At 37.9% G+C, this 57449-nt stretch carries 59 protein-coding genes, 23 tRNA genes and 1 pseudogene (1 of these 83 running past the window's edge); 68 read left to right on the forward strand and 15 right to left on the reverse strand.

Annotation, left to right across the window (positions count from 1 at the left end):
- Positions 1–61: 61 nt before the first annotated feature.
- From V7108_RS20640 to map, 25 genes are all read left to right on the forward strand, one after another.
- Positions 62–136, forward strand: a tRNA-Glu gene (locus V7108_RS20640).
- Positions 137–230: 94 nt separating this feature from the next.
- Positions 231–306: transfer RNA gene (locus tag V7108_RS20645), tRNA-Val, on the forward strand.
- Positions 307–344: 38 nt separating this feature from the next.
- Positions 345–420, forward strand: a tRNA-Thr gene (locus V7108_RS20650).
- Between the two features lie 38 nt (positions 421–458).
- Positions 459–534, forward strand: a tRNA-Lys gene (locus V7108_RS20655).
- Positions 535–568: 34 nt separating this feature from the next.
- Positions 569–653, forward strand: a tRNA-Leu gene (locus tag V7108_RS20660).
- 11 nt (positions 654–664) lie between these two features.
- Positions 665–739: transfer RNA gene (locus V7108_RS20665), tRNA-Gly, on the forward strand.
- Between the two features lie 7 nt (positions 740–746).
- Positions 747–823, forward strand: a tRNA-Arg gene (locus tag V7108_RS20670).
- An 8-nt stretch (positions 824–831) separates the two neighbouring features.
- A tRNA-Pro gene (locus V7108_RS20675) sits at positions 832–908 on the forward strand.
- A gap of 20 nt (positions 909–928) precedes the next feature.
- Positions 929–1001 (forward strand) — tRNA-Ala (locus V7108_RS20680).
- 18 nt (positions 1002–1019) lie between these two features.
- Positions 1020–1093: transfer RNA gene (locus V7108_RS20685), tRNA-Met, on the forward strand.
- Between the two features lie 44 nt (positions 1094–1137).
- A tRNA-Ile gene (locus V7108_RS20690) sits at positions 1138–1211 on the forward strand.
- Between the two features lie 7 nt (positions 1212–1218).
- A tRNA-Ser gene (locus V7108_RS20695) sits at positions 1219–1311 on the forward strand.
- A gap of 112 nt (positions 1312–1423) precedes the next feature.
- Positions 1424–1497, forward strand: a tRNA-Met gene (locus tag V7108_RS20700).
- A gap of 42 nt (positions 1498–1539) precedes the next feature.
- Positions 1540–1616 (forward strand) — tRNA-Asp (locus V7108_RS20705).
- 41 nt (positions 1617–1657) lie between these two features.
- A tRNA-Phe gene (locus V7108_RS20710) sits at positions 1658–1730 on the forward strand.
- Between the two features lie 35 nt (positions 1731–1765).
- Positions 1766–1850, forward strand: a tRNA-Tyr gene (locus V7108_RS20715).
- 151 nt (positions 1851–2001) lie between these two features.
- Positions 2002–2076: transfer RNA gene (locus V7108_RS20720), tRNA-Gln, on the forward strand.
- A gap of 12 nt (positions 2077–2088) precedes the next feature.
- A tRNA-Cys gene (locus V7108_RS20725) sits at positions 2089–2162 on the forward strand.
- Between the two features lie 11 nt (positions 2163–2173).
- Positions 2174–2247, forward strand: a tRNA-Gly gene (locus V7108_RS20730).
- A gap of 3 nt (positions 2248–2250) precedes the next feature.
- A tRNA-Ile gene (locus tag V7108_RS20735) sits at positions 2251–2324 on the forward strand.
- 42 nt (positions 2325–2366) lie between these two features.
- Positions 2367–2441, forward strand: a tRNA-Asn gene (locus V7108_RS20740).
- A gap of 15 nt (positions 2442–2456) precedes the next feature.
- Positions 2457–2547 (forward strand) — tRNA-Ser (locus V7108_RS20745).
- 6 nt (positions 2548–2553) lie between these two features.
- Positions 2554–2627, forward strand: a tRNA-Arg gene (locus tag V7108_RS20750).
- A 291-nt stretch (positions 2628–2918) separates the two neighbouring features.
- Positions 2919–3752 carry a pentapeptide repeat-containing protein gene (locus tag V7108_RS20755; protein WP_335514945.1) on the forward strand — a complete coding sequence of 278 codons (834 nt, stop codon included), beginning with the start codon at positions 2919–2921 and terminating at the stop codon, positions 3750–3752.
- A gap of 123 nt (positions 3753–3875) precedes the next feature.
- Positions 3876–4619, forward strand: coding sequence for a type I methionyl aminopeptidase (map, locus tag V7108_RS20760; RefSeq protein ID WP_335514943.1), 744 nt, complete (start codon positions 3876–3878; stop codon positions 4617–4619).
- 196 nt (positions 4620–4815) lie between these two features.
- Here the strand turns inward: map and V7108_RS20765 are convergent, their stop codons facing one another.
- Positions 4816–5793 carry a ring-cleaving dioxygenase gene (locus tag V7108_RS20765; RefSeq protein ID WP_335569302.1) on the reverse strand — a complete coding sequence of 326 codons (978 nt, stop codon included), beginning with the start codon at positions 5791–5793 and terminating at the stop codon, positions 4816–4818.
- A gap of 298 nt (positions 5794–6091) precedes the next feature.
- Between V7108_RS20765 and V7108_RS20770 the strand changes: the two genes are divergently transcribed.
- From V7108_RS20770 to V7108_RS20810, 9 genes are all read left to right on the forward strand, one after another.
- Complete coding sequence (locus V7108_RS20770) at positions 6092–7312, forward strand: DUF438 domain-containing protein (RefSeq protein ID WP_335569303.1); 1221 nt, start codon at positions 6092–6094, stop codon at positions 7310–7312.
- A 178-nt stretch (positions 7313–7490) separates the two neighbouring features.
- Positions 7491–7643, forward strand: a complete 153-nt coding sequence (locus V7108_RS20775) for a YpzG family protein (protein ID WP_335514934.1) — start codon at positions 7491–7493, stop codon at positions 7641–7643.
- 390 nt (positions 7644–8033) lie between these two features.
- Positions 8034–9212, forward strand: coding sequence for an ABC transporter substrate-binding protein (locus V7108_RS20780; RefSeq protein ID WP_335569304.1), 1179 nt, complete (start codon positions 8034–8036; stop codon positions 9210–9212).
- Positions 9213–9294: 82 nt separating this feature from the next.
- Positions 9295–10173 (forward strand): branched-chain amino acid ABC transporter permease, encoded by an 879-nt coding sequence (locus V7108_RS20785; RefSeq protein ID WP_335517301.1) that lies wholly within the window; start codon positions 9295–9297, stop codon positions 10171–10173.
- Positions 10174–10186: 13 nt separating this feature from the next.
- Positions 10187–11125 (forward strand): branched-chain amino acid ABC transporter permease, encoded by a 939-nt coding sequence (locus V7108_RS20790; RefSeq protein ID WP_335517304.1) that lies wholly within the window; start codon positions 10187–10189, stop codon positions 11123–11125.
- Position 11126: 1 nt separating this feature from the next.
- A complete protein-coding gene (locus tag V7108_RS20795) occupies positions 11127–11909 on the forward strand; it encodes an ABC transporter ATP-binding protein (protein ID WP_420489105.1) in 783 nt (260 codons plus the stop codon).
- The gene (locus V7108_RS20800) at positions 11902–12609 is read left to right on the forward strand and encodes an ABC transporter ATP-binding protein (protein WP_335569305.1); all 708 of its coding nucleotides are present in this window, start codon (positions 11902–11904) and stop codon (positions 12607–12609) included. Before V7108_RS20795 ends, V7108_RS20800 begins: the two co-directional genes overlap by 8 nt.
- A 107-nt stretch (positions 12610–12716) precedes the next feature.
- Positions 12717–13400 (forward strand): BsuPI-related putative proteinase inhibitor, encoded by a 684-nt coding sequence (locus tag V7108_RS20805; protein WP_335569306.1) that lies wholly within the window; start codon positions 12717–12719, stop codon positions 13398–13400.
- Positions 13401–13506: 106 nt separating this feature from the next.
- Positions 13507–14973 carry a spore germination protein gene (locus tag V7108_RS20810; protein ID WP_335569307.1) on the forward strand — a complete coding sequence of 489 codons (1467 nt, stop codon included), beginning with the start codon at positions 13507–13509 and terminating at the stop codon, positions 14971–14973.
- A gap of 332 nt (positions 14974–15305) precedes the next feature.
- Here V7108_RS20810 and V7108_RS20815 read toward each other — a convergent pair whose 3' ends face one another.
- From V7108_RS20815 to V7108_RS20830, 4 genes are all read right to left on the reverse strand, one after another.
- On the reverse strand, positions 15306–15581 hold the full coding sequence (locus V7108_RS20815; protein WP_335569308.1) for a YqhV family protein: 276 nt from the start codon (positions 15579–15581) through the stop codon (positions 15306–15308).
- Between the two features lie 111 nt (positions 15582–15692).
- On the reverse strand, positions 15693–16457 hold the full coding sequence (locus tag V7108_RS20820; protein ID WP_335512360.1) for a sulfite exporter TauE/SafE family protein: 765 nt from the start codon (positions 16455–16457) through the stop codon (positions 15693–15695).
- 121 nt (positions 16458–16578) lie between these two features.
- On the reverse strand, positions 16579–16866 hold the full coding sequence (locus V7108_RS20825) for a hypothetical protein (protein WP_335512359.1): 288 nt from the start codon (positions 16864–16866) through the stop codon (positions 16579–16581).
- Between the two features lie 29 nt (positions 16867–16895).
- Entirely contained in the window at positions 16896–18146 is a 1251-nt protein-coding gene (locus V7108_RS20830) for an MFS transporter (protein ID WP_335569309.1), read from the reverse strand.
- Positions 18147–18312: 166 nt separating this feature from the next.
- On the opposite strand from V7108_RS20830, the gene V7108_RS20835 reads away from it, so the two are divergent.
- Genes V7108_RS20835 through cysC form a run of 5 tightly spaced genes read left to right on the forward strand, consistent with a single transcriptional unit; the run spans position 18313 to position 22161 of the window.
- Positions 18313–19080, forward strand: coding sequence for a phosphosulfolactate synthase (locus V7108_RS20835; protein ID WP_335512357.1), 768 nt, complete (start codon positions 18313–18315; stop codon positions 19078–19080).
- Positions 19065–19622, forward strand: a complete 558-nt coding sequence (locus V7108_RS20840; protein WP_335512356.1) for a histidine phosphatase family protein — start codon at positions 19065–19067, stop codon at positions 19620–19622. The genes V7108_RS20835 and V7108_RS20840 overlap by 16 nt, the downstream gene beginning before the upstream one ends.
- A gap of 3 nt (positions 19623–19625) precedes the next feature.
- Positions 19626–20336 (forward strand): phosphoadenylyl-sulfate reductase, encoded by a 711-nt coding sequence (locus tag V7108_RS20845; RefSeq protein WP_420489046.1) that lies wholly within the window; start codon positions 19626–19628, stop codon positions 20334–20336.
- A gap of 57 nt (positions 20337–20393) precedes the next feature.
- Positions 20394–21572, forward strand: a complete 1179-nt coding sequence (sat, locus tag V7108_RS20850) for a sulfate adenylyltransferase (protein WP_335512355.1) — start codon at positions 20394–20396, stop codon at positions 21570–21572.
- Positions 21562–22161: an adenylyl-sulfate kinase gene (cysC, locus tag V7108_RS20855; protein WP_335512354.1), complete on the forward strand. Its 600-nt coding sequence runs from the start codon at positions 21562–21564 to the stop codon at positions 22159–22161. The genes sat and cysC overlap by 11 nt, the downstream gene beginning before the upstream one ends.
- Before the next feature lie 9 nt (positions 22162–22170).
- Here the strand turns inward: cysC and V7108_RS20860 are convergent, their stop codons facing one another.
- Positions 22171–22788, reverse strand: a complete 618-nt coding sequence (locus V7108_RS20860) for a YitT family protein (RefSeq protein WP_335569310.1) — start codon at positions 22786–22788, stop codon at positions 22171–22173.
- A 329-nt stretch (positions 22789–23117) separates the two neighbouring features.
- Here V7108_RS20860 and V7108_RS20865 point away from each other — a divergent pair, with 329 nt between their 5' ends.
- Positions 23118–23909 (forward strand): HAD family hydrolase, encoded by a 792-nt coding sequence (locus tag V7108_RS20865; protein WP_335569311.1) that lies wholly within the window; start codon positions 23118–23120, stop codon positions 23907–23909.
- A 165-nt stretch (positions 23910–24074) separates the two neighbouring features.
- Here the strand turns inward: V7108_RS20865 and V7108_RS20870 are convergent, their stop codons facing one another.
- On the reverse strand, positions 24075–24212 hold the full coding sequence (locus V7108_RS20870) for a hypothetical protein (protein WP_335569312.1): 138 nt from the start codon (positions 24210–24212) through the stop codon (positions 24075–24077).
- A gap of 320 nt (positions 24213–24532) precedes the next feature.
- On the opposite strand from V7108_RS20870, the gene V7108_RS20875 reads away from it, so the two are divergent.
- Positions 24533–24808, forward strand: a complete 276-nt coding sequence (locus V7108_RS20875) for a hypothetical protein (RefSeq protein WP_335569313.1) — start codon at positions 24533–24535, stop codon at positions 24806–24808.
- A 258-nt stretch (positions 24809–25066) separates the two neighbouring features.
- On the opposite strand, the gene V7108_RS20880 is transcribed toward V7108_RS20875, so the two are convergent.
- Positions 25067–25516 carry a S1 domain-containing RNA-binding protein gene (locus tag V7108_RS20880; protein ID WP_335512145.1) on the reverse strand — a complete coding sequence of 150 codons (450 nt, stop codon included), beginning with the start codon at positions 25514–25516 and terminating at the stop codon, positions 25067–25069.
- A 207-nt stretch (positions 25517–25723) separates the two neighbouring features.
- Between V7108_RS20880 and V7108_RS20885 the strand changes: the two genes are divergently transcribed.
- Positions 25724–27307, forward strand: a complete 1584-nt coding sequence (locus V7108_RS20885) for a histidine kinase N-terminal 7TM domain-containing diguanylate cyclase (protein ID WP_335512147.1) — start codon at positions 25724–25726, stop codon at positions 27305–27307.
- A 27-nt stretch (positions 27308–27334) separates the two neighbouring features.
- Here V7108_RS20885 and V7108_RS20890 read toward each other — a convergent pair whose 3' ends face one another.
- A complete protein-coding gene (locus tag V7108_RS20890) occupies positions 27335–27925 on the reverse strand; it encodes a guanylate kinase (protein WP_335512150.1) in 591 nt (196 codons plus the stop codon).
- A 366-nt stretch (positions 27926–28291) separates the two neighbouring features.
- Between V7108_RS20890 and V7108_RS20895 the strand changes: the two genes are divergently transcribed.
- The 5 genes from V7108_RS20895 (at position 28292) to V7108_RS20915 (ending at position 31982) form a co-directional block, all read left to right on the forward strand.
- Positions 28292–29737 (forward strand): DEAD/DEAH box helicase, encoded by a 1446-nt coding sequence (locus tag V7108_RS20895; RefSeq protein WP_335569314.1) that lies wholly within the window; start codon positions 28292–28294, stop codon positions 29735–29737.
- 97 nt (positions 29738–29834) lie between these two features.
- Positions 29835–30026: a hypothetical protein gene (locus tag V7108_RS20900; RefSeq protein ID WP_335512154.1), complete on the forward strand. Its 192-nt coding sequence runs from the start codon at positions 29835–29837 to the stop codon at positions 30024–30026.
- A 33-nt stretch (positions 30027–30059) separates the two neighbouring features.
- Complete coding sequence (locus tag V7108_RS20905; RefSeq protein WP_335569315.1) at positions 30060–30992, forward strand: D-2-hydroxyacid dehydrogenase; 933 nt, start codon at positions 30060–30062, stop codon at positions 30990–30992.
- A 200-nt stretch (positions 30993–31192) separates the two neighbouring features.
- Positions 31193–31552 carry a DUF3147 family protein gene (locus V7108_RS20910; RefSeq protein WP_335512158.1) on the forward strand — a complete coding sequence of 120 codons (360 nt, stop codon included), beginning with the start codon at positions 31193–31195 and terminating at the stop codon, positions 31550–31552.
- Between the two features lie 16 nt (positions 31553–31568).
- Positions 31569–31982, forward strand: coding sequence for a DUF3147 family protein (locus V7108_RS20915; RefSeq protein ID WP_335512160.1), 414 nt, complete (start codon positions 31569–31571; stop codon positions 31980–31982).
- Positions 31983–32037: 55 nt separating this feature from the next.
- On the opposite strand, the gene V7108_RS20920 is transcribed toward V7108_RS20915, so the two are convergent.
- Positions 32038–32202 carry a hypothetical protein gene (locus tag V7108_RS20920; RefSeq protein WP_335512161.1) on the reverse strand — a complete coding sequence of 55 codons (165 nt, stop codon included), beginning with the start codon at positions 32200–32202 and terminating at the stop codon, positions 32038–32040.
- 348 nt (positions 32203–32550) lie between these two features.
- On the opposite strand from V7108_RS20920, the gene V7108_RS20925 reads away from it, so the two are divergent.
- From V7108_RS20925 to V7108_RS20940, 4 genes are all read left to right on the forward strand, one after another.
- Positions 32551–33642 (forward strand): FAD-dependent monooxygenase, encoded by a 1092-nt coding sequence (locus V7108_RS20925; RefSeq protein ID WP_335512163.1) that lies wholly within the window; start codon positions 32551–32553, stop codon positions 33640–33642.
- Positions 33643–33772: 130 nt separating this feature from the next.
- On the forward strand, positions 33773–34483 hold the full coding sequence (locus V7108_RS20930; RefSeq protein ID WP_335569316.1) for a phosphatase PAP2 family protein: 711 nt from the start codon (positions 33773–33775) through the stop codon (positions 34481–34483).
- A 33-nt stretch (positions 34484–34516) separates the two neighbouring features.
- On the forward strand, positions 34517–35071 hold the full coding sequence (locus tag V7108_RS20935) for a GNAT family N-acetyltransferase (RefSeq protein WP_335512166.1): 555 nt from the start codon (positions 34517–34519) through the stop codon (positions 35069–35071).
- Positions 35072–35143: 72 nt separating this feature from the next.
- On the forward strand, positions 35144–36160 hold the full coding sequence (locus V7108_RS20940; RefSeq protein WP_335569317.1) for a S66 family peptidase: 1017 nt from the start codon (positions 35144–35146) through the stop codon (positions 36158–36160).
- 170 nt (positions 36161–36330) lie between these two features.
- Here the strand turns inward: V7108_RS20940 and V7108_RS20945 are convergent, their stop codons facing one another.
- The gene (locus tag V7108_RS20945) at positions 36331–36771 is read right to left on the reverse strand and encodes a GNAT family N-acetyltransferase (protein WP_335509122.1); all 441 of its coding nucleotides are present in this window, start codon (positions 36769–36771) and stop codon (positions 36331–36333) included.
- Between the two features lie 280 nt (positions 36772–37051).
- Between V7108_RS20945 and V7108_RS20950 the strand changes: the two genes are divergently transcribed.
- The 3 genes and pseudogenes from V7108_RS20950 to V7108_RS20960 all read left to right on the forward strand — a co-directional run bounded on the left by V7108_RS20950 (position 37052) and on the right by V7108_RS20960 (position 39885).
- Entirely contained in the window at positions 37052–37642 is a 591-nt protein-coding gene (locus V7108_RS20950; protein ID WP_335509124.1) for a biotin transporter BioY, read from the forward strand.
- A gap of 19 nt (positions 37643–37661) precedes the next feature.
- The gene (gene bioB, locus V7108_RS20955) at positions 37662–38651 is read left to right on the forward strand and encodes a biotin synthase BioB (protein WP_335509126.1); all 990 of its coding nucleotides are present in this window, start codon (positions 37662–37664) and stop codon (positions 38649–38651) included.
- A 133-nt stretch (positions 38652–38784) separates the two neighbouring features.
- Positions 38785–39885, forward strand: a pseudogene (locus V7108_RS20960) (threonine aldolase family protein).
- Between the two features lie 51 nt (positions 39886–39936).
- Here V7108_RS20960 and V7108_RS20965 read toward each other — a convergent pair.
- Positions 39937–41508 carry a hypothetical protein gene (locus V7108_RS20965; protein WP_335569318.1) on the reverse strand — a complete coding sequence of 524 codons (1572 nt, stop codon included), beginning with the start codon at positions 41506–41508 and terminating at the stop codon, positions 39937–39939.
- A 205-nt stretch (positions 41509–41713) separates the two neighbouring features.
- On the opposite strand from V7108_RS20965, the gene V7108_RS20970 reads away from it, so the two are divergent.
- The 5 genes from V7108_RS20970 (at position 41714) to V7108_RS20990 (ending at position 46599) form a co-directional block, all read left to right on the forward strand.
- Complete coding sequence (locus tag V7108_RS20970) at positions 41714–42457, forward strand: DUF2161 domain-containing phosphodiesterase (protein WP_335509130.1); 744 nt, start codon at positions 41714–41716, stop codon at positions 42455–42457.
- Positions 42454–43098, forward strand: a complete 645-nt coding sequence (locus V7108_RS20975) for a LytTR family DNA-binding domain-containing protein (RefSeq protein WP_335509132.1) — start codon at positions 42454–42456, stop codon at positions 43096–43098. The genes V7108_RS20970 and V7108_RS20975 overlap by 4 nt, the downstream gene beginning before the upstream one ends.
- Before the next feature lie 119 nt (positions 43099–43217).
- Positions 43218–44732 carry an acetyl-CoA hydrolase/transferase family protein gene (locus V7108_RS20980; protein ID WP_335509139.1) on the forward strand — a complete coding sequence of 505 codons (1515 nt, stop codon included), beginning with the start codon at positions 43218–43220 and terminating at the stop codon, positions 44730–44732.
- Positions 44733–44899: 167 nt separating this feature from the next.
- Positions 44900–45100 (forward strand): cold-shock protein, encoded by a 201-nt coding sequence (locus tag V7108_RS20985; RefSeq protein WP_026568674.1) that lies wholly within the window; start codon positions 44900–44902, stop codon positions 45098–45100.
- Between the two features lie 326 nt (positions 45101–45426).
- Positions 45427–46599: a DUF3800 domain-containing protein gene (locus V7108_RS20990; RefSeq protein WP_335509135.1), complete on the forward strand. Its 1173-nt coding sequence runs from the start codon at positions 45427–45429 to the stop codon at positions 46597–46599.
- Positions 46600–46647: 48 nt separating this feature from the next.
- On the opposite strand, the gene V7108_RS20995 is transcribed toward V7108_RS20990, so the two are convergent.
- A complete protein-coding gene (locus V7108_RS20995) occupies positions 46648–47577 on the reverse strand; it encodes a DMT family transporter (RefSeq protein ID WP_335509137.1) in 930 nt (309 codons plus the stop codon).
- Between the two features lie 173 nt (positions 47578–47750).
- On the opposite strand from V7108_RS20995, the gene V7108_RS21000 reads away from it, so the two are divergent.
- From V7108_RS21000 to V7108_RS21015, 4 genes are all read left to right on the forward strand, one after another.
- On the forward strand, positions 47751–49292 hold the full coding sequence (locus V7108_RS21000) for a spore germination protein (RefSeq protein ID WP_335569319.1): 1542 nt from the start codon (positions 47751–47753) through the stop codon (positions 49290–49292).
- 5 nt (positions 49293–49297) lie between these two features.
- A complete protein-coding gene (locus V7108_RS21005; RefSeq protein ID WP_335569320.1) occupies positions 49298–50407 on the forward strand; it encodes a GerAB/ArcD/ProY family transporter in 1110 nt (369 codons plus the stop codon).
- A complete protein-coding gene (locus tag V7108_RS21010; RefSeq protein WP_335569321.1) occupies positions 50382–51629 on the forward strand; it encodes a Ger(x)C family spore germination protein in 1248 nt (415 codons plus the stop codon). Before V7108_RS21005 ends, V7108_RS21010 begins: the two co-directional genes overlap by 26 nt.
- 238 nt (positions 51630–51867) lie before the next feature.
- Positions 51868–52044 (forward strand): DUF2187 family protein, encoded by a 177-nt coding sequence (locus tag V7108_RS21015; RefSeq protein WP_335519020.1) that lies wholly within the window; start codon positions 51868–51870, stop codon positions 52042–52044.
- 67 nt (positions 52045–52111) lie between these two features.
- Here V7108_RS21015 and V7108_RS21020 read toward each other — a convergent pair whose 3' ends face one another.
- On the reverse strand, positions 52112–52309 hold the full coding sequence (locus V7108_RS21020; RefSeq protein ID WP_335569322.1) for a hypothetical protein: 198 nt from the start codon (positions 52307–52309) through the stop codon (positions 52112–52114).
- Positions 52310–52481: 172 nt separating this feature from the next.
- Here V7108_RS21020 and V7108_RS21025 point away from each other — a divergent pair, with 172 nt between their 5' ends.
- From V7108_RS21025 to V7108_RS21035, 3 genes are all read left to right on the forward strand, one after another.
- Positions 52482–52637 (forward strand): hypothetical protein, encoded by a 156-nt coding sequence (locus V7108_RS21025; RefSeq protein ID WP_335509950.1) that lies wholly within the window; start codon positions 52482–52484, stop codon positions 52635–52637.
- A gap of 112 nt (positions 52638–52749) precedes the next feature.
- Complete coding sequence (locus V7108_RS21030; protein WP_335509948.1) at positions 52750–53868, forward strand: cysteine desulfurase family protein; 1119 nt, start codon at positions 52750–52752, stop codon at positions 53866–53868.
- 95 nt (positions 53869–53963) lie between these two features.
- Positions 53964–55022: an LLM class flavin-dependent oxidoreductase gene (locus tag V7108_RS21035; RefSeq protein ID WP_335569323.1), complete on the forward strand. Its 1059-nt coding sequence runs from the start codon at positions 53964–53966 to the stop codon at positions 55020–55022.
- Between the two features lie 121 nt (positions 55023–55143).
- On the opposite strand, the gene V7108_RS21040 is transcribed toward V7108_RS21035, so the two are convergent.
- Positions 55144–56565, reverse strand: coding sequence for a Na+/H+ antiporter NhaC family protein (locus V7108_RS21040; RefSeq protein ID WP_335509947.1), 1422 nt, complete (start codon positions 56563–56565; stop codon positions 55144–55146).
- 167 nt (positions 56566–56732) lie between these two features.
- On the opposite strand from V7108_RS21040, the gene V7108_RS21045 reads away from it, so the two are divergent.
- Both V7108_RS21045 and V7108_RS21050 read left to right on the forward strand, forming a co-directional pair.
- Positions 56733–57170 (forward strand): MarR family winged helix-turn-helix transcriptional regulator, encoded by a 438-nt coding sequence (locus V7108_RS21045; RefSeq protein ID WP_335569324.1) that lies wholly within the window; start codon positions 56733–56735, stop codon positions 57168–57170.
- 32 nt (positions 57171–57202) lie between these two features.
- A protein-coding gene (locus tag V7108_RS21050) for a TerC family protein (RefSeq protein WP_335520661.1) crosses the window boundary here: on the forward strand, positions 57203–57449 show its start. It continues 515 nt past the right edge of the window; 247 of the gene's 762 nt are visible here — the first part of the coding sequence; it begins with the start codon at positions 57203–57205; its stop codon lies beyond the right edge, outside the window.

The following is a 57449-nucleotide window of genomic DNA, read 5'->3' on the forward strand; positions in this document are numbered from 1 at the left end:
GTAGGACGTTGCCAGGCAAAGCCCATTTGGTTTTTTAAATTTTTTCCTGAATTTTCATGATGGCCCCTTGGTCAAGTGGTTAAGACACCTCCCTTTCACGGAGGTAACACGGGTTCGAATCCCGTAGGGGTCACCAAGTTATTTTCGTTAGAAAATAACAAGAGTTTTTTTCACGATAGCAAAAATAACTTTCCTTTCGGAACGGCGAAAAATAACTTTTTCAATAATATGGAGGATTAGCTCAGCTGGGAGAGCATCTGCCTTACAAGCAGAGGGTCGGCGGTTCGATCCCGTCATCCTCCACCAAAGTTTTTTCACGAAAGTGAAAAAAACTTCCCAATAGTGCCGGTTTAGCTCAATTGGTAGAGCAACTGACTTGTAATCAGTAGGTTGGGGGTTCAAGTCCTCTAGCCGGCACCAGATTTTTTTCTCAGTAGAAAAAATAAATTTCCTTGTACGAGCCATTAGCTCAGTTGGTAGAGCATCTGACTTTTAATCAGAGGGTCGAAGGTTCGAGTCCTTCATGGCTCACCAAGTTTTTTTGCGAGAGCAAAATAACTTTTAATATGCGGGTGTGGCGGAATTGGCAGACGCACCAGACTTAGGATCTGGCGCCGCAAGGCGTGGGGGTTCGACTCCCTTCACCCGCACCATTTAAATTTGTGCAAAAGTAGTTCAGTGGTAGAACACCACCTTGCCAAGGTGGGGGTCGCGGGTTCAAATCCCGTCTTCCGCTCCAATATTATGCGCCCGTAGCTCAATTGGATAGAGCGTCTGACTACGGATCAGAAGGTTATGGGTTCGACTCCTTTCGGGCGCGCCATTAAATAACGGGAAGTAGCTCAGCTTGGTAGAGCACTTGGTTTGGGACCAAGGGGTCGCAGGTTCGAATCCTGTCTTCCCGACCAGTCGAAGATTACATTAACATGGGGCCTTAGCTCAGCTGGGAGAGCGCCTGCTTTGCACGCAGGAGGTCAGCGGTTCGATCCCGCTAGGCTCCATTTATAGTTATTGAAAATGGCGGTGTAGCTCAGCTGGCTAGAGCGTACGGTTCATACCCGTAAGGTCGGGGGTTCGATCCCCTCCGCCGCTATAAATGAATTTAATGCTAATGTTGTTATTAATGTTAGTGTTTATGGACCCTTAGCTCAGCTGGTTAGAGCAGACGGCTCATAACCGTCCGGTCGTAGGTTCGAGTCCTACAGGGTCCATTTATCTGGAGGAATACCCAAGTCTGGCTGAAGGGATCGGTCTTGAAAACCGACAGGCGGGTTAAACCGCGCGGGGGTTCGAATCCCTCTTCCTCCTCCATCATAATAATGTGCGAGTTGTATCAATTGAACTGCTGCTTGAATTGGCTTCCTGAGATTGATATAGTCCATACAAGCTATGGGCATGAGTTAAATGTAATAATTTTTACTGTCGCGGGGTGGAGCAGTCTGGTAGCTCGTCGGGCTCATAACCCGAAGGTCGTAGGTTCAAATCCTGCCCCCGCAATTAAAGTTAGTTATTTTCAAGAAAAACACTTGAAAAAACTTTGGTCCGGTAGTTCAGTTGGTTAGAATGCCTGCCTGTCACGCAGGAGGTCGCGGGTTCGAGTCCCGTCCGGACCGCCATTTTTATCCCGGTAGTTGACCTACCGTTGTTATAGATGTGTGGCTCAGTAGCTCAGTCGGTAGAGCAAAGGACTGAAAATCCTTGTGTCGGCGGTTCGATTCCGTCCTGAGCCACCTTTAAATGTTATGATTAGTAAGGTCTCTTATATGGAGGGGTAGCGAAGTGGCTAAACGCGGCGGACTGTAAATCCGCTCCCTCAGGGTTCGGCGGTTCGAATCCGTCCCCCTCCACCAATGTTTTTTGCATAGCAAAATAACCAAAGTTTTTTGCGAAGCAAATTTACCAGGTTTTTTTTCACAAAGGTGAAAATAACCATAATGGTGATTGTGGTTCCGACATTCGTGGGTTCGATTCCCATCAGTCGCCCCATTTCATTTTTATTATTGGGCTATAGCCAAGCGGTAAGGCATCGCACTTTGACTGCGACATGCGTTGGTTCAAATCCAGCTAGCCCAGCCAGCCATGCATAAAGGCAGCATAGCCAAGTGGTAAGGCAGAGGTCTGCAAAACCTTTATCCCCGGTTCAAATCCGGGTGTTGCCTCCAATTCTAGTAATGCGGGTGTAGTTTAGTGGTAAAACCTCAGCCTTCCAAGCTGATGTTGTGAGTTCGATTCTCATCACCCGCTCCATATGGGCCTATAGCTCAGCTGGTTAGAGCGCACGCCTGATAAGCGTGAGGTCGATGGTTCGAGTCCATTTAGGCCCACTAGAATTTTTTGCGAAGCAAAATTATTAGAATTTCCATTGTTCCGCAGTAGCTCAGTGGTAGAGCAATCGGCTGTTAACCGATCGGTCGTAGGTTCGAGTCCTACCTGCGGAGCCAATTTTTTATGTCTATGGGGAAGTACTCAAGAGGCTGAAGAGGCGCCCCTGCTAAGGGTGTAGGTCGGGTAACCGGCGCGAGGGTTCAAATCCCTCCTTCTCCGCCATAATATGCGCCTTTAGCTCAGCTGGATAGAGCATACGCCTTCTAAGCGTACGGTCAGAGGTTCGAATCCTCTAAGGTGCGTAAAATAGCAATGAAGAACAACACTTAAAAAGGTTGTTCTTTTTTGTTTGTCCCTAAGGACAAAAAGACCGATAAATAGTGTAAGAAAATTATGTTTTATTGCTTTTGTAAACATTAATAATAATTTTAATCGTACCTGAATCAGCTTTATCTATACCGATAATAGTACGAATAGGAGGAAATCATGCTCGTGCAGTTCTAACTTAGGTATCTGTGTTAAGATAAAATCTAGTTGAGATTTTTCAAATGGATTAATAGGTAAGTTTTTTAATAGAAGGAAGTGTGTTTATTATATCTTGCGCATTAGTAATAGACGACAATACTTTGAATAATTTACGTGCTGACTGTGAAAATTGCTTTGGTTTGTGCTGCGTGGCACTGCCTTATGCAAAATCAGCCGATTTCGCCTTTGATAAAGACGGCGGGACTCCTTGCCGTAATTTACAATCCAATTATCTATGTGGCATACATAATGACCTTCGAAATAGAGGGTTTCGTGGCTGTTCGGCTTATGAATGCTTTGGGGCTGGTCAAAAGGTATCTCAACTCACATATAATGGAAAGGATTGGCGTTTAAACCAGGATGTTGCTCAAGAGATGTTTGTTGTATATCCAATTATGCAGCAACTTCATGAGATGCTATGGTACCTATATGAAGCACTAACTACAGATGCTGCAAAGTCAATCTATAAAGAATTAAATGAAAGTCTTGTTGAGACTGAAGAACTTGCCGGTAAAAGTCCAAAGTTCATATTGAGCATCGATGTGAATCAACATAGAGATAAGGTAAACAAGCTGCTGATTCGTACAAGTGAGTTGGTTCGTGCTCAAGTCACTAAAAAGCATAAAGATACACGTCGCGGAATGGATTATTTAGGGGCAAAGTTGAAAGGAGCCGATCTAAGGGGCTCAAATCTTAGAGGCGCCTTACTAATTGCTGCAGACCTTAGAAACGCAGACCTTAGATGGAGTGATTTCATCGGAGCGGATTTTAGGGATACGGAAATCAGTGGAGCAAATCTTACTGGGAGTATTTTTCTTACCCAGGCCCAAGTGAATGCAGCTAAGGGGAATAAACGCACTAAATTACCAGCCTCATTAGTGAGGCCAGCCCATTGGAGCTAAGAAGATTAATTTTTTAGGAGTATAGCTATAAAGAAATATACTTGAATTTTTATATTAAGTAAGCCTAAAATATAAGAATGGAAAATTTACAACGATATTAATTTGATAAAGTAGGGAAAATACATGATTGCAAAAACAGAAGAAGATATAAAAGCACTAAAAGAAATCGGCAAAATTTGTGCCGAAATAAGAGATGAATTGGTAAAAAGAACAGTACCTGGTATAACTACAAAGGAACTAGATGATTTAGCGGGCCAGCTTTTCGAAAAGGCAGGGGCAATCTCAGCACCAAAGGGTGAATATGACTTTCCTGGATATACGTGTATTAGTGTAAATGAGGAAGTAGCGCATGGAATTCCCGGGAAAAGAGTTATAAAAGAAGGAGACATCGTAAATATTGATGTATCTGGTTCTAAAAATGGCTATTTCGCCGATACAGGTATCTCATTTGTTGTCGGTGAAGGGGAAGAGATATTAACAAAAATCTGTGATGTTGCAAAATTAGCATTTGAAGCAGGTCTAAAAAAGGCAAAACCTGGTTCAAAGAAAAGCGGGCTAGGGAAAGCTGTTATTCAAACGGCACGTCAGCATGGTTTAACAGTTATTATGAATTTAACTGGTCATGGAATCGGTCGGAGAATACATGAAGCGCCAGATCATATTTATAATTATCATGACACCTGGGATGACGAACTTTTAAAGGAAGGAATGGTAATTGCATTCGAACCTTTTATCTCAACCAAGGAAGAGGAAGTTTTTCAAGTTGAAGGTGATGACTGGACCTATGTGACTGAGGAAAGTTATGTTGCACAGTACGAACATACGATCATCCTTACAAAAAACGGACCGATCATTACAACCTTATAATAATAGGCAAAAAAGCGGATTCCCAAGGGATCCGCTCTATTTTTACTGTCCAGCTCCAGCGCCCTAGCGGCTAGTGTCCTTCGCTCTCCGCCCTACGATAAGTCGACATCGAATCGCCTCCGGCTCTTCGTGTTTCCTTTATCTCAGTTGGAGCGCTCCAGGCCATACGCCGCTGACCAGGGCGCTTGCGCTTTTCTTATTCTTTTGTAAATTTCAATGTACTTCTTACTGTGTTAATTGGACGCACTAATTTTTCAATTTGGTCACGTTTTGGTTCAAAAAATGGTGGTAGTGATAACTTTTCACCAAGCGTTTCATATGGTTCGTCTCCCATAAATCCAGGGCCATCTGTTGCAAATTCAAATAAAATCTGAGGGGCAACTCTAGCATAAAGAGATCCGAAAAAGTAGCGATCGACAAAACCTGAAGTTTGGAAGCCGAAGCGACGCATTTGTTGATCCCATTCGTCTAGTACAGAACGATCCTCCACACGGAATGCAGCGTGATGGACTGTTCCGAAACCTTGGCGTGCAGGTGGAAGAACTGCATTATATTCAACCACAACTTGGGCACCATTTCCTCCTTCACCCACTTCAAATAAATGAAAGTCACCTTCTTGCGCAATTTCTTTAAAGAGTAATACCTTTTCCATCATTTCTTTAAAATAGTCAAAATTAGCAATCCGAACAAAAATGGGACCTAAACCTGTTATGGCATATTCTAATGGAATCGGACCATTTTGCCATGGTACACCGGCAGCCACACCCTCGTTATTTTCATCCGAAATTAATTGATAGTGTTGGTCATCAAAATCAACGAACGAGATTGTTTTTTTACCAAATTGTTCTTTAATCCCCGAATGCTTTATCTCCAAACGATCAAAACGATTTACCCAATAATCTATCGCCCTATCGTTAGGAACTCTAAATGAGGTTTTTGAAATCTCATTTGTTCCATGCACACCTTTTGGAATGCCAGGAAAATCAAAAAATGTCATATCAGTTCCAGGGCTGCCGGTGTCGTCTGCAAAAAACAAATGATAGGTTTGAATATCATCCTGGTTTACAGTCTTCTTAACCAACCGCATACCTAAAACAAAAGTAAAGAACTCATAATTCTTCTCTGCACTGCTTGTAATGGCTGTTACATGGTGTATTCCTTTTAAATTGTTCACGTTTATACCTCCAATAAATGTATTCCACTATATTCCCGTTATCGCGCTAATAAATCATTTGGAGTTACTTGTAATCCCTCGGATTAAAATATCTCTAATTCGAGATAAATATATCATGGGAACGATATACTGTCAATTTCTTGGTCTATCTTTTGTTCTTATATTTTTCACATTTCATACGTTAATTTCCACATTAATGATGTTAATCACAAACAGGCTGATGAAAAGGTGTTATTTTAACTATGAGATTAATTATCATTACCAATTTAAAAATAAACCATTTGATAGGAGAATCCTGATGAGTGAATTCATAAATAATCGTGAACTACGTTCAAACAATCCAAATAAACGCCAAGCAATATTAAAACAAATCTTTGAGGACCTTCATGCTGGAAAGAATGTGGCCGAGGTCAAAGCACATTTTGATGCATTTATCGGAAAAATCACCATTGATGAAATTTCACAGCTTCAACATGATTATGGAAGTCTTTCTGTTGAGGAAATGCACCAACTACATGCTAAGCACACAGAAATTTTTAAAGATTCTATTGAAGAAATTGAAAAAACCAATAAGCCTGAGGAAATTCCTGGACATCCTATCCATACTTTCATTTTAGAAAATAGAGAGCTCGATAAGCTTGCTAATATCACTATCCAAGGGGATTTAGGGGAATTTGTTCAGGCAGATAGTCCTGAAAATGTGCTTAAGCTCATAGAAGATATCAATTTGCTTCATGATATCGATAAGCACTATAGCAGGAAAGAAAATTTGATTTTCCCTTATTTAGAAACGTATGGCATTTTTGGACCCACTACGAACATGTGGCGTATTAATGACTTTATTCGCGATGCGATTAAAGATGCAAGGCAGAAATTAACATCTTATAATGGAGATAAACAGGCAGTAATTGAAGTATTAAATTTTGTTATTCAAGAAGTTACGACCATGATTTATCGCGAGGAAAACATTCTCTTTCCAATGGCATTAAACAATTTTACGGAAGATGAATGGGTAAAAATTGCCCGTGAAAGTGATGAAATCGGGTATTGTCTAATAGCACCTGAAGAGGTGTGGAAACCAGAAAGGCACGCGTTAGATGAAAAGGCAATTTCTGAAGGTTATATAAAGATGGAAACCGGGATTTTATCATTAAAACAGCTTGAACTTTTGTTAAATCATTTACCTGTCGATCTCACATTTATTGATCAGGATGATGTTGTTCGTTATTTTTCACACGGAAAAGAAAGAATCTTTGCTCGAACAAAAGCAGTTATTGGACGTACGGTCCAAAATTGTCATCCACCAAGAAGTGTCCATGTTGTAGAAGAACTGTTAGCTGACTTTAAAGCAGGCAGGAAGGATACCGAAGATTTTTGGATTAAGTTCCGTGATAAATATGTGTATATTCGTTATTTTGCCGTTAGGGATGAGAATGGAAAATACATTGGAACACTTGAATTTACGCAAAATATTGATCCGATTCAAGCAATAGAAGGAGAAAAGAGGATAATGTCTTAGTAAAAGAACCATCATACTATGAACGCATGGGGAGATCCATGCGTTTTTTTAGTAATGTTCATCTGCAGTTTTGTATTTAAGGGGTATTTTTCTAGCTATCAAATCAAATACTATGACAGATATTCCAGTAATATCGCTTTTCAGAGTATCCAAATCCTAACTATTGAGGTGATTCATTGTGAGTTATCAAGATAATTTGGATCCACAGTCTCAAAAGTTTCACCATAATTGGACACGTCCTAAGCGTGTTACCACTCAGGTAAATGGGCAAACACAAAGATCTCAACATAACATTATATTGAGATCAAACGCAAAGGCACATAGGTGGTAAGGATATTTCTGAATAAAAGAAAGAAGACGAAAATGTCTTCTTTCTTTTTTGTCTATAATGTTTGTAAAGCAAATTAGTACTTTAGCAGGATATTGAATAATTAGCAATAATAGTAAATTTGACTTTTTATATACCAAAAAAACAGTTCACATAGAGGTATATCTGGCAGGCTATAAATAATTGGTATAATAACAAAGAAAGCGCTTCAATTTTTACAATAAAAATAAAGTTCTGAAATATTAAAATAATATACTAGACTAATAACGAAAAAAGTACTACAATAACAAATGTAATCAATTAATTTACCTAGTAAACAAAATTCATGGGTCAAAGAAGATACTAAAACTATGAAAAATAGTATCTGAAAATTCATTCAAGGGGGAAAATTCCATGAAAAAGAAATTAGCAAGTGTGTTTATGGCTTCAACCATCTTTGCAGGTGTGTTGGCTGGATGTGCTGGTGGCGCAAAAGAAAGTTCTGGCAGCAATTCAGATACAATTAAATTGGGAGTAAACATGGAGCTTTCTGGTAATGTTGCTTCTTATGGTGAATCTATGGCAAAAGGTATAGAAATGGCTGTAGATGAGATTAATAAAAATGGCGGCATTGATGGCAAGAAATTCGATGTAATCAAAGTTGATAATAAATCTGAAGCAGCTGAGGCTACGAACGGCATTATTAAGCTAACAAGCCAAGATAAAGTCAATGCTGTTATCGGTGCAGCAACAAGCGGAAATACAGTAGCTCAAGCACAAATTGCAAATGACACGAAAACAGTTCTACTTGCTCCAGGTGGTACAAGCCCATCTGTTACAGTAGATGATAAGGGTAAAGTAAGACCATTCGTATTCCGTACTTCTTTCATTGATCCGTTCCAAGGAACTGTTGCAGCTAATTTTGCTTTAAATACTTTAAAAGTAAAAGACGCTGCAATTTTAGCAGACAACTCAAGTGACTATGCAAAAGGTTTATCCGACGCTTTCAAGCAAACATTTGATGAAGCTGGCGCTAAAATCGTTGCCGAAGAAGCATATGTAGCAAAAGACACAGACTTCAGGGCTACATTAACAAGAATCAAAGCAAAAAATCCATCGTTCATCTTCATTCCTGGTTATTATGAAGAGGTAGGATTAATTGTAAAGCAAGCGCGTGAATTAGGTATTGATGTTCCGTTAGTAGGAGCAGATGGCTGGGATTCTCCAAAGTTGGTTGATTTAGCTGGTGCTGAAGCTTTAAATAATACTTACCTAATTAACCATTACTCTTCTGAAGATCCAGATGAGAAGGTACAAAAATTTGTTACAGCTTTTAAAGAAAAGAACAAGGACCAAGCACCAAACGCATTCAATGCACTTGGCTATGATACAGTTTACTTTTTAGCGGATGCCATTGAGAGAGCAGGCAGTATCGATTCAAGTAAAATTCAAGCAGAATTAGAAAAAACTAAAGATTTAAGCCTTGTTACTGGAGTATTGTCAATTGATGAAAATCATCATCCGATTAAAACAGCTACTATTTTAGAATATGTAGATGGAAAACAAGTGTTTAACACAAAAGTAAATCCTTAAGAGTACTGACAAGTAGAATGGAAGGATAACCTTCCATTCTACTACTTTTTATAGAGTGAAACTGGAATTAGGAGTGATTACGATGGAGTGGCTACAACAATTGATAAATGGAATTTCACTCGGTAGCATCTATGCCTTAATCGCATTAGGCTACACCATGGTATATGGAATTATAAAATTAATTAACTTCGCTCATGGTGACGTTTTTATGGTAGGTGCTTTCGTCGGGTTTTATGCGATTAAGGGATGGGGTCTAGGATTCTTTCCAGCATTGTTATTATCAATGACTTTTTGTGCCGTATTTGGAGTTTTAATTGAAAGAATTGCCTATAAACGTCTTCGAAATGCAACGAGAATTGCTGCCTTAATAACAGCAATTGGGATGTCGTTATTAATTGAATACGGTGTTATCTATGCTCGAGGTGCACAGCCGGAAGCGTATCCAGACAATGTTTTACCGAGCACAAGCTTTAACTTATTTGGTGCACAAATTAGCAGCCAGTCTCTGTTTATCCTATCAGTATCGGTTGGGCTAATGATTATTCTTCAATTTATTGTTCATAAAACAAAAATTGGGAAAGCTATGCGTGCTGTTTCACATGATATGGATGCCGCCCGTTTAATGGGTATTAATGTTGACAGAACGATTTCTTATACCTTTGCCATTGGTTCAGCATTAGCTGGGGCAGCAGGTGTAATTTTTGGGGTATATTATACGAAGATTGAGCCATTGATGGGAATTATCCCAGGATTAAAGGCCTTTGTTGCCGCTGTATTAGGTGGAATTGGTATTATTCCTGGAGCCATGGTCGGTGGACTTATTCTAGGTGTGGTGGAGTCAATCGTCAGTGCAATGGGCTTCTCTTTATGGAGGGATGCCGCAGCGTTTATCATTTTAATCCTTATTCTCATATTTAGACCTTCAGGCATTTTTGGGAAAAATACGAGAGAGAAAGTGTAGGTGAGATAGACAGATGAAAAAAATGAATAAATTCTGGCTATTTCTCATATTAGCAGCAGTAGTGTATGTAGTTGGCCAGGGCTTAATCCAAACAGGAATTTTAAATGCTTTTTATAATAATATGCTGATTCTCATGATTATTAACATTATTTTGGCTGTAAGCCTTCATTTGGTTATCGGAATAACCGGTCAATTTTCAATTGGACATGCAGGATTTCTTGCTGTTGGAGCATATGTTTCAGCCATTATTACCATGAAGTTTGAATTACCTTTCGTTTTAGCGATTATTATCGGTGGAATTGTAGCCGCTCTAGCAGGTTTGCTCGTTGGTATTCCTTCTTTACGGCTGAGAGGGGATTATCTAGCTATTGCAACTCTAGGATTTGGTGAAATCATTCGAATTGTATTCTTAAACATTGAGTATGTTGGCGGGGCGTCTGGTATGATGGTTTCAAATATGACCACTTGGACTAGCGCATTTATATGTCTCGTTATCACCGTTTTAGTAATAGCGAATTTTACGAACTCGCGGCATGGCAGAGCATGTATTGCCATTCGAGAAAATGAAATCGCAGCGGATGCGATGGGAATTAATACTACGTTTTATAAAGTGGCGGCTTTCGCGATCGGTTCCTTCTTTGCTGGAATCGCCGGTGGGTTATTTTCTCATAATTTTTATATCATCCAGCCATCCAATTTCGGTTTCTTAAAATCATTTGATATTTTGATTTTTGTTGTTCTAGGCGGCCTTGGAAGTTTGTCAGGCTCCGTAATTTCTGCGATCCTATTAACGATTGTTTCAACTTACTTACAGCAATACCCTGAAACTCGGATGATTATATACAGTCTTGTATTGGTTGTTGTGATGTTATACCGTCCTCAGGGTCTAATGGGTACGCGTGAAATAACTGATTTCTTTGGTAAGAAGAAAATGGCGAAAGGGGGAAATTAGTGTGGGAGCTTTACTTCAGGTTAAAGAGGCTGGGATCCAGTTCGGAGGCTTAAAGGCTGTTTCAGGCTTTAATATGGAGCTGAACCAAGGTGAATTGGTTGGATTAATCGGTCCGAACGGTGCAGGAAAAACGACGAGTTTTAATCTGCTAACCGGTGTTTATGTACCAACTGAAGGTGAAATTTTGTTTGAAGGGAAAAGGATTAACGGGCTTGCTCCGTACCAAGTAACAAGGAAGGGCATTAGCCGTACGTTTCAGAATATCCGCCTTTTCAGCGAATTATCTGTTTTAGATAATGTTAAAGTCGCCTATCATTCTTTAGCTAAACATTCCATTCTAAGTTCTATTTTCCGTCTGCCTGTGCATTTTTCTGAGGAAAAGGTGATGGAGGAAAAATCACTAGAGTTCTTAAAGATTTTTCAGTTGGACCGTTTTAAGGATGAAAAAGCAAAGAATTTACCATATGGTCAGCAAAGAAGACTAGAAATTGCCAGAGCGTTAGCTGCGGGTCCAAAATTATTGCTGCTCGATGAGCCGGCTGCCGGAATGAATCCGCAGGAAACGCATGAACTAATGGAACTAATCGCCTTTATCCGTAAACAGTTTGATTTAACCATTCTCTTAATTGAACATGATATGAACCTAGTAATGGGTATTTGCGAACGAATATACGTATTAGACCATGGACAACTGATTGCCGACGGTACTCCTAATGATATCCGAAATAATCCAAAAGTAATTGAAGCATACCTAGGAGAGGAGGTATCCAGCGATCATGCTTAACGTGAATGGAATTAATGTTTATTATGGAAACATCCACGCTCTTAAGGGTGTTTCTTTAGAAATAAATGAAGGTGAAATTGTTACACTGATTGGGGCAAATGGAGCAGGAAAAAGTACACTTCTTAAAACATTGTCTGGGCTATTAAAGCCGAAGACAGGAACCATCGAGTACTTAGGCAGCTCCATTTCAGGTAAGGCTCCACAATCGATTGTTAAAGCGGGTATCTCTCATGTTCCTGAAGGCCGACGAGTATTTGCAAATATGAGTGTAGAAGAAAACCTTGAATTGGGTGCCTACATCCGATCCGATAAGAAAGAAATTAGACAGGACATCCAACGTGTATACGATCTTTTTCCGAGACTGCATGAACGCAGGAAGCAGTTATCGGGGACATTATCAGGTGGAGAGCAACAAATGCTGGCGATGGGCAGAGCGATTATGGCGAAACCGAAGCTGCTTTTGCTAGATGAACCTTCTATGGGTTTGGCTCCGCTCATGGTCAAAACCATTTTTCAAATTATAGAGCAAATAAACCAGGATGGAACAACGATTTTGCTCGTTGAACAAAATGCGAATATGGCATTATCGATAGCGAATCGAGCTTATGTAATTGAAACAGGCCGGATTGAAATCTCAGGTACAGCTGCTGAATTACAAGCAAGTGAAGAAATTAAAAAGGCCTACCTTGGTGGATTATAGTAGTACATCGATTGCTTAAGTTCTTATTTCAAAAGTAAAAATTCGTGTAACACGAAACTCCTTTTAAACGACTATTAAGATAGTTGAATTAAAAGGAGTTTTTTATGATGCCAATCAAAAAAATGATGATAGTTTTAGTAGTCGGGCTTTTAACCGCTTGTGGTACTGGAAGTAATTCCAATGACAATTCTAATGGCGGGGAAAGTCAGAACCAAATAGAATACCCAAAACAAAACGAAATTGCAGCAAATTTCTTTTCATCCATAGAAACAATTGAGGAAAACAACTCAATCATCGTCAACTACAAAGTTAAGAATATTTCAGGGAAACAGGTAAAACTAACGTTTCCTAGCGGGCTTCAGGCTGATTTCATTGTCTATGATGAAGAGGGAAAAAAGGTAAAACAATATTCTGAGGAAGTTATGTCTACGCAGGCAATCAAAGAGGTTATCATAGAAAATAATCAAGAGATTCAAAACAGTTTTACCATCTCAGACCTATATAATGGGCGCTTCAAATTGGAAGCATTTTTAACCGCTAAGGAAGAGCAGGCAAGGGTCGTTATAGATTTAATTGTTGAAAAATCATTGTTTACAAAAATTTCTGGCGTATATGTTGGCCAAATAGACCCTCATTCTATTGAAGTAGATATAAAAGGAGAAAAGACAGCATTTCAACTAAAAGAAGAGGCCATCAATCAATTGCCATCATTAAAAGAAGGCAGCGAGGTCACTTTTGTTTATTCAGAAAAGGATAGTCAAAAGACAATCGAGAAGTTTTCTATACAATAGATCTTTTGTTAAAGGAGGGGGGAACCTTCCTTTTTTATTTATCTTTGTATATAACACTTAAACTTGCCGCAAAATATCATTATGAAAATTTTAGGAGTTGGCAGGTTTGGGAAAAAAGGGAACACAAATTCCAGTTAAAGAAAAGTTTGAAGATAATATTGATTATTTAATAAAAGAATTACGGATTGGTAAAAGCTTTGATGTCATCCATCGACCTCTAGTGTATGGTGGACTGAAGTTTGGGATGTTCCAAATTGATGGTTTCGCAACCGCAAATATCCTATTGTTAATTATGAAGGAAATTGAGAAGCGCAAACCAGAGGATTTTGAAAACAATCCCATCGATAAGCTTTTTAAAACGTTCATTCCACATGTCGAGGTTAATACGTCAGACGATTTAGAAGAAGCGATTGCACAAGTCCTTGCAGGTCAGACTGCCATCGTGGTTGAAGGCTGTCAGCAAGTGATTCTCATTGATGCACGTGAATATCCGATTCGTTCTCCTCAAGAACCTGATATTGAACGTGTGGTACGAGGACCGCGCGATGGTTTTGTAGAAACCATTGTATTTAATCTAGCATTAATTCGAAGACGAGTACGGGACCGTTCTCTCATCAATGAATACATACAGGTAGGGCAACGCTCAAAAACAGATATTGCTTTAGTGTATATTGATAGCCTTGTCGATATGGACAATGTGAAAATGTTAAGAAATGAGCTTGAGAAAATATCGGTTGATGGTATTTCAATGGGGGAAAAAACCATTGAGGAATTTGTTTTTGGCAGAAATTATAATCCCTATCCACTTGTTCGATATACTGAAAGAGCTGATACGAGTGCTGTTCATTTAATGGAAGGCCATGTGCTTATCGTTGTCGATGGTTCACCTAGTGTGATGATATGTCCATCTACCTATTGGCATCATTTGCAGCACGCAGAAGAATATCGCCAAAAACCAATTGTTGGAGTCTTTTTAAGATGGGCTCGTTTCATAGCGGTGTTGGCTTCCCTATTCCTGTTACCTTTTTGGTATACATATGCAACAAATGAACAATTGCTTTCCGACCGCTGGAAGTTTATTGGGCTGAAGGAACATGGTGAGATTGGGTTAATCTGGCAGTTTCTTATCGCTGAAGTAGGTATTGAGATTTTGCGGATGGCAGCCATACATACCCCAAATGCTCTCGCAACAGCTCTTGGTATCGTTTCGGCGATTATTATTGGAGAAGTAGCTGTACAGGTAGGGATATTCACCCATGAAGTGGTCCTTTATGTAGCTGTTGCGGCAATTGGTACGTTCGCAACACCTAGTTATGAATTGAGTCTTGCCAATCGAATATTCCGTGTATTCTTTTTGATTATGGTTGCCCTCCTTAAGGTTCCTGGTCTTGCCATAGGAATTACGGTATGGATTATCTTGCTTGCGAGAACGAAAAGCATGAATACGCCTTATTTATACCCGTTTATTCCGTTTCATCCAAGGGACTTTCGGATTATGCTGGCTAGAACCCCAATCCCGCTTAAAAACACTAGAGCACAGGTATTAAATGTACAAGATAGAAGCAGGCAGTAGATCATAAAGCCTCTTCATCTAAAATATCTTGTTTTTATTCTCTTAACCGGCAATAGTAAAATAAGCGGAGAATTTCCGGTTATTTGAAAAATGAGCTCGTTTCGTGGAATATAAGCGGAGAATTTCCGGTTATGCCATGCAAAATCTCCCACTTTTATGTTTTTTTTATAAATTAGCGGAATTTCTCCGTCTATTATTCATAGCGGGCTCTTTCCCAGAAACTTGACGTATGCAAATTCATACGTCAATTCTTGTGTCTTTTTAATAAGAAAGCACCCAAAAACGGAACCTCTTATTTACCTAGGTAAAAGGCTTTTTTCCTGGAAGGAACCTTAAGATGATTTCACACCGATAAATATAAAACTCACACCAAGAGCAATCCAGACGAATTTCATGATCGATATTTTTTCAACGAGCCCTATTAATCCAATTGAGGTAGTCAACACTAATATAATTGGACCGATAAGAGCTAGTGAAGAGTTCACCATAAGGGCTTTTTCAACCGTATTAAATTTGATCATAAGGATGGCTGCAAATATTTCAATGCTGCCAGAAATTAAGCGTAAAAAAGCCATTCCAAGTACAACTTTTTCAATAATAATAAACATAATGACCTCCTGATCTTACCATTTCTTTCATAAGTATATGTTTGAATTTCCAGGAGAAGGACAGGTTTTTTATTCTTATCAAAAAAAGAACATGGTTGAACCCATGTTCTCTTAAATAAGTTTGACTCCGCTAATTAAAATCATGATGGCCATAATGGTTCTTAATGGTTTCGCTGGGAATTTTGAAGATAGCGTACTGCCAATTAATACTCCTGGAATTGAACCCATAAGAAGGTTTAAAACCAGAAAATAATCCACATTGCCTATTCCTGCATGCATGAATCCTGCCGCGGTTACTAATAAAAACGCATGTGCTATATCGGTACCGACAAGCTCTGAAGGGGTCATTCTGTACAGATAAAGCATAGCTAACGCAAACAATGAACCAGAACCAATAGAAGTTAACCCAACAATAAAGCCTAATACAACTCCTATCAAAATGGTTAAAGCCTTTTTTTCATGAAGTGGCTTTTTCTGAAGAGAGTTCTCTTCTATTTTATTTTTGGCGAACGTTTTAATAAGGGTAGTCAATGCTACCAAGATTAAAACATACCCCAAAGCATGTTTGATGACCTCCTCTTGGTTATGAAAAAAAGAATCAAATAGGTGGAGAATCCCAACAGCACATATAGCACTTGGGATACTTCCGATTGCAAGATATTTGACCAAAGTAAGGTTTATGGTCTTTTGCCTCCAATGTTGAAAGGAGCCAAAAAGCTTGGTGATTGAATTATAAATCAGATCTGTTCCTACTGCGATAGATGGACTAAACCCTAATAATATCAAGATCGGTGTCAAAAGCGCAGCCCCGCCAACACCTGTTAAACCAACCATAAAACCAATAAATAGCCCCATTAGAATGATACCGATACTCATTAGGCCACACACTCCATATTTGTCTAACTGCTTAACAATAAATTATGAAGTAGTTAAATGCCTTGCTACTACTGCCTAGACCCAAATTAAAAAGAGGACACCCGTAGGTACCCTCTAATGTCTATTCTTCCTCTTCTTCTTCTTCTTTTAGCTTAATTTTCTTACACCCGACATACAAACAGGAGAGAATATCAAGATCCGGCTTTGCTTTGGCTAATCCCTTTATGTAAGGTGTGACTAAATCTTTGAAGTCTGACCCTACTTCCTCATCCTCTAATATGCCATAAACATATAATTTCTTATCGTTAAAAAGAAAAGCTACATTTCCTACTCCCTTGTTTTTGGAGTTAACCACATTAAGTACCTGATATTCCGGTGTAATAACCTCAGGCGAAAAATATATTTGCACTTCTATCTACTCCTTTATCGCAACTTTTCTTAGGTGAATTGCAATTTTTCAAACAGTGAGTCACTTTCATTTTCCTCTGATGGTTTCGGTTTGGCTACGTGAATGAGAATCATGCATAGTAAAGCCGCTAACAATGTTAGACCCGCTGTTATTAAAAACATCCCAGAACGTGACCATGCCATTAAGGAACCAAACACAGGGGGACCAATTGCAACCCCGAGAAATCTTACGGATCCATACAGTGAGGTAACGAATCCCCTTCGATCGGTTGGAACAGACCCAGTAATAAAACTATTAATACATGGAAGAACAAGTCCCGTACCAATACTGCTAACACCAAGTACTGCAAAGAAGGGAACTAATTTCTTAAAGAAAATCAATGACGCAAAGGATGTTGTCATTAGTAATAACCCTAAGATAATCAGGGTTTTCATCAACTTCATCTTCTTTCCAATTTTAGCGCCGGTTATATAGGATGTTATCGTCATGATTAAAAGAGGTATGGCTAATATACTCCCTTTTAAAACACCATCAATTTGATAATCTTTTTCTAATATATCTGAGATATAAAATAAAATACCAAAGAGGGTAAATAAACAGGTTGCGCCAGTTAAATAGGCGGCGAATAACCAGCGTCCTTCTGTTTTGAATACAGACACCAGACCTTTAACATATTTGCCAACCGGAGGCGGTTCCTTTTTGGTTTTTTTCTCTTTAATGAAAAAGATGGTTAACAAACAAGAAATAGCACAGAAAATAGGAAAGGCGAAAAATGCCGCATACCAAAAGAGTAAGGCAAGAAGAGAGCCAATGATAGGGCTGATTACCTTTCCAAATCCATTAGAAGCCTCAACTAACCCCAAAACTTTACTTTGTTTCCCGCCTTTAAATAAATCCCCTGTTAATGCCATGGCGATTGGGGCTGTACCTGCAGCACCCATTCCTTGCATGATTCTCCCAGCAAGGATCCAGGTATACGCATTGTCAAACCAGGCTGCAGCAGCACCTGCCAAGAGACCTCCACTCCCATACAGAATGAGAGAAGGGATGATAATCGCCTTGCGGGAAAACCGGTCGGATAAATAGCCTAACACAGGTATAGAAATAGCTGCAGCAATCGAAAATGCTGATATGACTAAACTAACTTGGAATTGTGAAATATCAAGTTCAGATTTCATCTTCGGTAGTACGGGAATAAGCATCGAGTTCCCTAAAACAAGGATGAGTGGAATCGAACCGATTGCAAGAATCGTCAAACCATTATTTTTTTGCTTCGACAAGGATGTTCACCCCTAACCTTAAGAATAAGCCTTTTTATTGTTTACATTTGGGGTCAGAGTTTATGCAAGACAAATGCCCAATTTCTACCATATAGGCACTAAATTCTACACATTCACCTAATTATTGAATAATCTATCCTAGAAAAAAAGAGGAGGCGCTTCTTCTATGGATTTTTTAACACTGCCAGAAAGGACGTCAGGAAATAGAACATATGGCTTGACTTCGGTGATTGATTTCGGAACTCCGATAGGTGAGTTGAAAAATATTTTATCTGATTATGGCTATATCATTGATATCGCAAAAATTGGAATTGGGTCTGCCTATATTACACGAAACATTGAGAAAAAAATTGAACTATATAAGCAATATCAAATTAAACCTTATTGTGGTGGAACCTTGTTTGAGAAATGTTTTTATCAAAATAAAATCCCTGAATATTTATCATTTTTACGTAATTTAGGAATTGAATGGATAGAAATATCAAATGGAACGCTGGATATTCCTCTACAAAAACGCCTCCAATTGATTTCAAAAATCAAGAAGAATTTCCATGTCATTGCAGAGGTTGGATCAAAAGATTCAACGATTGAAATGTCCATATTAGATTGGAAGGAAGAAATCTGTTTATTATTAAATGCTGGTTGTGACTACGTCATTACGGAAGGCAGAGATTCAGGTACTTCAGGAATTTATGAAAGAAGCGGGACGATAAAATCAAATTTAATCCAGGAACTGGTTAAAGATATAGATACGAAGAAAATTATTTTTGAAGCCCCAACATCTAAGCAGCAAATGTATTTTATTAAAGAAATTGGAACGAATGTGAATTTAGGAAATGTAAAGCTTCAAGACGTTTTAGTGTTAGAGACACAACGATGTGGTCTAAGGAGTGAAACCTTTTATTTGGAGGAAGATGAATGCAAATTACTATGATCAGACACCTTCCAACAGAATGGAATAAAAAAACCTGGCTTCAAGGGAGAAGGGATATCGGTCTATCACAAGTTTCAGATGAACAGGCAAAGGGAATTGAGATGAATCAGAAAATACTCGATGAATTAGCCCCCTTTGACCTTGTCATTGCAAGTACACTACAACGAACGCACCAAACCGCTGCACTCTATGGTTATTCGTGTGAAGCAGATGGGTTAGTAGATGAATTGGATTTTGGACCTTTTGAAGGGATTCCAAAAAATGTGCTGATTGAAAAGCATGGAAACATCTGGATTGAAAACCCAAAAGAATTAGTACTAGGGGAAAGTTTGCAGAATTTAGAAGACAGAATTGTACAATTTTTAAATAAATATAGTGAGTTTTCAAACCTATTGGTGTTCGGTCATGGTTCATGGATTCGAGCAATGCTTTCGTATGCGAAATACGGAGATATAAACAACATGAACAAGGTAGAGGTCTTAAACAATTCATGCCATACCTTGATAATGAATCCTCGGGTTAAAAGAGAAAGGGAGTGCTGAGGATTGTCTGAAATGTTAACGTATGAAAATTGGAATGAGGATAAGATCGCCTCTTTTATGGATAGCAAGCCAGACTTTATGGATGTCATAAAATGGGGTTATCGTGAGTACGGTGAGGATATTGTATATGCATGCAGCTTTGGTGCAGAAGGGATTGTTTTGATTGATTTAATTTCAAAGGTAAAGAACAATGCAAAAATTATCTTCCTCGATACGGAACTGCATTTTTCAGAGACCTATGAGCTAATTGAAAAAGTGAAAATACGATATCCATCTCTACAAATAGAAATGGTTAAACCTCAATATTCCTTGAAAGACCAAGCAAAGTGGTATGGAGAGGAGCTTTGGAAGCATAATCCGAATCTTTGCTGCCATATGAGAAAAGTAGTTCCTCTTAAGGAAGCTTTAGGGGAAGTAAAGGCATGGATTTCCGGTTTAAGGAGGGAGCAATCGCTCACAAGGAGGAACACCCAGTACCTGAATAAAGATGATAAATTCCATAAAATCAAAATTTGCCCTCTTATCCATTGGACCTCAGAAGATATTATGACCTACATTCAGTTAAACAAGCTGCCCTATAACCCATTACATGATAAAGGCTATCCAAGCATAGGCTGTGCTCCTTGTACCAAGCAGGTTTCCAACAATGGTGATTCTCGTGCTGGACGATGGGCCGGACAATCAAAAACAGAATGCGGACTTCATGAATCATAAGAATATTTTATTGAAAAATATACATGCTGATTCAGGAGGCAAAAGGAGGGGAAGGATTTGAGTAGTAGTGTACCACATGGTGGTAAGTTGATCAATCGTATAAATCATGATGAACACATAGATGTATCACGGAATTTTGTCCTGCTCGATAATCTAGAATTAAGTGATTTAGAATTAATTGCAAATGGCGCGTACAGCCCGCTAGAAGGTTTTATGGGAAAAGCGGACTATGAATCGGTGGTTCAAAATATGCGCCTTTCAAGCGGTCTTCCGTGGTCGATTCCGATTACGTTAGCAATCGATAAGAACAAAGCCATGGAATTAAAGGTCGGGGAAACCATCAACTTAATTCAAGATGATACCGTTTATGGTGTAATGGATTTGGAGGAAATTTATATTCCAGATAAGATAGCAGAAGCAGAAATGGTTTATAAAACCACAGACATAAATCACCCAGGTATAAAAAAACTTTTTAACAGAAGTGAACTCTATATTGCTGGGCCGATTACGTTGGTAACCAGAAGTAAAAAGAGTATGTTTGAACGTTATTATTTGGACCCGATTCAAACGAGAGACACTTTTAATCATTTAGGTTGGAAAACGGTGGTAGGATTTCAAACGCGAAATCCCGTTCATCGAGCACATGAATACATTCAAAAAACAGCACTAGAGACTGTTGATGGGTTATTTTTGAATCCGCTAGTGGGTGAGACTAAACCAGATGATATCCCTAGTGAAATAAGAATGAAAAGCTATCAAGCGTTACTTGAAAATTATTATCCAAAGGATCGAGTTTTCTTATCGGTGTTCCCAGCCGCTATGCGATACGCGGGTCCTCGAGAGGCTATCTTTCATGCGATTGTTCGAAAAAATTTCGGTTGTACTCATTTTATCGTAGGAAGAGATCATGCAGGCGTAGGAAATTATTATGGAACGTATGATGCCCAAAAAATATTTAGCAACTTTGAAGAAGAGGAACTAGGAATTAAACCACTATTCTTTGAACATAGTTTTTATTGCAATAAGTGTGAGAATATGGCGTCTAAAAAAACATGTCCGCACGATTCAAGGCATCACGTAATTTTATCTGGTACAAAGGTAAGAGGTATGCTAAAAAACGGAGAAATGCCGCCCAAAGAATTCAGCCGGCCGGAGGTAGTGGAAATTCTTATTCAAGGTATGAAAGAAGTTTATACCTTCGAAGAAAAACCAAAGGGTGTCGGAAATGAAAAATAGTAATCATATTACTTGGCATCATTCAAGTGTTACGAAAAAGGACCGCAATCTTTTGAGTGGCCACAAGAGCTGTGTTCTTTGGTTTACAGGACTATCCGGATCGGGAAAGTCAACATTAGCGAACGCGGTGGATTATGCATTGTTTCGAAATGCTTTAAGGAGTTATATATTAGATGGTGATAACATCCGCCATGGATTAAACCGGGATCTGAGGTTTGGACCGGAAGACCGGAAAGAAAATATTCGAAGAATTGGGGAAGTGGCAAAGTTATTTGTCGACAGTGGTCAAATCGTTTTATCTGCCTTTATTTCTCCCTTTCGAGAGGATAGAGAACTGGTACGGAACATGTTTGAATCGGATGAGTTTATTGAGGTTTATGTGAAATGTCCAATCCAAGTTTGTGAAGATAGGGATCCAAAAGGGTTATATAAAAAGGCGAGGAAGGGAGAAATTCCAGAGTTTACAGGAATATCCTCTCCATATGAAATGCCGAGCCACCCTGAAATTGTTATCGAATCAGACAAAATGTCAATTGAGGAATCAGTTGAGAAAATTATAGCCTATCTCCAAGATAAGAAGATTCTTTAATGGATCTTCTTATCTTTTTCTCCAAGCTGCCGATAAAAAGCTGATTCGATGGAACTTAAACTCATAAATATAATCTATGATATTGGTTGAAATAAACTGGCAAATAATGGCATAAAGTACAATTTTATAATCAATCACCAAGGCCGTTAATACAAAGATGAAAAAGTTAATCCCCATCATCACTTTTCCTGGACTCCAATTTTTGTAGTTGGCAATCATTAATGCAGGAATGACCATGCCGCCGCTAGATGCACCGGATCGAATCAGTAAACCAACTCCTAAACCGAAACATACACTTCCCGCTATAATACAAAGGAAAATATTTATATGGATGTGAGGAAACTGAGAGGTTATGTAGCCTACGGTCATAGAAGTGATTGCAACGGAAATAACGGTTCGCAATGTCCAGGTAAAACCAAAATAAGGAAGAGCAAATAGTAAAAATACAATATTTGCCAGCCACAATGAAAAACCAAGGGATAGACTGAAAAAATGATTAATAAGGATTGCCAGCCCTGCTGCCCCGCCAGATGGGATAGAATGTGGAAATAAAAATAATGACATCGATATTCCCTGTAAGGTAGCTCCAAATAGTAAACAGGAATAGGTTAACAGCGTTTTCATCATATAGTATTGAATCGGATCCTAAAAAGTATCGTAATAAACCCCACATTCATTCCTCCCTTGGACTACCTTTCCTTGTCCATTTTATGAGAAATGAAAAAAGAATATGAGGAAATATTTATAAAATAAGTAAACAGAGGATTTACGCACACTTTTTCCAAAGCCCATTTGGCAGCCTTCAACTCTGAAACATTCTTTTCAAGGGATATTGATCTACTACTCAATATTTTAGTTGAGAGATTTTTTTATTTTTATGACATTGAATATTCTTTTATTTCTAAAAATGTTAAACTAGTTAAATATTAAGTATGTGAAAGTTGAGGCTAATGAAAATGATAAAAGCAATATTTTTTGATTTAGATGACACACTTCTTTGGGATCAAAAAAGTATAAAGGAAGCATTTGTTGCAACCTGTAAGGCAGCGGAGGACCGATATGGTGTTGACGCAAATGAATTTGAAGAGGCTGTACGTGAGGCTGCAAGAAATCTTTACTCCTCTTATGAGACCTACTCATTTACACAAATGATAGGGATTAATCCGTTCGAAGGCTTATGGGGTAATTTTTTGGATGACCACGATAATTTTAGAAAAATGAAAGAAATCGTACCTGGTTACCGAAAAGATGCATGGACTGCAGGGCTAAAGGCATTGGGTATCGATGACCCAACTTTCGGTTATGAATTGGCAGAAAGGTTCCCTCAGGAGCGCAGGAACCTGCCGTTTGTTTACGAAGAAACCTTTAACATACTAGATTCATTAAAAGGTAAGTATCAACTTCTTCTATTAACAAATGGTTCACCAGATCTGCAGAATACTAAACTATCGATTACACCAGAGCTTGTTCCGTACTTTGACCAGATTGTTATCTCAGGTGCGTTTGGAAGAGGGAAGCCCGACCCATCGATTTTTGAGCATGCATTGTCACTCATGTCACTTGAGAAGGACGAGGTTCTTATGGTGGGGGACAACCTAATGACAGATATTCTAGGTGCCAATTCAGCAGGGATCAAATCCGTCTGGATTAACCGTCACAATAAAGAGAGAAATGAAGTGATCCCAACCTATGAAATTGAACATTTAGAAGAGCTTTTCCCACTATTAGATGAATTGAATAAAAAATAAAAAAATATAGGCTGTTCAAAAGGTTTTTAAGTTTAGTATCCTTTTGGTCAGCCTTAAATTTTTATTCGAATAGTGGATTGTTCCCGAAAAAGAGGGAAGCAACCATTTATGGTAACAATCAAGAAGGAATTTTTAGAATAAATCAAAAACCCCTGCTCCAGTTGCTCACCCCATAGGGGGGAGCGAGACTAGCTTTTCATGATGGTCTTCCCATCCCTTTTCCGCGTTTTTCCCATAAGTAATTCGAGTATCAGTCATTACCATTGAGAAGTAATCTGAAACATATCCAATAACAACACTCATTTTACCAACTTCATGGATTTAGAGTGGAAACGTCTTCTTGGTTTTATTTTCTACGAAGGGGTTAGAGGTTGATGATAAAATTATTAGAAATTAATGAGAATCCTTTTTCCCTAATTTCGGGTATCCTCCTCATCCTAATGGAATAATGATGGACTCAAAAGTTGCTGATGGTCAAAAAATTTTTGTTTGTCTTACAACAAAGTTGTCGTAACCTGCCTGTTCTTTGCATATAATCAGAATCACACTATAAATTCGTTGCTAAGCTATTTATTTTTCAAAGCTATTTACACATGAAATTTTTATTAAAAGGAGTGTATAAAGTGCTTAAGAGTAGAGAGGAAGTTCAAGTCTTTCTGAAAACTTTCGAAGTCTTTGCCAATTGGAACGGAGAAAAACATTTTCTTACAATGGATACTGAAAATCCAAAGGGAATCCTAACGATTATAAAATCATCAGAAGGGGAATTTTATTTTCATCGAAAAAATGAACTGTACTGGGATATTAAAGAAATAAAGGTTGATACGGATATATTAATTGATATAATTTGGGCATTTAGACAGGCAATAAATAAATCCATCAAAGAAATGGCTTTGTAAGCCACACCGCATATTGTGCCTACTGAAACGAATCCTCAGTTTCATTCAATTTTCTCAATCTATAAATAAATTTCCGCTGCGAAGTATTTTTCAACAAAAAGAAGCTGCTAAAAATTCTATCCTTAAAAAAATATCCAGAAAATCCCCCATTCATTAGTAGGTGGGTGGATTTTCTGCGTACACCGGTTCCGAAACGTTAGACGCTTGAATTAAATAAAAGAAAGCAAGCCGCACTTGGCTTGCCTTCTTTATCTATAATTATCCGCGTCTGCCGCCTCTGCCGCCACGTTTCGTTTCGGTGTTGCGTTTTAAGCTGGATAAATTTTCTTCACTCGCTTTTAAGAATTTAGCCATTTTATCTTCAAAGTTCTCTTTTGGTTTAAATGTGCCTTTTGAACGGAAGTCCTTTGATTGCCTATTATCTCTCCCTTGGCGTTGTGGTCGCTGTGAATAAGAAGATGTTTGCCCTTCTGGTTTATCAATAGCTTTTTTAATAGACAAGGCAGTTTTTCCGTCTTTCTCGCTAATAACCTTTACCTCAACCTGGTCTCCTACTTTTAGATGGTCATTAACATCTTTTACATAGCTATCCGCTACCTCACTGATATGCACAAGACCAGTGGTGCCACCCGGTAATTCTACAAACGCTCCAAAATTAGTAATACCCGTTACTTTACCTTGTACTTTGCTGCCTACTTCGATCGACAAAAAGAGTTCCCCCTAAATAATGTTTTCAACTCATAATTATACACTGTTTCAAAGACAATTTCAACTGTTATCAGTAATAATTCAAGCCTAAAAATAAAAGGCTTTTTAAGTCATGTAATTCTATTGTACACCATAATTGCACTAGTCACGTTACAAAACTTTACTATATAATGAAGAAAACCTAGGTTTTTGTATGGAGTTGTTTAAATGAACCAAGAATTAATCGTTTACATAGTCGCTTTAATTATAGCCGGTACTTTAAGCGTGTTCTTATGCGTTTATACGATATTAAAAGTTAAGAATGCTCCCGGAGCTAAATATTATGTTTTTGTAACACTCCTATCAGCGATTTTTACATTTTCCTATTTATTTGAACTAACCAGTGTAACGCTCGAACAAATGAAGTTTTGGTTACAACTGGAGTATCTCGCTTTACCTTTCATCCCACTATTTATCCTATTTATGTGTTTCGAGTATGTAGGACAAAAGATTAAAAAGTGGATCTACTACTCCCTTTATGTCTTTCCGATATTAACCATCTTTGTGCACAGTACAAATAACCTCCATCACTTCTATTATAAGACGGTGGAGATAAGAAGTGACACCCCGTTTCCTATCTTAAAATTGGAAGGCGGGCCGTGGTTTTACATCCATTCGATTTTCGTATTTATATGCATTATGTTCAGTGTTATTATTCTACTCATGCAATTAAAAAAATCGTTATTTCAATTCCAGATGCAAATTATTACGATGGCCGCAGGACTTATTGTCCCCATTATCGCGACGCATTTTTATTTAAATGGATTAAGTCCGTATGGAATAGACCTTGGACCTGTGGCAATGAGTATTTCATTTTTATTTCATGGTGCTGCCCTTGTATCTTATCAAATGTTTAATGTAGCACCAATTGCAAGGGATACCGTGTTTGAAAGTATGAAAGAAGGCGTTATCGTGATCAATCAAGGTGGCAGGATTGTTGATTATAATCGTTCTGTCCTAAATGTTATCCCCACGCTTAATCGTCAAATGATTGGAAAAGGGCTATCTGATGTCCTACATGGTCAACAACAACTCCTTGAAATCATCTATCAAGGTGAAGAAAGAGATTACCAATTATCTCAAGGCAGCATGCAAACACATCATCATATTCGTTTTTCACCGGTTCAATCGAAAAACAGCCATGATATTGGGCAAATCATTACCTTTGTTGATGTAACAGAAAGAGTGAATTTGGAGGAAAAATTACAACAAATAGCAAGAACGGACGGTTTAACACAAGTTTTTACCAAATCCTACTTTATTCAAAAATCAGAGAATATTTTTAAATCCTTTACTCTAAATGGTGGAATCGTTTCCATCATTATGTTTGATATCGATTATTTTAAAACTGTAAATGATACCTATGGACATGAAGCTGGTGATATTGTCTTAGCAAATACTGCTAAAATTGCCACGAAATGCTTGCGTGAGTCTGACATCATTGGGCGTTATGGAGGAGAGGAATTTGTTATTTGTCTGCCTGATACGAATCTGTTCGATGCGCAAAAGATGGCAAATAGTATTCGGGCAAGGATTGCAGATAGTTATTCGCTTAATCAAGGTAAGAAAATTGTCGTAACATCAAGTTTTGGGATTTCACAAGCAAAAATTTTTCCTGGTGAACTTAAATATACCATTCATTCACTAATGCGGGAGGCCGACAAAGCTTTATACGAGGCAAAAAAAAAGGGAAGAAACTGTGTTCAATTGTTCGAACCAGTTATAATAGAAAAAGGTCCATTGATAGGATAATCTTCCTAGCAATGGACCCTGTCTTTTTTAATAATCCGTTACAATTCTATTACGATCTAGAAAAGCTTCAATGACTTCACTAACCTGAAATGATACTTGTGGAGAATCATAGTTTTCAAAGACATGCTCACATTCATTTTGATAAGCCATGATTTCATCATAATGGGATAGATGCCTTTGGATATCTTCTTCCTTATCGTTTCGTGCATTATGTCGCTTGATTACCGTATCCCGGTTTGCGAAAATGAAAAAGCGCATGACACGGTCACCATACATCTCTTTTAATTTTTCAGTGCCTTCTGGGTTTAACGTTAAGTAGACAAGGTTATGATGTTCAAAGGCTTTGACAATATCCTCTTCACGAATTCCATAATGAATACCATCAATTTCAACTGTTTCAAGGAATTCTTGGTTGTCTTGCATTTCTTGGAAGGATTCTTCCGAAACAAAATGATAGTCTACACCATCTTGCTCATAATGACGAGGAGAACGAGTTGTGTAAGAGAGGACTGTTTCCATATCAAACGCAGTAGCGACCATCTTTGCAATCGTTTTTCGCCCAGAGCCATCGGGACCTGTGTAGATGAATAATTTTTGTTTATCTTTGATTTTATACATAGATAACCTCCTATTATGAAATAGTTTAATTAAAAAAGAGCCTGCAGTTGGATTTTCATGTTGTCAGTTAAGTAATTCATAGTATCCCTAGAACGGGATATTTCCATTATAACAGATTTTTCGTCCAAATTTTTGATATTTCTGATTTTTTTATTAAGATAACGTAAAATTACCTATTTGTTCTAAATTTACTGTACAGTTTCTATTTAATTTTGTAAAGCTGTTGTGCAACAGTGAATGAAAAATAAATTCTCGAAAGTTTTGTATTTCAAGTATAATGAACCTATTCAGATTTTAGCATATGATATTTCTTTGAGAGAAATCCTATATAGAAGTTTGATAATACAAAAAAAACGAGGTTACTGTATGCGTGAAAAAAATTTTAAGGATTATCATTTAAGTGAAGAAATCACAAGGGCTCTGACCGTATTAAAGTACAATCATCCCACAGAAGTACAAAAAGAAGTAATTCCTAAGGCATTGGAAAAATTCGATATGATCGTCAAATCTCAAACAGGCTCAGGTAAGACGGCTTCATTTGCAATTCCTATTTGTGAAATGATGGAATGGGAGGAAAAAAAGCCACAAACATTAGTTCTTACACCAACTCGGGAGCTAGCCGTTCAAGTCCGTGAGGATATTACGAATATTGGTCGTTTTAAACGGATAAAAGCAATGGCTGTTTACGGCAAAGAACCTTTTTCAAAGCAAAAAGAGGAATTAAAGCAAAAAACACATGTGGTCGTGGGGACACCCGGTCGTACGATGGACCATATCGAGAGGGGTACCCTTGAATTAGATAAAATAAAGTTTTTAATCATTGATGAAGCGGATGAAATGCTAAATATGGGCTTTATCGATGAGGTGGAAGCCATCATCAAGGAACTTCCAAAGGACAGAGTAACCATGGTTTTTTCTGCCACCTTACCGAAGGATGTGGACAACCTCTGTCATCAATACATGAAAAATCCCATTCCGATTGAGATAGCTGCCGATGGTGTAACAACAAATACTATTGAACATGCTGTCATTGAAGTAAAGGAAGATGATAAGATTTCACTACTTAAAGATGTAACAGTTGTTGAAAATCCAGATAGCTGTATTATTTTCTGCCGAACAAAAGAAAATGTTGAGAGTGTCTATGCCGAATTGGAAAACGACAATTATACTTGTGAAAGACTCCATGGCGGACTAGATCAAGAAGACCGGTTCGCGGTTATGGATGGTTTTAAAGCTGGGAATTTCCGTTATTTAGTTGCAACGGATGTGGCTGCTCGGGGAATCGATATTGATTACGTGTCATTAATCATTAATTATGATGTGCCAATGGAAAAAGAAGGCTATGTTCACCGTACGGGAAGAACTGGCAGAGCAGGTAATCAAGGAAAAGCGATTACCTTTGCAACACCATATGAGGGGAAATTCCTTAAGGCAATCGAAAGGTATATTGGGTTTGAAATCCCGGCAATGGACGTTCCGAAGCAGGAAGTGGTGACAAGTGGAAAAGCGGCATTTGAAGAAAAAATAAGCGGTCGCAGAGTGGTTAGAAATAATAAAACCGCTCGGATCAATAAAGATATTACCAAGCTTCACTTTAGCGGCGGCAAAAAGAAAAAGCTTCGCGCAGTGGATTTCGTTGGTACAATCTCAAATATTCCTGGAGTTACCGCCGACGATATTGGCATCATCACCATTCAGGACAATTTAACATATGTAGACATCCTTAATGGTAAAGGCTCAATAGTAATCCAGGCGATGGAGAATACAACCGTTAAAGGGAAGAAGCTAAAGGTTAGCCAGGCGTTAAAGTAATGTTTCTTAGAAGGACGATTTATTTTACTATAATCGTCCTTATTTTTTATAAATGTTGTTTCGTTCCAAAAAGTAAAAAGAAAGGAGAATTCTATCAATGAAGTATTTTAAAACACAAATGAAACAGTTAGTAAAAGAAAATAAAGACCTGCAGAAGCATTTAAAAGAATTGATTGATGAGCACCAATTAGAAAAAAACTTTGCCCTAAAGGCTTTGTATCATTCAGAAGTAGCCGATGGAGGAAAATATCAGGCTGCTTATCAAGCACTTGACGTGCCTAAAGGGTAAGTTATTTTGAAATTTTAAAAAAAGAGGAAAAAAATGAACATAACAAAAATTTTAGTAGTCAGTCCCATGTATAAAGACCTTCAAATAGTAATAGAAAAGGAAGTTACGGATAAGACTTTTCGCTTTATCCCTGAAAATGAATTTTCACAAAGTGATTTGAGTTGGGCAGATGCACTGGTTTCTTTCAACCTAAAAGCAGACTATGATTACAGCCATTTAAAATGGGTTCATTCTCTTGGTGCAGGGGTTGACCGTTTTTTATATAAGAAAGACTGGAATGAAGCAGTTTTACTAACTAGAACCATTTGTTCTTTTGGACAAAGGATTGCGGAGTATTGTTTAAGCTACATCTTAAAGGATTTACAATTACATGATGTTTTTCAAAATCAACAACAACTAAAAAGTTGGAAGCAGCATACGCCGAAATTAGTAGGTGATCAAAAAGTTCTTGTATATGGGACAGGCGAAATTGGTCAAATGATAGCGAAGGTTTTTTCAGGATTAGGGGTTGACGTTTTCGGTGTTTCCTTAAGCGGGCAGGAAAAGGCCAATTTCAAAGAGGTCATGAAATTAGATTTTCATACTTCACGTTTAAGTGAAATGAACTATATCATTAATACCTTGCCACTTACGGAAAAAACTGAAAAAATATTTAACGACATAATCTTTTGTCAATTAAAAAGTGCGGGATTTATTAATGTCGGAAGAGGTGCTTCGGTGGATGAAGGTGCTTTATTAAAAGCTTTATCTGGGAATCATATTAGTTATGCTGTCCTTGATGTTTTTTCACAAGAACCATTGCTTGAAAATAATCCATTATGGAGACACCCTAGAGTTTTCATAACTCCTCATATATCGGCTGTTACCACCCCCAATGAAGGGGCAGCTTGTTTCATTAATACACTTAAGAATATTGAAGCAAACAAGCCGCTAAAAAATAAAGTTGATACTAAAAGAGGCTATTAAAGCTAATCAAAACCCGAAAATACGGGTTTTTCTTTTGCTTTCGAATGGTAACGCTTTAAAAAAAGTAACGAAATGTTCACATGTTATGAGGAATAAATGAGGTAGAATAAACTTATTAACTTAGTTATGTGAAATGCTTCACATTTTTATAAGAGGGTAGATGGATCAGCTTAGAATACTAAATATCAGAGGTGAAAGGCATGGCAGATATATCAATAGGTGCATTACTCCTTAGGTTTGTTTTAGGAGGAGGAGCAGTAGTTGTTTCAACACTTGTTGCCAGGAATTTAGGTGAAAAGGCTGGAGGTATTTTTGCTGCTTTTCCTGCTGTGTACTTAGCAGCTTTATTAACGGTCGGTTTGGATTTTAGTGGAGAAGATTTAGTTTCTCATTCCATTTTATTATCTAAAGGTGCGATTGTCGGAATGGGCATCAATATCCTCGTAGCCATTCTAGCTGGATATCTCCTGCCAAGGCAAGGATGGAAACGAGGTCTGGCACAAGCTATGGGGTTCTGGCTAGTCGTTTCAATGGCTGTGGTTATTATTACAACATACTAAGGGAAGTGTGCTAGATATGTATAAAGATTTGCTTATTCGCTTCACTCTCGGTGGAGCAGCCGTGATGATCAGCTATTTAATAACGGTCTTATCTCCATGGAAAATCTTAGCAGGAATCTTTGCTGCCTTTCCAGCAGTGATGATTACAGCGGTGTTGATGATGGGGATTGCTTCTGGATCGAAAAAGGCTGCAAAAATTGCAAATGGTTCTGTGTTTGGAATGGTGGGCGGCGTTTTCTGTGTAGCAACGGTGTGGACGGTTTTACAAGTTAGTGGTAATTGGGGATTAAGTATCGTATTAGGACTGCTGTTCTGGTTGGGTAGCTCAATTATTGTTTCTTCGCTTAGAGATAAGCTTAAAAATGGTCGGAAAATTAGAGGCAGGGTTAAGGTTAATCTTCACTCTGGTATACAGGTCAGACATAAATAAACAAAAGAAAAAAACAAGACGGCTGGCACCGCCTTGTTTTATGTTGCATCTATACCTATTCTTCAGTATCTTCAGTACCTTCTTCAGTACTTTCTTCGTTTTGTTCCGTTTCTTCAGTTTCTGGATCATCTGTATTTGTTGTATCACTACACCCAGTGGCAACTCCAAGTAACATCAATGCTGACATCAAAGCAACTAACCATGTTTTAAAATTTTTCATTTTCATAATCCTCCTTGATTTCTTGCATGATTTGTACTACAGGCTTATCATACAAGCTGCGGAAGAAAAAAAGATTGAATTTTCGATTTCTTAACATTTCTTAACAGCCTCTTTAAAAAATTTCAAACTTTCTGAATTATAATTTACAAAGAATTTACTAAATATATAATTTTAAATGGATTTTATTATCCTTTAAAATAGGTACAATTGTCTATTTCTAAAAATAAATGAATTGATTATTTCTCTTAACTTTGTTACTCTATACTTAACTTTTTTTCGTATTATGAAACTTTTTTCAAAACGAAATATATTCAAAAAAACAAAATAATAGTAGAAGGTGGCTCTAACATGAACCTACAAGCAGATGTTTGTATCGTTGGCGGCGGACCTGCAGGGACTTTACTCGGACATTTATTGGCTAAAAACGGAATATTAACCATTATTATAGAACGTTCTACCGGGGTTAACAGACAATTCAGAGGCGAGCATATTAACGGTGAAACAGAAGCGATCTTAAAAGAACATCATTTATTTAATAAAATAGAAGAACTCGGAATTCTTAAAATGAAGAAGGTAGAATACTTCTCTGGAAGAAATATCGTGAACAGTATTACGCCCGGTACCCATGAAGACCATGTCGGAATTCACGTACCACAAGCCCATTTATTAACGGCAATCATCCAAGAATCTGAGGGAAATCAAAATTTCCAATTGCTATTTAACACGACTGTTAAAGAATTAATTCAGGATGAAAAAGGATTCTATACGGGTGTTAAGGCGATACAAAATGGGGAAGAAATCCATATTTCAAGTAAGGTTACAATCGGGGCAGACGGTCGTTATTCTACCGTACGTAAGCTGGCGAAGATACCTACAATAGAAATGACACACGGATATGATGTATTGTGGGCAAAAATTCCTGCTCCTGCAGGGTGGGAGCCAACAACAAGAATGGTCCTTGTTAATGGCCATCAACTTGCATTATTTTCGCAAACGGGTGGTCTCATCCAAATTGGCTGGAATATCGCTGAGGGTTCGTTTCCGGAATTACGTAAAGGTTCCCTGCAGCCATTTCTTGAGCCTTTGATTGAAAGTTTTCCGGAACTAGAAGAGAGTGTGAACAACCACCTCCGTTCATGGAAAGACTTGGTTTGTTTAAAAGTACAAAGTTCCCGCAGCGATACGTGGGTAGAGAACGGATTAATCCTAATAGGTGATGCTGCCCATACGATGACCCCAACCGGAGCAATTGGAATTAATAGTGGAATGAAAGACGCCCATATCTTAGCGCCACTCCTAACACAAGCCATTATCGAAGGAAACGTTAGTGCAGACCAATTGAAACTCTTCGAAATGAGCAGAAAAAACGAAGTCAAAACACAACAAATCATGCAACTAAAACAAGAAACATCCCTTAAGGAAAAATTTGCTTATAGATGATCATTAGAACGGTGACAGGCACCAAATATACAAAAAAGGCTGTTTATGCATCCTCTTTTGTATATTTGGTGCCTTTTTTGGTGCAGGAAATTTTGATGATTTTTTTGTTGAATAAGTAGGATTGGGGTGTATGGGAAATTATATGGTTATCCATGAAAAGGGGTTAAATATGATGAATTCGCAATTTCAGCTTACTCGCGCATTTTTGATTAGCTTGGTTGCACTTTTGGCATTTAGTGTTGTGGCGATGTTGGTAAGAGCGGAGAAAATTATTGATTTTGATAATGCGGTAATTAGTGCTGTACAATCACAAGAGTCTCCGTTTCTGACAAGGATTATGGAGTTTTTTACCACGGTTGGTTCAACTTTATGGGTAGTCATCATCTGTCTTTTGATCCTAATCTTTCTTTACAAAATGTTGCACCACCGGCATGAATTAGTTTTATTTATTGTGGTTGTTGCAGGTTCACCTTTACTAAACATGGTCCTAAAAGAAATCTTTCAAAGGGCTCGCCCTGATTTAAATCGACTGATTGAAATCAGTGGGTACAGTTTCCCGAGTGGTCATGCCATGAATGCTTTTACTGTTTATGGAATCCTTACCTTTTTGCTTTGGCGGCATATCTTTAATCTAACAGGCAGAACACTCCTACTCTTATTTAGTTCATTTGTTGTCTTTATGATTGGCGTAAGCAGGATTTATTTAGGGGTGCACTATCCAAGTGACATCATTGGAGGGTATCTTGCCAGTGGTTGTTGGCTTGCGGCTTCGATTTGGGTCTTCCAATGGTATATGGAGCGACAGCCGCAATTAACGAGTAGAATGCTTAAAAGATCATAGCTAGAAAAACTTATTAGCAAAGGAACCTAAATTATGGAGTTTATTACTAGTAATCATTGGGATGAAGAACTATGGCAAAATGTTAGAGGTATTTATACTGTTGCATTTGGTGAACATGCAACGAAGCCAGAAAAAATTATTCGTAATATGTTTGCAAGAAATCTTTGTTCTCTCCATGTTTTAAAGGAAAGCGACATAGTTCTTTCCATGGCGTTAACTGGTTCGTTGCCAGGGTCAAGTGTATTACTGCTCGATTATTTAGCGGTCAGAAAGGATCTACGTGGTCGTGGAGTGGGAATAGCCTTTTTTGATTACATAAATGAATGGGCCCGTTCCCAGAATCAATACAATAGAATCCTGGTTGAAGTGGAATGTGATGAAACACCACAAAATATAGCTAGAATTCACTTTTGGGAAAAATGCGGTTTTCAATTGTTGGATGATTATAAGCACTGCTATAAATGGGGTCCGCAACATTACATGGCAATGGTTCTGTACCTGAAGAGTAAGCCGGCCACACCATTAAAAGGGGAGGATTGTCTTAAGTATATGGCCTCCTTTCATAAAGAATCATACAAATTAATGTAAATTTTTCCTAGTCCCTACTATCCAATACCTGTAGAATAGTAATAAAGTATTCTACATAAGGTGGGGAATTAAATGATTACATATCCTTTTTTAGATAAAAAAGCAACCATTGGGGTAACAGCACCATCTTCAGGTGTGGAACCGGAATTGCATGATTTGGTTAAACAATCCTGCAGCAGGTTAGAAGAGAAGGGATTTCGAGTCGTCTGTGGAGATACCGTTTGGACCCAGAACAAAGCAAAATCTTCACCTGCGATGAAACGGGCGCAAGAGTTTAATGCAATGATGCAGGATGATGGAATTGATGTAATCATCCCGCCATGGGGCGGGGAGCTGCTCATTGAGGCACTTGATAAATTAGATTTTGCTTCTTTGAAAAATAAGTGGGTTATGGGATATTCAGACACAAGTTTATTGTTGCTTGCCATAACCCTAAAGACAGGTATAGCAACTGCTCATGGTACGAATTTAATCGATTTAAGAGGGGAATACTCGGATGAGACCACAGCCGTGTGGCAACGTGTATTATCTACGGAAGTAGGAGCCTCTATTACGCAGTATTCTTCCGTAAAATATCAAAAGAAATGGCAGCACGATCATCCATCTCCATGTGTGTTTCACTTAACCGAGTCAACCATTTGGAAATCTGTTTCCAGAGATAGTGTTAAGGCAAAAGGGCGCTTGCTTGGCGGCTGTATTGATATCATTAGGCATTTGATTGGCACACCTTATGGGGATGTAAAGAATTTTAGGAAAAATTATCTCAATAATGAACCTATTATCTGGTATCTAGAAAATTGTGAATTGAAAACTACTGATTTGCGAAGATCTTTAGTACAAATGCAATTAGCCGGTTGGTTTGATGGCTGTACCTGCGTCATGTTTGGTAGAAGCCCTGCCAATGAATCTGTAGAAGGTTATACCATTGAAGATGTTTATCAAGATTTATTCGATGAGCTCCAAATCCCTATTGTTTATGACATTGATTGTGGGCATGTCCCGCCACAAATCACCTTTGTGAATGGTGCCTATGGAGAAGTTGAAGTGGAAAATGGCAAAGGGACCGTCGTGCAGCACTTTAAAGCATAAAATAATAGACTGAATGAATCTAGGGTTAGCAGACTACTCATCTGATGACCTTTTAAATAAAAAATGTCTCAAAAGGGAATCAGATTTAGCTTCTGATTGCCTTTTGAGTTAAAAAACCATATTGGAGGTAAACAGATAAGGCACCTGATTCCCATTAGAGTTAACAAACGTTAATCTAGGTTCTTCGTCATTAAAGTGGAAACGTCTTTAAAACCAAGCTTTTCATAAAGATGTTTCGCATGGTTTCCGGCATACACATTTAATTGGACCTTTTTATGACCCACTGCACGTAATTGCATAAAAGCTGCTTTACATAATTTTTCAGCGACCCCTTGTTTGCGATAGGCTGGGAGAACATACATTTCATTGACAAAACCGACAACTTCATCCGTATTTTGATCAATGATTCGACCTAATCCAACCCATCCTTGTATGGCATTATTTTTAACACGAACGAGGTAATAACCACCGCCATTTAAAAAAGGAGTCATCATTTCAATCGCTTTTTTGCGGCTTGGCGTAACGCATCCCATTGTGGCCTCTTTTAATACCTCCAAATGATAATTTAAAATACTATGAGTCTCCTCATAGGTTGCCTTTCTAATCGCCATTTCCCTTTACAACTCCTTTGAAAACTAAAAACGATCATTACATCCATCTAGTCAAATACCTACTCTATAGTATGAAAATAGGTAAATTTTGTTGCCGGTTATCGCATGGGCTGATATTAAACGGTTTCTGAAGGTATGAATGATTAAGGAAAAATAATGGTTTGCATAGATTAGATAAGATTAGCCAAATTCCTATATGTAAACTTTAATAAATAATTGGTTGACATAAAATAGTAAACCAATTATTCTTAATTTATAAAATATTTTTAGGGGGAATGGTATGAAACTTAAAACGTCGGATCTTACGTTAGCGGGAATGTTTGTTGCTTTAATGGCCGTTGGGGCTAACATTACATCAATTGCTCCATTCATGGTTGTTGGGGGAGTACCGATCACGCTGCAAACCTTTTTTGCTATTTTAGCAGGGGTGGTACTTGGCAGTCGATTGGGTGCAATTGCAATGATGGTCTATGCATTTGTTGGATTGGCGGGAGTTCCTGTTTTTGCAAAATTCGGAGCAGGTCTTGGACAAATCCTTAGCCCTACATTTGGCTTTATTGTTTCGTTTATATTCACAGCATTTGCAACTGGATACATAATGGAAAAGATGAAGAAAACAACTGGTGTATTTGTCTTGGCAGCACTTGTAGGAATGGCAATTAATTATGTTTTCGGTACGAACTGGATGTATGCTGCTTATAAAGTATGGGCTTCAGCACCCGATGGATTTACCTATAAGATGGCATGGTTGTGGATGGTGGTTCCACTTCCAAAAGATATTATTCTTGCCATTTTAGCTGGTTTAATGGGACAACGCTTAGAACGTACCTTATCAAGAAGCCAATTTAGGAATTTTAGAAAAGCGAGTTAAAAGGAAATGGGGAGATTGTATGAGTAAGTGGAAGGAACTAGCTTTAGAGGTGCTAGATGGTCATGAAATATCTAAAGAAGAAGCATTAAGTATTTTAAATTCCAGTGATACGGAATTATTAGAGGTATTGCAAGGAGCTTACACCATTCGCCATCATTATTATGGAAATAAAGTAAAGCTTAATATGTTAATCAATACAAAATCAGGTCTTTGTCCTGAGAATTGTGGCTATTGTTCACAATCTAGTATTTCTAATGCACCGATTCAAAAATATCGAATGGTAGATAAAGATACAATCCTTAAAGGAGCAGAGCAAGCCCACCAGCTTCACGCTGGTACATATTGCATAGTAGCAAGCGGCCGAGGTCCTAGTAATCATGAATTAGACCAAGTTGTTTCAGCAGTAAAGGAAATAAAGGACAAATACGAATTGAAGATTTGTGCCTGCCTTGGAATATTAAAACCAGAACAAGCAGAAAAGCTGAAGGAAGCTGGGGTCGATCGCTACAATCATAACCTTAACACCTCAGAAGACCACCATGATTCTATTACTACATCACACTCTTATCAGGATCGAGTTAATACTGTTGAGTTAATCAAAGAAGCAGGTATTTCTCCTTGTTCAGGAGTAATCGTCGGTATGAGGGAAACAAAAGAAGACGTGGTGAATGTGGCCATGAGTTTAAAAGTATTAGATGCCGATTCGATTCCTGTTAACTTTTTACATGCAATAGATGGCACTCCGCTTGAAGGCACCAAGGAGCTGAATCCTAGATATTGCTTAAAAGTTTTGGCACTCATGCGGTATGTAAATCCAACAAAAGAAATCAGAATTTCAGGTGGACGAGAAGTTAATTTAGGAAGTTTGCAGCCACTTGGATTATATGCAGCGAATTCTATTTTTGTTGGAGATTACTTAACAACTTTAGGACAAGAAACGACCGAGGATCATCAAATGCTGAAAGATTTAGGTTTTGAAGTAGATTTTGTAAAAGAAACAGTTCAATAAATAGGATTTAAGAATCGTTGGGCGTCATCTAGTAGATGATGCCCTTTTTCACATATTTTAGTATAAAATATCATTAATAGGTTTAGAAACATCTTTGTTGAACCTTGTTTGTAGTCTTGAAGGGAGAACCGCAATGTCAGAGATAAATATTTTAGGAGAAGCTTATAAAAAAGCAAAATTTAAGGCGCCTGGTCATGGAAAGAGAAATGTTCAGGTACTTAAAGATGCACTCGTTGATATTGATGGAGAGATGGAAAGCGAGATGTACGGAAAGGGAAAAGTCATCGAAGACTTCCAAGAGAAAATGGCAAAGTACCTTGGTAAGGAGTCTGCTGTATTTTTCCCAAGCGGGACGATGGCACAGCAAATTGCCCTGAGAATTTGGTGTGACCAGAAGGGGATCAAAAAGGTAGCTTACCATCCATTAAGTCATTTAGAGATTCACGAAGAAGACGGTTTAAAGGAATTGCACCATATTCAGACGATTTTATTAGCTGATAAAGAGAGAGTTATTGAGTTGGAAGATGTGGTGGGATTAAGTGAGGAAATAGCTTGTTTATTACTCGAACTGCCTCAAAGGGAGATTGGGGGGCAACTGCCTGATTATAAAACAATCGAAGATATTTCGGCATACTGTAAGGAAAAGGGAATCAAATTACATTTAGATGGCGCAAGACTGTTTGAAATTCTACCCTATTATCAAAAAACGGCAGCAGAAGTTTGTTCTCTTTTTGATAGTGTATATGTTTCTTTTTACAAAGGGATTGGCGGGATTGCAGGGGCAATACTCGCTGGGGATAAATCCTTTACGGAAGAATCAAAAGTTTGGAAAAGGCGCCATGGAGGCGATTTAATCAGTCTATATCCCTACATCCTAAGTGCTGATTATTATTTTGGCCAACGAGTGGGAAATATGAATCAATATTATCAAGAAGCAAAAGAATTTGCCCTAAACTTTAATTAATGTCATGGTGTTTCGACCAAGCCATTGGAACCAGTTTCTAATATGTTTCATGTCCATTTTGAAGCTCCCAAAGAGGAGTTGGAAGTAATTCTAGCAGCCATTTACGAGGAAACTGGAATAGGATTATCCAGTTATGTACGCGAAGTCACCAAGTCAACTAGTTTCTACGAAGTGAGCATAGGTGATATGTACGCTCAGCTGCCTAAGGAGAATTTAAAAACGGTCTTTCAACTGCTTGATGAAAAAATGAAAACCATTAAAACACTATAGGGTTACAAAAATCCCCATTTCTGTTCATCACAGAAATGGGGGGGATAGTCATTAGATGATATAAGGCCCGAAGAATATCGTTAATAGGATAATGTGAATTCCTACAAAATAGCTAATTCTCTGAGTACCTGCCCATTCGTTTACCTTTTTCGTATACATCGTTAACGAAAGAGCAACGACAGCAAAAATAATCATGTAAACGTATGAACTGCCAGTAAAGGTTAAGTAACCTGGTGCATTTGTATAAATATTATCCACAAAAAATCGATTTCTCCATATGATTGCCGCGACTGCGTAAATCCCAATTCCTGTATAAAAATACCAAGCTGGATCACGATCAGCAATTCTATTTCTAAAGATATACATAAAAACAACGAAAAGAATCGGCCAAATAAGCCAAATTACAGCAAAGGCAATACCGAAAAATGAAGAGGTTAACATCCCCATTGTTTTTCCTAGTGCCTGCAGCCAATCGTCCCCCGTATACTTAATTAATGGATCAATGGTATTTATGTCAGCAGATGATAGTTTAATTTTATGTCCTTTACCGTCTAGATCCATCCATGCAATAGTTTCTTCATTGATCCATTGCGGCTTCGTTGAAATTTCAGCTGTATTGCTGCGTCGTTCTGTTTTAGTGGCGCCGCTTTCGCTTATTTCTGCAGAATAAATATTGAAGGTTGTACGGTCATTGAATTGGGTTTGTGTTCGCCCGTCAGCATGAAAAAGAATGGTTGGTTTATCATTACGAAACGTAAGGACGACATCGGAAACTTCCTTCAAGCTCTTATTTCCAGCTGGGTCATCAAAAGTTAACACCTTTGCATTTTGTGTGTTTGGAATAGATAAACTTGTTAACATAAAATAATTGAAAAACTCTGGATTCCCGCCTTGAGTTGATTGAAGTTCCTCCTGAAGTAACAGTGCTAATTTTTGATCTTCCAGTGCAAAGGAGATATCATTGACAACTTTTCCTGGATCGACCTTTATTTTTGATTGGTACAGGATGTTATTTTTTCCATTTAAATATTGTTGTAGTGTAATATCGACTCCAGTAGGATCAGATGAGTAAGTTAAAATATTAACTCCATCTTCGTTCTGTTGTGGTTTGATATTTAGCTTTGCTAAATCAATATCCATAACAATTTCAGATTTCTTAGTTTCTGGTGATAGCTGATAAAGTATTTTATTTTTTACATAAAGAATGATCGTGTCCAAGGGATAGAACTTCTCAACATCGGAGACAATTATATTCCTATCTTGATCATAAATATTTTTAAAATCAAAATAGATAATCGTATCATCCTGTTGATAAACTTGTGTCCATTTATTTACAGGAATGTTATATGTTTGTTCATCCTTTATGGTGAAATCCTTCCCCAAAGTCGTTGTGGCTAATTTACCATCTTCGAATCTTGTAAAAACAAAATCTCCATTTTCAGTGATTTTTACTGGCGGCAGTTGATTCAAGTCTGTCTCACCTACAGTCAGGGCCCTGCTCCAATTTTCTGCAGGGTGTTCAGTCACATCGGAAAAGTTTTCATAGAATAATAGAAGTATTCCTAAAACCATGATTACTCCGGGTACAATCCAATAAAGCTTATCTGCGAATTTTTTGTTCATTTTAGACCCCCATGATACTCTTTCAAATTCTCTATTTATATTTACGAAAATAATAGTAACATAATTCTGACAGAATAGGCTATTTCAGATACACTGTCTTTGTAAAAAACTGTTATTTAGAACTTGGCTTGGTAATGAATAAAACTCATATCATATTCATGGTAAAATAACTAGGACAAGAATGTTTTAGGAGATACTGATACATATGACTGATAAGAAAAAGCTGCAAGAGGTAGATTTATATAAACCGATTCAGAAGTATTTTTCACGGAAAGGCTATGAAGTTTATGGTGAAGTGAAGGACTGTGATATCGTCGCAGTGAAAGAGGATGAGCTGGTTATTGTTGAATTAAAACTCTCCTTAAGTGTCGATCTTCTTATTCAAGCGGCCAAACGGCAAAAGTTAACAGATCAAGTATACATTGGAATTCCAAAACCAAAAGGCCGGCTGAATTCTAAGCAATGGGCAGATAAATGCCATCTAGTTAAAATGTTAGAGCTTGGCTTAATTGTCGTTTCCTTTCCAGGCAACCGCTCGCAAGCAGACATACTTATCCATCCAGCTCCCTTTAATCGTAAAATAGCAGCCGGTCGTAATAAGATGAAGAGAGAGGCCATCTTGAAAGAAATTAACGGACGAAGTGCCGATTTCAATGTAGGGGGCAGTACTAGGACGAAAATCATGACCGCTTACAAAGAAAATTGCATTCAAATTGCTTGTATTTTAGATAGAATGGGTCCATTATCTCCAAAGGCGTTAAAGGTTATGGGTGCGGGTGATAAGGTCACCTCAATCTTAACAAATAACTATTATGGATGGTTTGAACGGATTAAGAGAGGTACCTATGCTATTACTGAGAAGGGCATCCTTGAGGTGCAGGAGTATAAGGATCTTGTAAACTATTATTTAGAAAAACTAGACATAAGGGATGGAGGAGAATCCAATTGAAGAGTATTACAGTTGTTTCCCTTCTAGATGTAATTAGTGAGTTATTTTCTGAGGAAATTTCTATAGCGGTATCTGATACGAGTGAGTACATCTATTACCGCCCTAGTAAAAGGGTAGATTTGAAAATTCGGCGAGGAGACATTTTGAAGGAGGGGACCATTGCCCATAAAGCGATAACTTCTAGGCAGAAGGTAACAGAATTTATTGATCGTGATGTCTTTGGCGTTCCTTATCATGGAATGGCGGTTCCCTTCTTTCATGAAGGGAACTTGGAAGGGTGCGTAACAGCGATTTTCCCTTCTTTAACGAGCGGTAAATTGGTGGTAACAATCAAAACTGATGATGGCTGGATTCCCATGCCTTTTTCTGAGGTGATTTACTTAGAAGCGAAGGAGAAAAAAACGTTTGTGAACGGGAAGGAACATTCTGGGACCCATAAAAATACATTACAGGAATTTGAGTTCCTGCTGCCAAAGGATCATTTTATTCGCTGTCATCGCTCATTTATTGTTAATGTTAATCATATTAAGGAGATATTTCCTGATACGCATTCCACCTTTATTCTTTCAATGGAAAACGGAGACAGAGTTCCAGTCAGTCAATCCTACTCCAGCTATTTTCGCCGGCTGCTTGGGTTTTAAATCTGCTGCTCTAGGAATCAATTTTGCTGTTTTGTCTGGAAATTCCGTAGTTAATCCTACATTTTCCTATTGTACATACCCATTAAGTAAAATAGGGACAAAGGGGAGTGGGATGGATGATGGAAATTAATTTAAAACGAATTAGAGACCCTCGGCTGTGGGATCGGGTCGTGACACCAGAAGAAGCTGCAGAATGGATTGAAGATGGAATGACGTTAGGGTTAAGCGGATTTACACGTGCCGGCGATGTGAAGGCGGTTCCGTTTGCGCTGGTAAACCGGGCAAAACCCGCGAATTTTAAAGTCAACGTGTATACAGGTGCTTCTTTAGGATCAGATGTAGATAAATTATTTGCGGAAGCAGGTATTCTTGGAAAAAGACTACCGTTTCAAGCAGATCCAACCATGAGAAAAAAGATCAATAGCGGTGAACTGTTATTTGTCGATCAGCATTTGTCACACACAGCAGAATTGGTGCGCGCAAACGTGATTGCCCCGATTGATTTCGCTATTTTGGAAGCGGTGTCAATAACGGAGGATGGAATGGTGATTCCAACAACCTCCGTTGGAAATTCATTATCATTCGCGCTAAATGCGAAGTCAATCATCATTGAAATCAATTTAGCTCAAAATGAAAATCTTGAAGGACTCCATGATTTATATGACCCAGGTAAACAGGGCGAGAGGGAACCAATACCATTAACAGCCACAGATGACCGTATAGGAACAAACGGAATAACCATTGATATCAATAAGGTAAGAGGGATCGTTTTTACCAACCAGCTAGATTCTCCGTCAACCATTGTACCGCCTGATGAGGAAACGGAAATCATGGCTCAGCATTTGATCCAATTTCTACGTAAGGAAATTAAGGATGGTAGACTTACTGAACGTTTGGCACCACTGCAGTCAGGGATTGGATCTGTCGCTAACGCAGTCCTGCATGGAATGATTGATTCTGAGTTTCAAGATTTAGAGGTATATTCGGAAGTATTACAGGACGCTGTGTTTGACCTGATTGATGCCGGGAAAGTGCGGACTGCCTCCTGCTGCTCGATTACCCTCTCAGATGGAAAAATGAAAGAGGTATTTGGTGATTTTGATAAGTATCGTGATAAATTAATCATGCGACCTCAGGAAATATCGAACCATCCGGAAATTATCCGTCGTCTTGGGCTCATTTCGATTAACACTGCTTTGGAATTAGATATATATGGAAATGTTAATTCTACCCATGTATTAGGTACTAAAATGATGAATGGGATTGGCGGTTCTGGAGACTTTGCACGTAATGCCCGATTGGCCATTTTTGTGACAAAATCCATTGCTAAAGGCGGTAACATTTCCAGTATTGTTCCATTTGTTTCACATGTTGATCATACAGAACATGATGTGGATGTCATCGTTACCGAGCAGGGCTATGCAGATTTGCGCGGGCTGGCACCAAGGGAACGTGTGGAATTAATCATCGAGAATTGCACCCATCCTATGTACCGGGAGCAGCTTCAGGAATATTATCAAGAAGCCTTAACTAGAGGTGGTCAAACTCCTCATATTTTAGAAAAAGCTTTTTCATGGCACACCAATTTTGCGCAGCGGGGAACAATGTTGGAAAAGGTACTTGAAAAAGTTTAGGAAAAAGATTTTATATATTCGTTTGCTTTAACAGTAAATCTCTGTTATAGTTAAGGAGAATTATTTTTGTCAGTCAGTTTGATTAAAAAGTTTACAACTTTACGTCTAAAGAACTGAGCAAGGATAGTAACACAATGTGTGCACAGCACACGAGGAGGAAACAACAAATGGAACAAGGTAAAGTAAAATGGTTTAATGCAGAAAAAGGTTTCGGATTCATCGAAAGAGAAGCAGGAGACGATGTATTCGTACACTTCTCAGCTATCCAAAGCGAAGGTTTCAAAACTTTAGACGAAGGTCAAGCAGTTACATTTGAAGTAGAACAAGGTCAACGTGGACCACAAGCTACTAACGTTCGTAAAGCATAATTAGAACCAACCATATATAAAAAAGACTCTCACTAGAGAGTCTTTTTTTCTTGTCTGATAAAATGCATACAAAAAACCCTGCTCATAAAATGAGCAGGGCGGTTACTCGAAAAACGTAAAACGTAAAGCAAATGGTAGACACAGTATAGCACACATTCGGCTCAATCCCTAATCTTTTTTAAAAAATTTGCTTTCACGGCAAATATAGCATGGAAACCCCTGCCAAAAGTAGAATTTTTAATGGAAAATATCAAATTTTAAAGGTTTAGAACCATTTATGTTGAAATAAGTATAGTAAGTTTTCCATTGGTGAGGTGGGATAAAAATTGAATGATATCCAATATGCTTTTATTAATGAATTTGGTCATTACGGATTCGATTTTGATCAACCAGAGACTTCGACTCACTTTGTAATCGCATGCATACTTGTAAAAGGTTCTGATAAAGAAATTCTTGAACATGAAGTTGAAAAAATAAAGCGAAAACACTTTCAAAATGCGAAATTCGATGAACAGAGTATAGACGATGCTGTTCGAATAGAAATCTTACATGATTTAAAGGATCTCCCCTTTAAAGTCTATGCGTACGTCATCGACAAGCGAAAAATTAGAGAAGACAGCGGCGTTACATATGAAAAAACGTTTATTAAATTTTTCAACCGAAATGTATTTGATGATTTGCATCGTACCTTTGATCATCTTGATCTTATAGTTGATGAACAAGATTCCAAGGAATTTATGCAGGAATTTTCCTCTTATGTTAAAGAGAAGTGCATACCAGATCTGTTTAATTATTCAACCTTTGGTTTTAACAATAGCAAATCTGAAATTCTCCTTGATCTGGCAGAATTAATCGCTGGTACAATTGCAAAAGGTTATGACGCCAAACATCGCTCCAATCACTATCCATCATTTTATAATCTTATCAAAAATAAACTCATCACGATTAATCTTTGGCCGCATGATTATAAGCACTATCTTTATGACTATCATTTTGATAAAACCGACTCAGAAACCGATCAAATTATCATTAAACAAGCTGTCAATTTGGCTTATCAATACATTGAAGAGCATAGAAAGAGTGAAGACGAGGATGAAAGAGTCCGAATTGATTTACTAAAATTTCTTCTATTTAATCTGAAAGAAAATCCAGATGAATATGTGTACACAGAGGAAATTCTTAATAACCTTAACTCCATTAGAATTAACAAAATTAAACAGCATTATTTTCGGTCTAATATTGTTTCAAAGCTGCGCGATCATGGATTGTTACTTGCATCTAGCAATAAAGGCTATAAACTTCCGGTTTGTTTAAATGACTTGTATGACTTTGTAAATCTTTCCAGTTTAACGATACACCCGATGATTCAAAGAGTCGCCAAATGCCGAGAACAAATTCTGCTGGCTACAAACCGTGAAATTGATATTCTCGAAAAAGAAGAATATGACTATTTAAAAAAAATGATTGAGATGGAAAAAATAAAGGTTATGAATGAGTAAAGAGGGATTCAGCAACCAGCTGATTCCCTCTTTCGTCAAAACCATTTCTTAGCGATATTCTGTAACGTTCACCGCTTGTATTTTCCTCTTAAATAACTTCGTATTCGTTCCAATATAAACTCCACTTAAAACAAACGCAGCTCCAATTCCATGAGCCCAAGTAAAGGTCTCATCTAGATAGATAGTAGCCATCAACACAGCAGAAACCGGCATGACATTAATAAAAATCGAAGCTTTGGCCGCACCTACTTCTTTGATTCCGTAATAATACATAATAAAAGAAACAACGGTTACAAATATACTCATATGCGCAATTGCCACCCAGGTTGAAAGGTCAGCCTGCATAACATCTTGCCATGAGGTTTCAACCAAAGCAAACGGAGCTAAAAAAACTGTACCAAACGCAACTGCGTATGTGGTAGATTCAACCGCGCTATATTTTTTTAACACCACTTTGCCAACAACACTGTACAACGCCCAGCTAATGACCGCACCGAGTAAAACAAAATCAATGGTCTCAAAGCCAAGCTGGAACAATGTAACGATATGCCCATCTGTGATAATAAAAGCCGCTCCCGAGAGCGCAATTATCATACCAATGATATGGTTCTTTGTTATTTTCTCTTTTAAAAATATGCCTGATAAAAGGACGATTAATACTGGGTTTGACGAAATAAACAGTGAACTCTTAATAACTGGTGCCTGTTTGGTCGCAATAAAAAAGCAAATATTATAGAGTGCGATTCCGGTAAATCCTAGTACCGCAAATAATCCATAATCTTTGAGTGTTGGTTTCTTTCGGTTTTTTTCCATGAGCCACATAAGTGGAAACAAAAGGACAGCTGCCCCTAAAAAACGTAAAAAGGCGACGGTTGCTGGTTCAAAGCTTTGGACAGCTATTTTACCCGCAATAAAGGCACTGCCCCATGTTGCCGTTGCAATAAACAACATTCCGTAAATTATCCATTTATTTTTCATTCTATTCCCCAATCCAATCATATTAATATCTAGTATTGTACCATCATTTTCGTATGTCGAAATATTTTTTCTTTAAATATATGGAATATAAGCCCAAAATACTTTTTAGTCTCCCTAACATACATAAAAAGCCTATTAATGGAAAACGATATAAAAACTGGGAGGGGTTTAGGATGAAGAAAAAGATCTCCAAATTATTGATTAAAAGTCTTACGAAAGAACCTGAATTTAGTGAACAATCCAATACGGATGTTATTGAATTAAAAAAACAAGACATAAGCAGTGATTATGAACAAAATTTAGAGACCTTTAAGTGGATATTTTCTATACCAAAAAATATGGATGTAAAACTACATGAGTTTACCATCCCTTCACGAGAACGACGTGCATTTATCATCTATATAAGTACTGTAGTAGATCTTAAATCCATTATGGAAGGCATTGTAGAAAAACTTATTGATAACAATCAATCTACTGGTAAAATTCAAGATATCATTTCATACCCAGTAACGAGTACTTCCACCAATATTGGAGATATAACGGAATTTATTACATCTGGAAGTACTGCCCTTTTTATAGATGATGATCGTCAATGCTATTTATTTGAAACAACGAAAATTCGCGGCCGTTCGATTGAAAAATCAGACAATGAAGTGATTGTTAAAGGAGCAAAAGAAGCATTTAATGAAAAGGTTATCGATAATATTTCCTTGCTTCGAAAAAAAATTAAAAATGAAAACCTTATTGTTGAAACTCATGCCATTTCAAAACGGTCAAGAAATAATGTGTTCTTAGTTTATCAAAAAGACCTTATTAACGAGGAACTGATTCAAACAATTCAGGATAAATTAAATTCTTTTGATGTTGATACCGTTATTGATTTAAGTGTGTTAGAGCAATACTTAGAAGAAAGGCCGAGGTCTTTATTCCCGACGCTATTATATACGGAACGCCCTGACCGTGCAGCAGCTTTTATTCAGGAAGGTCATATAATCTTATTAATGGAAAATTCTCCTGCCTGTTTAGTCCTGCCTGCTACCTTCTGGGCTTTGCTCCATTCTCCGGAAGATCATTATCTGCGAGCACCGTATGGTAATTTCATCAGAATACTTAGGTTTTTAGCCCTATTTATTGCTATATTCACATCGCCTTTTTATCTTGCGATTACCAACTATCACGTCGGAATGATCCCGCCTGATTTATTAATGGCGATTGCAGGTACAAGGGAGAGGGTACCGTTTCCATCCATTGTTGAGGTAATTATGATGGAACTTGCCTTTGAACTGATTCGAGAAGCTGGATTGCGGGTACCATCTCCGATTGGTCCAACCATTGGAATTGTAGGTGCGTTAATTTTAGGTCAGGCTGCCGTCCAAGCAAATATTATTAGTCCGATAGTTATTATTGTAATTGCTTTAAGCGGGTTAAGTTCGTTTATTATAATCGATGTCAGTATGAATTTTGCAATCCGGATTACTCGTTTCCTATTTATTTTTGCAGCTGGATTCATGGGCATTTATGGAGTGACGGCATTGGGTATTGCTGGACTCTTTTATTTAGTGTCATTGAAGTCATTTGGCACAGATTATTTTGCCCCAATGACACCACATTTTTTCTCTTCCAAAGACATGCTGATTCGGCATGTTCCGATGAAAGAAAGATTTCGACCGGGATATTTAAGACCAAAGGATATGGTGAAACAAAGAAAGGGATAAAACATATGAACATGCAACCTGAAAAACTTGGAGTTCGAGAACTTGCAGCGATTGCAATATTAATGGTGGGGTCAAAAGCCACGGAGGATACACCATCCCTCATATATAACCAGGTGCAAAATGCTTCCTGGATGATCCCGCTTCTTTCAGCAGGTATCTTTTTTATCCCTTTTTATTTATTGATGAAAACGTTGTCGCTCTATCAAGACAAAAATCTATTTGCTGTAATTCAAAAATTACTTGGAAAATACATTGGTTTTTTTGTATGCCTGCTTATATTTTGTATCAACTCATTTGCTATTTCCATTGATTCAAGAACGTATACGAATATCATTCGGTCGTTTTATTTTACTACGACCCCTAACGTGATTCTTTTTGGGATTTTAATGTTTATTTGTGCATATGGAGCTAAAAAGGGAATTTTACATATTGGATCTGTTTCCTATTTAATTGTTTTCTATGCGGTAGTTTCTTTGTACCTCGTCTTCATAATCAGTACGCAGGACATCATTATCCAATCAATATTTCCAATTTGGGGCTCGGGAATCGTCGAGGTGATCAAGGGAAGTTCGCAGAAAACAACCATTTTTGCTGACTTTTTTCTCATGACCATGCTGTTACCTTATATGAAATCTTTTAAAACGTTTAAAAAAGGAATTTGGTTTTCCTATATTTACGTCAGTTTCCAAATTTGCCTGACCATTCTCGTTTTTATTTGTATGTTTGATACCTCCTTAGGAGGAATTGGATATCCCTTCCATACAGCTATCCGTTATATTTCACTGGGAACATATATTCCGAATGTCGAAATCATCTTCTTCATTATTTGGGTCATGTCTGCAATTATCCGTTTCTCTGCATTTTTGTATATAAATGCACTCATGTTTGGCCATATTTTTAAGATAAAAGACTTCGAATACTTAATACCATCACTGGCGACTATTTATTTATTAATTGGAATGGTTCCGGAAACACCCATGGAAGTGAGTATTGATATTAAACCAGTTATAATAAGTGTTGCAGGCCCAATTTTTGCTGTAACATCGATGATCCTATGGGCGACAGCATATATAAAAGGAGAATTTAAAGGTGCTAAAAATAAAAACATTCTTTAGATTATCGTTGTTGTTCGTCCTAATTGGCTTATTAACGGGATGTTGGGATCGAGAAGAGCTTGAGGATAGGTCGTATGTTATTGGTATAGGTCTTGATCAGTCTAAAGAGAAGGGGAAAATTAAGGTAACCTTGCTTCTTGCAAATCCCGAAGTTGGAAGTATGCAAGGAGGCGGAGGTTCAACGGAAAAGCCCCGGGAGATTATCACCTTCGATGCAAATGATTTCATTGTGGCCAAAGCAACGGCAAACGCAGTGATCTCGCGTGATATTAGTTATGAACTATTAAGTGTCTTTGTCGTATCTGAGGAGTTTGCCAAGGACCCGGTTTTCGCACAGACGTTTACCGATGTTTTAAAGGATAAAGAAATCCGCTTAAGTAGTTATCTTGCCGTTTCGAAGGAACATGCTTATGAATTTTTTAAAAGAAATCGCCCTAAAATGGAAACACGACCCCATAAATACTTTCAATTCATGATTAGCCATGGAATTGAAAATGGTTTTATTCCTGATTCTACCCTTTTTCGCTACTTTCAAACTACGGAAAGAGGGACAGACCTCTTTCTAGCGATGTATACAACGACAAAAAGACAAAAGCACCCAAAAATAAAAAATGATGACCAGTATCTTGCTGGAGAATTGAATGTAACAGGTGAACTTGATGATACTCAGTTTATTGGGTCTGCCGTATTTAAAAATGGAGTAATGACGGCAAAACTCACGGGTCAAGAAACGAGGATTGTTAATATTCTGGATGACACCACAAATATTAAAGACATTTTGGTGAATATACCTAACCCTTTCTCAGACAACAAGAAACAAATGGCTGCAAGGATTCTAAAAACAGAAAACAATAAAATAAAAATGAATTTGATAAAGGACAGGCCAAAAATTTATTTTACCATTCCTTTACAATTTGAAATTATGTCAAACCCGTCTGCAGTCGATTTTAGTGATAAAAAAAATCGAGAAATCTTAAAAAAGCAACTTCATCAACATTTAAAATCGATTACAGAAAAATTTCTTAAAAAAACGCAAATAGAATTAAAAGGTGCCCCATACCCTTTACCTATGTATGCCAGGAAATATTTTACTAATATGCCGGAATTCCAGAAGTATAACTTTCCTAAAGCTTACCTAAATGCCGATATATACGTTAGGCCGAAAATTGAAATTATTGATTATGGGAAGAAGGTAATAAAACCAGTAAAGGTGGGAGAGTAGCTTGCAAGGTTTCATTATTATTACAATGTTATTGATTTGCAGCTATACGATAGGATTTGCTATAAGCCTATGGAAGGCAAAACAGAAAATAGGCGCTTTGGTCGTTTTTTTTCTGTCCATCTCCATTATCGTCCTCCCTTTTTTTACAATCCTATAGGTTTATTTTGGGCGGCAATTCAAGCTTAATTAAAAGTATTTAATCGGTTGATTTTGGAAATTATATTATCGAGGTGATAGAATGGCTAACGCACAAATTGGTGATAAGATTTCCTTTAAACGAGAGGGGAGCTCTTTAGAAGGTGTTGTAACGGGTGTAAGGGAAAACTCTGTGATGGTACAATATGGTGTTTCAAAGGATAAAGATGAACCGCTGATAACCATTGTTAACCATAAGAATTACAAAATAATTAAATAAGTCCAATAAAATAAAATCCCTTCATTGGAAAGGGATTTTTACTTGGAATTGCTTACATATATTTTAATTAATCATTACTGCGGTCTCTATTGTTTCCATTATCGGTTAAATAATCTGCAGCATTTTTAGTGGCATCTACTGCATTCATAGCAACATTCTCGGTGGTTTCTAAGGCACTATGAAGAGTATGGAAGGCAGCACCTGCTGTTTCTTTAATTCCTTCTGCTATACCTTTATTATTTTGATTCTTGTTTTGGTTAGACATCTGTTTTTCACCTCCTGAACAGAAATAGGTTATGTAGAAAAATAGGAACTATTCAGGTGCCTTGTTGATAGTAAAACTTCAAATATTTCCAAATATCCTTTTCGATGTAAAGGGAACAGTAAAGGTAAGGTAATTACGAAGTTCTCCTTAAAATGCATCAGGAGGTAATCATTTGGATAAACATAAAAAAATGGAAAAACTGCTTCGTGATTATGGCTATCCTGAAAAAGCGATTCCAAGATTAATGCAAGAAATTAGTACGATGAACTATGATCGAGTGGAAAAGCTTATTTTGCCATATAACGATTTTACAGCCAATCGCACCTGACGATTGGCTGTAATAAAAATGGATTGAATTTTTTCTAAGCAGCTATTCGTAACATCTTGCAGGAAATTTGTTACTATAATACTAGAGAAATAGATAAGAGAGGAATAACTGGATGAATAAAATTTACTTTGATTACAACGCCAGTACGCCACTGGCGCCGGAGGTGGTTGATGCTATGCAGCCGCTGCTGAGTGATTTCTATGGAAATCCTTCAGCACTTCATTGGGCAGGAAAACCTGTGAAAAAACTATTACAAAATGCGAGAATTCAGGTTTCTGAGTTGATTGGCTGTTCTCCTAGAGAAATTACATTTACATCAGGTGGGAGTGAGGCAAATAATCTGGCATTAAAAGGTTTTTATTTTAAGAATCAGCATAAAGGGAAGCACATAATTACCTCAACAATTGAACATCCTGCAATAGTAAATCCTTGTAAGTTCCTAGAGAAGGTGGGGGCAAAAGTTACATACATTGGTGTTGATCAATATGGGAGGGTTTCCCCTGAGGAAATAGAAAAGGCAATAACAAATGATACGATTCTAATTACAATTATGCATTCAAACAATGAAACAGGAACCTTGCAGCCAATCAAAGAAATTGGGGAGATAGCTGGAAGGTATGGGATTGCCTTTCATACAGACGCTTCACAATCAGTTGGTAAGGTACCAGTGAATGTGGATGACTTAAAAGTAGATATGTTAACGATAGCCGGTCATAAGCTTTATGCTCCGAAAGGAATTGGCTCACTGTTTATTCGTGATGGTGTGAAGCTTGAACCCCTTATTCATGGTGCGGGGCATGAAAATGGACTTCGGGCAGGAACTGAAAATACATTATTGGCAGTTGGGTTAGGGAAGGCATGTGAAATCGCCAGTACGCAATTAGGGGATCCTAAATTAAAGGACTTAACTGATTATTTTTGGTCAAAATTAACGAGTGAATTTGGTGAAAAGGTTGTCTTAAATGGACATCCGGAAGACCGTTTGCCGAATACATTAAATGTGAGTTTTGTTAGAAAGATAGGGCAAGATTTGTTGGACGCCATTCCACATCTTGCCGCTTCAACTGGATCCGCATGCCATGCTGGCCGTATTGAATTATCTCCGGTATTAAAGGAAATGAACGTACCTGGAGAAGTCGGCATGGGTGCGATTCGATTTAGTTTGGGAAGATATACCACGAGGGATGAAATTGATACAGTCATGAATTGTCTCATACAAATTGTGAGGTAGATTTGGAGTTAAAATCCTTTGTGAATTGGAAATGGAGGGTTAAGATAAAGATAAAGTAACAATCACAATGCGTAATACATAGGAGGAAAGTTATTGTGGAAATCGGGTTAAGTACATTTGTGGAAACCACACCGGACGTGGAAACCGGTAAGGTGATTAGTCATGCACAACGAATCCGTGAAGTCGTTGAGGAAATAGTACTCGCAGATCAAGTGGGGTTAGATGTATACGGTGTAGGGGAACATCATCGGGAAGATTACGCGGTCTCTTCCCCAGCTGTTGTACTCGCTGCGGCGGCGTCAAAGACAGAGCGGATTCGACTGACCAGTGCGGTGACAGTCCTTTCTTCGGCGGATCCAGTCCGAGTTTTTCAAGATTTTGCAACAGTCGATGCGATTTCAAATGGCCGTGCCGAGATTATGGCAGGTCGAGGTTCTTTTATTGAATCCTTTCCACTGTTTGGATACGATTTAAAGGATTACGACCAGTTATTCGATGAGAAGCTTGAACTGTTGTTGAAAATTAGGGACTCCGAGAAAGTAACTTGGAAAGGCGGGCATCGACCTGCGATTCAAAATCGTGGTGTGTATCCAAGACCAGTTCAGAATCCATTGCCAGTTTGGATAGGCAGCGGCGGAAGTCAGGATTCTGTCATCCGTGCGGGTCTGCTCGGATTACCACTTGTTCTTGCCATCATTGGCGGCAGTCCCCAGCATTTTGCGCCACTGGTTCAGCTTTATAAGAAGGCTGCGGAACATGCAGGTCATGACGCTTCAAAGCTTCCAGTTGCTTCTCATTCACATGGATTTGTTGGTGAAAGTACAGAAGAGGCTGCGGCGAAGTTTTTCCCTTCTACTCAACAGGCAATGAATAAATTAGGCCGCGAGCGTGGTTGGGGAAGATATGATCAAGCAGCCTTCGATTCTGCGCGTAGTTTACATGGAGCTTTGTATGTAGGTGATGTGAAAGCTGTAGCAGAAAAAATCATTAACCTTCGTAAGAATGTTGGAATTACAAGATTTATGCTGCACTGCCCAGTTGGTACCATGCCGCATAAAGATGTCATGCGGTCCATCGAACTATTAGGTAAAGAAGTAGCGCCGATTGTTCGTGAAGAAGTTGCTAGGTGGGAAAAGGTAAATGAGGGACTTTAATAGATAAAACAAAAAACTCGCCAATAATTTGGCGGTTTTTTTAATATGCAGCCATCAATTTGTAGATATCGGTTGATAATTTGTAGAAATTTACAGAGGATACCATAAAATTTTCAGGTACCTAGATAAACAACGCAACTACTAAATAAATCGCAATCGAAATAACTCCACCTATCACGGAAACCTTTAACTTATAACGTGCATATTCAACAATCGGTAAATCTAGGATCGAGGCTGTTGTAATCGTCGTGTCCCCCAATGGTGATGCTAATGCTCCAAAAGCACCACTTGCAAATACAGCACCTACTGTTAATGGAATCGAGGCACCGGTAGCAATTGCCAATGAAACTCCCAATGGCATGAACAATCCCCAAGTTCCCCATGAAGAACCGATAAAGTAACCGACAACTGAGCCCAGAAGAAAGATAGTTGCTGGAGTTAACCAGGCCGGTAAAAATGAACCTAGGCTTGAACTAATGAAGGCGGAGAAACCGAGATCCTCAGCTGAAAGTGTGAGTGACCAAATTAGAATCAACAAACTAATTGCTTCCATCATCTGATTCCCGCCATCATAAAAATGGTATAGCAGTTCGCTTAGAGATTGCTTGCGAATCAAATAAAAAATAATTGACAAGATGAGCGTAATAAATACTGCTAATAGCATGACAAAGGTGGCGTCAGCAATAGAAAATGCTTCAAATACAGTTTTTGCTCCTTTTTCCCGACCATCCTTCCACAATAGATATAAAGATAATCCAAGAAGTAAAAAAACAGGAACAATCAAATTCCACGGTTGTGCCTTTACCAAGGACAACTCTCTCTTTATCCCGATACGGTGATATTCATGCTCTTCCTCTTCCATCTTTTCTTGCTCACCTTTTATATTGGCCTCTTTTTTAGTACGATTCCAAATGGTTTGCACCAATCCAATAACCAAGGTAACAATTGCAAAAAAATTAAACAAAATACTGAGCAGGAACACTTCATAGGGTGACATATTTAAGCCCAATCCGCCAATACTGCCTTCTACAAGAGAAACCATAAAACCAACAAATGCAGTGGCAACCGGGAGAAGCACAATAACTGACTCTGTTGAAATGTCCATCGTCAGTCCAACCTTTTGTTTAGATACGTTCATTTTTTTAGCTAAGGATTTAACCACAGGGCCAATCATCATGATTCGAAACATCGGCATCATAAAGGTAAAAGGGAGGGTGAGCCAGATGAGACCAAGCAGCCCGCGTTCACTTTTAATCTTTGTCCCTACCCATTCCGAAAACCCTTTAATTCCGCCAGAAATGTTCATCATCCCCACAAGACCGCCAAATAAATATAGAAAAGCAATAATTTTTATGTTGGTCTCATCCGAGAGTGTGGTAACCATATAGGTAACACTCTTGATTGTTCCATACAACAAATCTGTTGTATAAATCATTGAACCAACAACCAGCCCAACGATTAGCCCGGGTAAAATGTTTTTTAACCAGATAGACATTCCTATTACAATTAGAAATGGTAGTAGAGAAAGCCAAGTATGTTCCAATGTTCTTCCCCCTATTACTGAATAAGGTTATTGTTTGGATATCTCATCATAAATACTCTTTTTTAGTTGTTATCAGAAAAGTCTATTATTTGATAGTAATAAATATATAAATTATAATATATATGAATCATATATATATTGTGTTATATAAGCAAATGGAGGTAACCATGGATGTCATTGATTTTAAAAATATTATTTGGAATAACTCGAGAAAAATAAGTGAGAAAATCACTAGTTTAATTAACACTTTATGTGAACATCATGGGATAACCACACTGCAAGGAAGGATACTAATAGAAATACAGCACCATGGTGCACATACAATTGGCACTCTAGCCAGCACATTAAATATTGCCGGAACCAATGTCTCGACGATGTGTAAAAAACTTGAAAGTAAAGGTTTTATTGAACGTGTAAGAGATGAAGGAGATGAGAGGGTCGTAAAGGTTGCTCTCTCGGAGAAGGGGATAAAGGTTGTAGAAGAGATTAATGAAGAACTAATTGAAAAAATTACATATGCCATTTTAGGGGAATCGGATCAAACCTTGCATGAAATTATCAATGGTCTTCAAAAACTGAATCAAATATTGGAAAAGATGAATTAAGCTGAATTGAAATTATAAAGGAGAAATGTAAAATGTGGGAAGGAATTTTATCAACCTATGCATCCATGTTTGATTGGCATATGTGGGCAGAGGTTTTATCATCGCCAAAAGCATGGGGGTTAATACTTTCATTAGCCGTGCTAGAATGTATTTTATCTGCAGATAATGCATTAGTGTTATCTGCTTTTGTAAAGCCATTACCTAAAGCGCAGCAAAAGAAAGCTTTGGTTTATGGTTTATGGGGAGCTTATATTTTCCGTTTTATATTTATCGGATTAG

Source organism: Neobacillus vireti (assembly GCF_036962345.1).
Lineage (GTDB): Bacteria > Bacillota > Bacilli > Bacillales > Cytobacillaceae > Neobacillus > Neobacillus vireti_A.

Excerpts from the sequence above, each read along its gene's own strand:
- map (WP_335514943.1), top strand. The coding sequence starts at position 3,876 with ATGATTGCAAAAACAGAAGAAGATATAAAAGCACTAAAAGAAATCGGC.
- V7108_RS20770 (WP_335569303.1), top strand. The coding sequence starts at position 6,092 with ATGAGTGAATTCATAAATAATCGTGAACTACGTTCAAACAATCCAAAT.
- V7108_RS20780 (WP_335569304.1), top strand. The coding sequence starts at position 8,034 with ATGAAAAAGAAATTAGCAAGTGTGTTTATGGCTTCAACCATCTTTGCA.
- V7108_RS20785 (WP_335517301.1), top strand. The coding sequence starts at position 9,295 with ATGGAGTGGCTACAACAATTGATAAATGGAATTTCACTCGGTAGCATC.
- V7108_RS20790 (WP_335517304.1), top strand. The coding sequence starts at position 10,187 with ATGAAAAAAATGAATAAATTCTGGCTATTTCTCATATTAGCAGCAGTA.
- V7108_RS20800 (WP_335569305.1), top strand. The coding sequence starts at position 11,902 with ATGCTTAACGTGAATGGAATTAATGTTTATTATGGAAACATCCACGCT.
- V7108_RS20805 (WP_335569306.1), top strand. The coding sequence starts at position 12,717 with ATGCCAATCAAAAAAATGATGATAGTTTTAGTAGTCGGGCTTTTAACC.
- V7108_RS20815 (WP_335569308.1), bottom strand. The coding sequence starts at position 15,581 with ATGTTTATTATTATTGAAAAAGTTGTACTTGGAATGGCTTTTTTACGC.
- V7108_RS20820 (WP_335512360.1), bottom strand. The coding sequence starts at position 16,457 with ATGAGTATCGGTATCATTCTAATGGGGCTATTTATTGGTTTTATGGTT.
- V7108_RS20835 (WP_335512357.1), top strand. The coding sequence starts at position 18,313 with ATGGATTTTTTAACACTGCCAGAAAGGACGTCAGGAAATAGAACATAT.
- V7108_RS20840 (WP_335512356.1), top strand. The coding sequence starts at position 19,065 with ATGCAAATTACTATGATCAGACACCTTCCAACAGAATGGAATAAAAAA.
- cysC (WP_335512354.1), top strand. The coding sequence starts at position 21,562 with ATGAAAAATAGTAATCATATTACTTGGCATCATTCAAGTGTTACGAAA.
- V7108_RS20860 (WP_335569310.1), bottom strand. The coding sequence starts at position 22,788 with ATGATGAAAACGCTGTTAACCTATTCCTGTTTACTATTTGGAGCTACC.
- V7108_RS20865 (WP_335569311.1), top strand. The coding sequence starts at position 23,118 with ATGATAAAAGCAATATTTTTTGATTTAGATGACACACTTCTTTGGGAT.
- V7108_RS20870 (WP_335569312.1), bottom strand. The coding sequence starts at position 24,212 with ATGAGTGTTGTTATTGGATATGTTTCAGATTACTTCTCAATGGTAATG.
- V7108_RS20885 (WP_335512147.1), top strand. The coding sequence starts at position 25,724 with ATGAACCAAGAATTAATCGTTTACATAGTCGCTTTAATTATAGCCGGT.
- V7108_RS20890 (WP_335512150.1), bottom strand. The coding sequence starts at position 27,925 with ATGTATAAAATCAAAGATAAACAAAAATTATTCATCTACACAGGTCCC.
- V7108_RS20895 (WP_335569314.1), top strand. The coding sequence starts at position 28,292 with ATGCGTGAAAAAAATTTTAAGGATTATCATTTAAGTGAAGAAATCACA.
- V7108_RS20900 (WP_335512154.1), top strand. The coding sequence starts at position 29,835 with ATGAAGTATTTTAAAACACAAATGAAACAGTTAGTAAAAGAAAATAAA.
- V7108_RS20905 (WP_335569315.1), top strand. The coding sequence starts at position 30,060 with ATGAACATAACAAAAATTTTAGTAGTCAGTCCCATGTATAAAGACCTT.
- V7108_RS20910 (WP_335512158.1), top strand. The coding sequence starts at position 31,193 with ATGGCAGATATATCAATAGGTGCATTACTCCTTAGGTTTGTTTTAGGA.
- V7108_RS20915 (WP_335512160.1), top strand. The coding sequence starts at position 31,569 with ATGTATAAAGATTTGCTTATTCGCTTCACTCTCGGTGGAGCAGCCGTG.
- V7108_RS20920 (WP_335512161.1), bottom strand. The coding sequence starts at position 32,202 with ATGAAAAATTTTAAAACATGGTTAGTTGCTTTGATGTCAGCATTGATG.
- V7108_RS20925 (WP_335512163.1), top strand. The coding sequence starts at position 32,551 with ATGAACCTACAAGCAGATGTTTGTATCGTTGGCGGCGGACCTGCAGGG.
- V7108_RS20930 (WP_335569316.1), top strand. The coding sequence starts at position 33,773 with ATGGGAAATTATATGGTTATCCATGAAAAGGGGTTAAATATGATGAAT.
- V7108_RS20935 (WP_335512166.1), top strand. The coding sequence starts at position 34,517 with ATGGAGTTTATTACTAGTAATCATTGGGATGAAGAACTATGGCAAAAT.
- V7108_RS20940 (WP_335569317.1), top strand. The coding sequence starts at position 35,144 with ATGATTACATATCCTTTTTTAGATAAAAAAGCAACCATTGGGGTAACA.
- V7108_RS20945 (WP_335509122.1), bottom strand. The coding sequence starts at position 36,771 with ATGGCGATTAGAAAGGCAACCTATGAGGAGACTCATAGTATTTTAAAT.
- V7108_RS20950 (WP_335509124.1), top strand. The coding sequence starts at position 37,052 with ATGAAACTTAAAACGTCGGATCTTACGTTAGCGGGAATGTTTGTTGCT.
- bioB (WP_335509126.1), top strand. The coding sequence starts at position 37,662 with ATGAGTAAGTGGAAGGAACTAGCTTTAGAGGTGCTAGATGGTCATGAA.
- V7108_RS20965 (WP_335569318.1), bottom strand. The coding sequence starts at position 41,508 with ATGAACAAAAAATTCGCAGATAAGCTTTATTGGATTGTACCCGGAGTA.
- V7108_RS20970 (WP_335509130.1), top strand. The coding sequence starts at position 41,714 with ATGACTGATAAGAAAAAGCTGCAAGAGGTAGATTTATATAAACCGATT.
- V7108_RS20980 (WP_335509139.1), top strand. The coding sequence starts at position 43,218 with ATGGAAATTAATTTAAAACGAATTAGAGACCCTCGGCTGTGGGATCGG.
- V7108_RS20985 (WP_026568674.1), top strand. The coding sequence starts at position 44,900 with ATGGAACAAGGTAAAGTAAAATGGTTTAATGCAGAAAAAGGTTTCGGA.
- V7108_RS20995 (WP_335509137.1), bottom strand. The coding sequence starts at position 47,577 with ATGAAAAATAAATGGATAATTTACGGAATGTTGTTTATTGCAACGGCA.
- V7108_RS21000 (WP_335569319.1), top strand. The coding sequence starts at position 47,751 with ATGAAGAAAAAGATCTCCAAATTATTGATTAAAAGTCTTACGAAAGAA.
- V7108_RS21005 (WP_335569320.1), top strand. The coding sequence starts at position 49,298 with ATGAACATGCAACCTGAAAAACTTGGAGTTCGAGAACTTGCAGCGATT.
- V7108_RS21015 (WP_335519020.1), top strand. The coding sequence starts at position 51,868 with ATGGCTAACGCACAAATTGGTGATAAGATTTCCTTTAAACGAGAGGGG.
- V7108_RS21020 (WP_335569322.1), bottom strand. The coding sequence starts at position 52,309 with ATGTCTAACCAAAACAAGAATCAAAATAATAAAGGTATAGCAGAAGGA.
- V7108_RS21030 (WP_335509948.1), top strand. The coding sequence starts at position 52,750 with ATGAATAAAATTTACTTTGATTACAACGCCAGTACGCCACTGGCGCCG.
- V7108_RS21045 (WP_335569324.1), top strand. The coding sequence starts at position 56,733 with ATGGATGTCATTGATTTTAAAAATATTATTTGGAATAACTCGAGAAAA.